Origin of the sequence: Bacillus sp. ISL-55 (assembly GCF_018613155.1) — a bacterium.
GTDB lineage: Bacteria > Bacillota > Bacilli > Bacillales > Cytobacillaceae > Mesobacillus.
Genome location: NZ_JAGGQU010000032.1, coordinates 1 through 54,198 on the forward strand (window position 1 = coordinate 1; position 54,198 = coordinate 54,198).

The following is a 54,198-nucleotide window of genomic DNA, read 5'->3' on the forward strand; positions in this document are numbered from 1 at the left end:
ATAAAAGTTTTGACAATACGGTTTTTGATAAAGAGGTGTTTATATGAAAGCAGATGCTCCTCCAAAACTGAGTTTTTGGAGAAAATCGCTTAACGCCCGAACAGCCCTTTTATACCTGTTTCCATCGATTCTTCTGTTTGCGGTGTTCATTTTTTACCCGATGTTCCGGACGATTTACCTGAGCTTCTTTCTGACCGACCAGCAAGGAGCAGCTGCGCTTTTTGTCGGCTTTGAAAATTATGCCTATTTATTCGAGTCGAAGGAATTCCGCAACAGTATCAAGGCCACGGTGCTGTTTGTTCTCTATACCGTACCAACAGGGGTCATCATTGCGCTGTTCCTGGCGCTGATTGCGAATGAAAAGCTGAAAGGAATCGGCTTCTTCCGAACTGTCTATTCCTCGACGATGGGCATTTCGGTCGCTGCTTCCTCTGTTGTCTGGCTATTCCTGTTCCATCCAAGTATCGGGATGTTCAACCGGCTGTTGAATGTCATGAATTTGCCAGGGGTCCAGTGGCTGCTTGATCCGGATTGGGCGCTTGTGTCGATTTCGATTTCAACGATCTGGATGAATATCGGATTCTCGTTTCTCATCCTTCTCGGCGGGCTGCAGAACATCGATGAACATTTATATGAAAGCGCCAAGATTGATGGTGCTGGCTACTGGTATCAGCTCCGCAGAATCACGATCCCGATGCTGTCGCCGACATTGTTTTTCATCATCACGATTTCCTTGATCAATGCCTTCCAGACTTTCGGGCAGGTTGATATTTTAACTAAAGGTGGTCCTTCCCAGGCGACAAACCTGATTGTTTACTCCATATACCGTGAGGCATTCGTCAACTACCAGTTCGGCACGGCGAGCGCTCAGGCAGTCTTTTTGTTCATCTGCATCCTGATCGTAACAATCCTGCAATTTAAGCTCGGAGAAAAGAAGGTGCACTATCAATGATGATGTCGACACCGAAAAAAATCCTGTTTTATATTTTGCTGGTGATTTCAGCCTTCCTGGTCTTTTTCCCGGTTCTATATGCCTTCATGATCAGCTTCATGTCGGGCGGGGAAATCCTCCAGGGTAAGTTTTTTCCAGAGTCGATCCATTTTGATAACTATGTAAAAGTTTTCGACCGTCTGCCGCTGATGAATTACCTGATCAATAGCTTCGTAGTTTCGTTCGGGGTCATGCTCGGTCAGCTGGTCGTCTGCAGTCTGGCGGCCTATGCTTTTGTGTTTATCCCGTTTAAGGGAAGGGATTTTATCTTCTTCCTCTTTATATCAACAATGATGATTCCCTGGGAAGCTACGATGATTCCTAACTTTTTCACCATCCAAAAGCTGGATTGGATGAATACTTATCAAGGTTTGACAGTGCCGTTTTTCGCACTGGCCTTCGGAACCTTTCTGCTGCGCCAGCATTTTAAGACGATTCCAAAAGAGCTGCATGAAGCGGCAGAGGTGGCAGGGCTCGGTAAGTTCGCCTTCTTTTGGAGAGTGATCCTTCCTGTGTCAAAAACCAGCCTTGTCACGCTCGGTGCCTACGGGTTCCTGACGACATGGAATATGTATTTATGGCCGTTGCTCGTGACAAGTACAGGCCAGGTCAGGACAGTACAGATCGGCTTGAAGCAGCTGCAGTCCCAGGAAGTAGCGACTGAATGGGGCGTCGTCATGGCGGGAGTGATCGTGGTCATCATCCCGACACTGTTATTGCTTTTTGCAGGACAGAAGCAGCTCCAAAAAGGCCTGACCCAGGGAGCGCTGAAGTAATTCAATTTGGGTTCAACTTCTGGTATCCAGAAGCATTTTAATAAAAGGGGTGTTCAGCAAGATGTTGAAAAAACTTCGATGGTTTCTCGTAATTAGTGCGATTTTCAGCTTAATCGTCATGTCGGCATGTTCCAATGATGCTAGCAAAGGAGATGACAAAGACAAGGAGAAAGATGAGGGAACGAAGCCTGGTGAGAAAACAGAAATCTCGTTCTGGCATGCGATGTCCGGACCGGGACAGGAAGCACTTGATGGCATTGTCGCTGATTTCAACAATTCTCAGGATAAAGTCGTGGTCAATGCGGAATTCCAGGGTACCTATGAAGAAGCTTTGACAAAGCTTCGCAGTGTCGGCGGCACCGATAATGCGCCGGCGATCATGCAGGTGTTTGAAGTTGGGACTAAGTACATGATTGAAAGTGGCTTTATCGAGCCAATGCAAACATTCATCGATAAGGACAATTACGACCTATCCCAGCTTGAGGAAAACATCCTGAACTACTATAAGGTCGATGGAAAACTGTATTCGATGCCATTCAACTCCTCGACACCGGTAATGATCTATAACAAGGATGCTTTTAAGGAAGTAGGTCTTGATCCGGAAAAGGCGCCGCAAACATTCAGTGAAGTAAAAGCGGCTGCTGAAAAACTGACGAAGAAGAACGAACGCTTTGGATTCTCGATGCTGACATATGGCTGGTTCTTTGAACAACTCGTTGCTACACAGGGTGGTCTGTATGTCGACAATGATAACGGCCGTTCTGATGATGCAACAAAAGCTGTGTTTAATGGAGAAGAAGGACTGCGTGTCTTCAAGTTCCTTGATGACATGAACAAAGCTGGAACTTTCGGCAACTACGGAACGAATTGGGATGATATCCGTGCTGCCTTCCAGACAGGAAAAGTCGCGATGTACATGGATTCATCCGCAGGTGTTGCCGGCGCAATCAATAACTCTTCCTTTGATGTAGGTGTTGCCTATATACCTTATCCGGATGAAGTTGAAAGACAGGGCGTCGCGATTGGCGGTGCGTCATTATGGATGAGCAAAGGGATTGGTGAAGATAAGCAGCAGGCAGCTTGGGAATTCATGAAGTTCCTCGCTTCACCTGAAAGCCAGGCGAAATGGCATATCGGCACAGGCTACTTCGCGATCAACCCGGCAGCTTATGAAGAAGACGTGGTAAAGCAGGAGTGGGAAAAATACCCGCAGTTCAAGGTTACAGTAGACCAGCTTCAGGATACAAAACCATCCTTCGCGACACAGGGTGCATTGATTTCCGTTTTCCCTGAATCACGCCAGCAAGTCGTGACCGCACTTGAAAACATGTACCAGGGAACACCGCCACAGGAAGCATTGGATCAGGCAGCTGAAGGAACAGACAGGGCGATTGAGATAGCGAATAAGACGAAGAAGAAGTAAGTGTCTGATCAGGCAAGCCACTGGATCACATTGTGAACCGTGGCTTGCTTTTTATAAGGAAGGCTCTATGTTGAATTCGTGTAGGTATTGAGAGTCTTCCGGCTATTGATATAGAGGACACTTTTGAAGCAGAAATAGGAGGAGATATTCCGGTTAAATGCTAAAAATAAGAAAAAATCCAACGATTTGGATGAAATAAACGGATAAACGACCCTTATTTTCAAGGAATTAAGGGTCGTTTCCAATTTTAACGAAATTTTTCTGTTTATTTTCAAACACTATGAAATCAACATTGAGTTTAATAAAAAAAACTCCGTACGAACGGAGCTTTTGTTGCAAAGGCTTAAATCTGGTTAGCAAGTATAGTTACAGCAGCGCTGAGCAATACAGTGGCTAATAATAATCCTGCATATAAGAAATTCTTTTGTCTCGCTTTTTTCCTTTGCATTTCCTCTGGTGTTAGCCAATTCTGGTTTGACATCAATTTACTCCTTTAAGATTGATGGTAGCTGGCAGACTTTTTCCAATAGAAAGAGGTCCCTATAGCTTTGCGTCATCATTTTTCAACGATTTTGCCCTATATAAAAATATCCTATTTATGAAAATGCTTTCAATAGGTCTTTTTTCCTAAATGTCGAAATATGGTACTTTATCGAACGCTAACAAATTTTTTTTAGTGATAAATGTAGAATTTAGTATTTCAGTTAGGGAAAAAACACCGATTATTGATGTCTACGGTTGATAGAGTGGATTATTTGACCATTCGATATACATTGCAACGTGGGTTAAGTCTTTCTAGGGAAAGCAATACCTCCACCCAACAGGGCAGAGGTATTTGCATTCGATACTATAAGAATAGCCTTTCGACGAGCCAGTAGGCCCCAAAGAAAATGATTACTATTGAACCAAATTTGATATATTTGCTCGAATCCTTAAGACGATGAAGATATGTCAGCAACGGAAGTAACAACAGCACGATTAAAATCTGTACAACCTCGATTCCAATGTTGAAGCTCACAAGTGCTGATGCAAGATTCCCCTTTGAGAGGTTCATCTCCTGAAGGATATTCGCGAAACCCAGGCCGTGGATCAAACCGAAGACAAAGGTCAGTCCCCATCGGTGGTTCACTTCTTTTTTGAAAATATTCTCCACTGCCACATAGATGATACTAAGTGCAATCACGGACTCCACAAATTTAGAAGGTAAATCCATAATCCCCAAAACTGCAAGACTCAAGGTAATGCTGTGGGCAATCGTAAAAGAAGTCACAATCATCGCATATTGCTTAAATGTTTGCTTACGCAGTAATAGTGCGAATAGGAACAAAAGGTGATCATAACCAGTTAAAATATGCGACATCCCTAGCTTGAAAAAGGACAACCAGGAAGATGTGGGTTTAGTAACAGGTTTGGGTTCTTGCTCGGTGTTAGAGCCATCAGCCTGATCACTTCCAGCTTGCTGCTCCTGCTGGTCCTCGGTAAGCAGAATGGTCCATGAGCGATTCTCTCCCTGCAAAGCAGCCTGACTGGATCCACCTGCATAGGTTGCGGTCAATAAGTTCACATAATTGGTATCAGCGTCGTTAAAATAAAGTCCATCATTAAGGGTTAGGGTATCTCCTGGCTGATAAGCAGGGTATTTTAATGTAAGAGTAAGGAATTCCTTGTTTTCTTTTTTCTCTATTTTAAAATCAACGAATTCTGGCTCTTGTTGTTCGTTGCCTTTATCAAGAATAACCGTATGGGTAAGGAATTCGATAAGATGGTCTTGTTCCTCTTCAATTTCACTCATTTCAAGAATGTTATTCTCATTGATATCAATGTCCTCTTGAAGCTCGATGATCGACAAGGCATCGATTGAGAATTCAAAACTTGTTTCATCTTCTAAAAACTGAATAGTTGTGAAGCTGGCGCTATAAGGGTGTGCAGCCGCCATGGAAGGAAAAGTATATAGAAATATAGCGAAAATAACGAAGTATAATTTTAATTTAGACCCTCTCTTGTTAAACATGCTCACCAGTTGTCCTCCCCGAACTAATCTATTCTATTATCATCTAAATCTAATCACATTTTCCCATTTGTGTATAGTTGATGGAAAAATTTATACTGGAATTTTAATAAACTATTTACTCTAGACTTATATCTTTAGAATCAAGAGTTTTGTAGAATTATAGATGTACTAATACTTTTTAATGAAAGGGTGTCGATCATCTTCTAGGGAGTATTCGTTTTTAAGGGGATTCACCAAATCTTAGTAGAGGTGGAAAATGAATGAACAGAAGAAAGAGAAGCTTCAAAAGATGGACTAGTTTGCTGACAGCAGTATTATTACTTATTACCACATTTATGCCATTAGGCTTGGTCCGAAAAGCAAGCGCTTCCATATCCGATCATGTTGTCATTAGCCAGGCCTATGGTGGTGGAGGAAACAGCGGAGCGGTATTTTCTAGTGATTTCGTAGAATTATATAATCCAACTAATCAAGAGATATCTTTAGAAGGTTGGTCTGTCCAAAAAGCCAGCAGTACAGGTACTGGTTGGCAAAAAGTTGCGCTAACAGGATCTATAAAACCTTATGGTTACTATTTGATAAAAGGTAAATCTGGTACATCGGTTACAGATAAACCATTGCCACAGGCAGATGCAGAAGATCCCACTTTAGACCTCGCAGGATCGGGAGGGAAAGTGGCGTTAGTGCCTCATACAGATCTTTTAAATGGTCAATTCCCAGCAAACACTGTGGACTTCGTAGGGCTTGGGAAAGGGGCTGTTGGCTTTGAGGGAACTGGACCAACACCAGCCTTGAGCAACTCCACAAGTGCCCAAAGACGACCATACGCGAATGTAGAACCTGCTATTGGACTAGGGAATGCATGGGATTCTGATGATAACTCATTAGATTTCGTGTCAGCAACGCCTGTTCCTAAAAACAGTGCAAGTCCAGCTGAACCGCCAATGGAATCAGACACCAGCCTTCAGCCGGTAGGAAATAACATTCAGTTCACTTTACAGGATGGTAAGGCAAAAGTGACTGGATTTGTTGCAGCAGCCGCAGAGCAATCGGTCATCAATGTCTATGAAACATCGGCAAAAGGAACGGCGCTTGGCAATGCCAATGCAGCAGCAGATGGATCATTTGAAGTGAATTTTGAAACAGCGAAAGCTTTGACAAGTGTTTACGTAACGGCAACACAGGACGGCAAAGACGAAAGCGATGCCATCCAAATCAATCTAGCTCAGGACAGCAAAAATGTTGCTGCCGACAAACTTAGCTACAGTGTTGATAGCAAGGGCAAAGGCACGTTGATCGGCAATGTCGGAGCAGGTGTAGCAAGATCAACAATTTTCGTTTATCCTGACACTTCAGCAAACCAAGCAGAGAGACTGAACGGAGAAGGAACAGAAGTACTTGGAACTGGCGCATTTAATACGATTACATTCAACAATGCTCCTGCAACGGTCTACGTTACGCAGCAATCAAGTGACGCCAATGGAATCATGCTTGAAAGCGTCCCTGTTTCAGTTGAGAAAGCTGCAACAGATGTCGTCACTCCTCTGAATGAAGTGAAAGTGACGGATTCAAAGGGTCTTCTTTCGAATCTCAACCAGTTCTTCACAGTTGAGGGTGTCGTCACAGTCGATAATGGCGTGATGGGCACACAGAAGAATAACTTCTATATTCAGGATGAAACAGCCGGAATTAATATTTTTGGCAACTATGATTCTGGGCTGAAAATTGTCCGCGGCGATAAGCTTAAGATTACAGGAAAACTCATTCAATACAACGGTTTAACAGAATTAGAAGCAACGGCTATTACAAAAGTGGAAGAAGGCCTAGCAATCCCGGCACCTAAAGCAGTGTCGATTATGGACCTTAACACTTTCACGGTTGCGGAACCGCTTGAAGGCAGTCTTGTCCGCCTTGAAGGCAAGGTTTCGTCTGTCGCAACATCTGGAACAAACTGGAATGTTACTTTAGTTGATGAAAATAACAAATCCACGACTGTTCGTGTAATGGATAAAACAGGCATCAAGGCAGATGAAGTTTTTGAAAACGGCAAGAGTTACGCTGTGACCGGTATCGTCGGCCAATACACAACGAACGCGACGCATGTCAGCGGGTATCAGATCTTCCCTCGCGATATGATGGATATTAATGCGCAATTGGCGATTGACCACGAGCCTATGAAAGAGGTCTACAAAGATACTAATGTTGAATTTGTGGCAAAAGCAAGTGGGGCAGAATCTGTAACGGTCTACTACCGTGCAACAGGTGATGCAGACTATATTGCTCTGCCGATGACAATGGGAAGTGAATCCCGTTATACAGCAATCCTGCAGTCTGAAAATGTACCAGCTGCTGGCTTTGATTATTATATTGAAGCGAAGGCTGGCGAGAAAGTTCAGAGTTCCGGTACAAAAGAAACTCCTCATCAAGTTACATTGGGAGAAGATAAGGACGGACCGCGTATTTATGGTGAGTCACCGGTAGGCGGAACGAAGGTTGAAAGTCCTCGTCCGGAAATTTCTGTTCTGCTGGAAGATCCAAGTGGCGTTGACCAGGAAAGTGTAACAATCTGGCTTGATGGCGAGAAGCTTACTAATGCTCAAATCAGCCAAAGTCAGGTGAAGTTCACTCCTGAGGAAGATTTAGCACTTGGAGACCATACAGTAAAAGTTACTGCAATGGACTCAAAAGGGAACAGCAGTGAATCTGAATGGACATTTACTGTAGTACCGCGCTTTGAAGGTGGAAACCACTACCGAGGTACAACTCATAACCATACGAATATTTCTCATGATGGTGCCGGAAATCCAGAAGATGCACTAAGAGCTGGACAAAGGTATGGGTATGACTGGTTCGCATTCTCTGATCATTCCCACGATATCGATCCTGACAAACTAGGACAGGATACGGTAGAACGCAATGGAATGTTGGAGCGAAGCGGCGGAGCAGACTGGCAGCTGACAAAGGATTTGTCTGCACAATATACCGAAGATGGCGAGTACGTCGTATTCCCGGCATTTGAAATGACCTCGACAACATGGGGGCACTCCAATATCTTCGGCACTGAAAACTTCATTGATCGAAACATCAATGGAAAAATGTATCAGGATCTGAACAAGTACTACGCCTGGGTCATGACATATGACGATGTGGTAGGACAGTTCAACCATCCTGATATGTCAAAGGATGCATTCAATAACTTTAAGCCATACAACAAAGATATGGATAAACTTTTCACCATGCTTGAAGTTGGAAACGGATCAGGTCATTATGGTTACGCGAATGCAGAGAGAAAGTTCTTCTCTGTATTGGATCTAGGATGGCATGTAGCACCGACTTACGGTGAGGACAACCACGAAGGTACATGGGGACAGACAAGGGCTCGTACGGTTATCGTTGCCGATGACCTGTCGCAGGATTCCCTTCTTCACTCTATGCGTAATATGCGTGTGTACATGGTAGAAGATCCTAACTTCACATTCGATGTGAAGGCCAATGGTTTCTATATGGGATCAACTGTAGACAGCAAGTCACTGAAGTTCAATATTTCTGGAAGCGATACAGTTGCTGAGAGCCGGTCAATGGCTGAATACGGCTATCTCCCTGCAGATTATAAGTCAGATGATCGTGTTGAAAAAGTTGAATTGATCACAAATGGAGGCAAAGTAGTAGACTCTTATTCTCCAATGACAGCAGATTTTACATGGGAGCCTTCTTACAATGTTACTGGCGGCCAGCAATGGTTCGTTGTACGAGTGACCCAGACTGATGGCGAGCGCATGTACTCTGCACCAATCTGGTCTAAAGAAGAAGCTGTCGATGTAAAAGTAAATGGAATCGATATCGTAGGTGACGTTATTGTTGAAGGAAACCCTGCAACATTGAAAGCAAACGTCGCGAACAATGGTACACAGGAAGTCAAAAACTTAAAAGTAGACCTCTACTTTGACGAGGTAAAGGCAGAGAACCTGATTGGATCACAGGATATCTCATCAATTCCTTCAAAGGGAGTAGCGGCTGCAACGGCTGTATGGGAAAGTCCGTTAAAAGGCGACCATAAAATCATAGCTGTTGTATCTTCACTTGATGGATTGAATCTTGGAGATAATGAGTTTGAATTGTCGGTTAAAATCAAGGAGCCACTTGGAATCAAGGTGGTAATTGATGCGAAGCATGGCAATGAAAACACAAGCGGCGATGGCGGATCGTATAAAGACAATCTAAAATCTTTCACAACGATGATGCAAAAAGAAGGTTATACAGTTACCGAGAACAACTCAGCTATTACAGATGCTGTATTAAACAATGTTGACGTATTGGTCATTACACACCCAAGATCAGCTTACACCGCTGATGAGAGTGCAGCGATTGCCCAATTCGTAAAGAATGGCGGATCATTATTAATGTCAGGAAAGAGCAATCACAGCACAAATCCTGCAATCAATAACGGCATGCTTGAACAAATGGGTGCAACCATCCGTATGGGCAATGACGGCGTATTTGATGACAGCAAGACAGGCAACTTCTGGAGTGATCCGAACGTAGCGCCTTTTGCAGTCAGAGCATTCCCTGGGCTGGTTTCTAACTACATCACGGACCGCGTTTCATTCCTTGATTATTACAGTGGAACAAGCTTATCTGGTCCAAACAACACAGCTCTTACTGAGAGTGAAAATGTGGTTATCTTAGCAAAAGGCAATGAAACAACCTATCAGGGCAATATTAAGGGCGGGTACACATATGACGCTGTATCTGACGCAACTGGCGGATCTGCGATTCCTTTGATTGCCTCTGAAAAAATCGGTGAAAATGGCCGCATCATCGTATCCGGAATGAACATTTTCAACGATAAACAAATCGACGAGTCATATGAGCCGAAAGGGAATGATGAGTTCGCACTGAATGCAATTAACTGGCTCGCTCACCGTGAAACACAGATTACTAGTATCGGTGATGCAAGGAAGCTTGCGGAAGATTCCGAAACTGTAATCGAGGGTACAGTCACAACTGGAGCTGGAGTATTCTTCGACGCATTCTATGTACAGGATGAAACAGGCGGCATCATGGCATTCCAGGAAGTGCCTGCTGGCTCAATCAAACCTGGTGATAAGGTCCGCGTCTATGGCCATATCATTACATTTGATAACAACAAGGAAATAGAGTTTGCAAAGTTTGAACAGGATGTCATCAAGATTGGTGAAGGTGATCCTGTTGAACCTAAATTCGTTAAAACAGGAGAAGCTACTTCTGAAAACATTCAAGGCCTTCTCGTAAAAGTGAAAGGGGAAGTCGTAAAGAAATTCGATGATAACTCTTATATTATTAATGACGGCAACGGAGATGTTTTAGTATTCACTGATGGCTATATTGTCAACCAAAGCGGTCCAGTACCAGTACTGGAAGCAGGGGATACACTAGAGGCTGTCGGCCTGTCTGGTTCCTTCGCTCAAGGAACGAGAATCCGTGTGCGTGATACAAAAGAGTTAATCGGAACTCCTGGGGACAGAACGGCACCTGAAACAACAGCTGTTGTAAACCCTGAAGCACCAACTGGCAAAAACGGCTGGTATGCTACTGACGTAACCGTTACACTTTCCGCCAAAGATGATAAATCTGGCGTGGCAACCACTGAATATCGTTTCTCAGGAGAAGAGAACTGGAGAAAGTATGCAGCTCCAATCGAGTTGAAGGAAGATGGTGAATACACCATTGAATTCCGCAGCGAAGATGTTCGAGGGAATGGGGAAGAAACGAAGACTGTCGATGTCAAAATCGACAAGACTGCTCCTGAACTAACGGTTTCAGTAGATAAACCGATCCTTCTTGTTCCAAACCATAAGCTGGTCGATATTAGAGCAAAGTTGGATTATAGCGATTCAACTTCTCAGATGGATTCTGTGGTACTGAAGTCAATCGAAATTAATGAACAAAACGCGGATGATAATGATATCCGTGGTGCATTATATGGTACATTGGATACCGATTTTGCCCTTCGTTCAGAAAGAAATGGAAACGGTAATGGTAGAATCTACACGATCACCTATCTTACGACAGACAAGGCAGGAAACACAACAGAAGTTCAGGCGACTGTCACTGTCTTGAAGGGCAGATAAGCTTAAAATAGAAAGACTGCTATCAAAAGGAATCCAAAATTTCTTTATAGCAGTCTTTCTTTTATTAATGCTAATCTCTTTTCAATATTCAAATCCACTTCACCATCTCTACTCATTGCTTCTATTCTTTTTAGATTGTTTGCTGATGATTGTTAACAACCAAAACTTTTCCTCCGGGCTCAACATGCTCCAGCTTCCTGCTTTAACTTTCATATTAAACACTCCTTATCAGATGTATTTTTTTTACTTTTGCTTCTGTAATCCCTATATACCGCCTTTTTTGAATAATGAAACAACAAAAGTTTCTACAAATTACCAGGTAATCCTACATGCTAGTCCACATCTTTTGTCGAAAAGTCGTTGAACAATGATATTAAATATTTCCAGTTTGAATTCATCTCCGTCTCAAGACCTAGAACACACTACAAACTGAGTCTGTAGAAAAATAGCTTGTTTTGAAGTATTGTATAAGGGAGAAAACATTTTTTTACAGTGAATGAAACATTCTGTATCTTCTATTCGTATAAGATAGGAAGATTCAAAACAGGAGTCGATACTAATGAATAAATTCCTTTTACGATTTATGCAAACTGGTGCGGCAATCCCTTTTTCGGCGTTCATCTGGCTATTGGCCTTTACTGGCTTTGACCAGACATTTTGGATGTCTTCGCTCTATGGGTTTATTGGCGGTGGAGTGATGTTCTTTGGACTAGGTTCATATCTGCAAAAACGCTTTTTGGAAAAAAACAGACTGACCATGAAGGAATACAAATATATTAAGAGAAATCTTAAAGAGGCGAATGTGAAGATCAACAGGATTCAGAAGTCGCTCTTTTCCATCCGGCATATCCGTTCGCTGAAACAAAGGATGGAGCTGTTAAGGCTTGTAAAAAACATCCAGAAGCTAAGCAATCGCGAGCCGAGAAGATTCTTCAAGGCAGAACAGTTTTATTTTTCACATCTTGATTCGATAATGGAACTAAGTGAAAAGTATGCCTTCCTATCCTCCCAGCCGGCTAAAAATCGGGAATTGGAATACTCGTTACAGGATACGCAGGATACTTTAAAGGACCTTACCAAAATCGTTGAGAAAGACTTGAATTATATGCTGGAAGAGGATCTTGACCACTTGAATTTTGAAATAGATGTAGCAAAGTACTCGATTAAGAAGCGAAATGAAATTCCTGATGAAACCAGGAGGTTGAAATAATGACGGAAAAAAATCCTGACCTTTTAAAAAATACCGGAAATATAATGGATGATATCTTAACCAACCCGTTTGGAGATTCACCTGAATTGCAGCTGCAGCCCAGCCCGCAGCAACAGAACAGCAAACCAGTTAAGCTGATTGATGTCATCCCTGAGGAAAATCGCCAGCGAGCCTATCAATTGGCTGAGCAAATCGATCCAAAAAATCACCAGGCGATGATTCAATATGGTACCCAGGCACAGGGGAAACTGCTGACTTTTTCGCATGCGATGCTCGAGCATGTCCAGAAAAAGGATGTTGGTGAAGTAGGAGAAATCATTAGTGACTTAATGAAACATCTCAATGATATGAATCCGGATGAGCTGAGCGCGGAAAAGCAATCCTTCTTTGCCCGTATGTTTGGTAAAATTACGGGATCTGTGCAGGAGATTCTCTCTAAATATCAGAAGACCGGAGCACAGATTGATCGGATCAGCGTAAAACTGGACCGCAGCAAAAATGTCCTGCTATCTGACATCGGCATGCTCGAAAAATTGTACGAAACAAACAAAGAGTATTTCAATGCTCTAAACATCTATATTGCGGCAGGAGAACTGAAGCTAGAGGAACTCCATGAAAAAACCATTCCTCAATTGAAAAAGGAAGCGGAGTCTTCCCAGGACCAGATGAAGTTCCAGGAAGTCAATGACATGATCCAGTTTGCCGATCGCCTGGATAAGCGCCTCTATGACCTGAAATTAAGCCGAGAAATCACCATCCAGAGTGCGCCGCAAATTCGCCTGATCCAGAACACCAATCAGGCGTTAGTAGAAAAAATCCAGTCTTCAATTGTGACAGCCATTCCACTCTGGAAAAACCAGGTTGCGATTGCCTTGACGCTAATCAGACAGCGGCACGCAGTTGAAGCACAGAAACAAGTTTCTAAAACAACAAATGAATTACTCCTTAAAAACGCAGAAATGCTAAAAACAAATACAATTGAAACAGCTAAAGAAAACGAACGTGGCCTTGTTGACATTGAAACGTTGAAGAAAACGCAAGAAAACCTGATCACCACTTTGGAAGAAACATTGAGGATCCAGCAGGAAGGCAGGACAAAGAGACGTCAGGCAGAGCAGGATCTTGCCGCAATGGAAAACGAGTTAAAGCAAAAATTGCTGGAAATCAAGGGTAACTAATAATAAAGGTGAACAGCGATTGGTCTGTTCACCTTTTATCATTTTTAGTAAAAGTACTTCTTAGTGTATAGTACTATCTCCGTCTTTCCCCATTCCTGCACCAATTGACAAAATGCTCACAGTTATTGAATAAGAGGTCATATTCTTCCTCTCCCAATTTGCTCTTTGCTCTTCGGATGACGGTATCAATCGTATAAATTATATCGCTATCCATCAAATGTATATTTCCGCCTTGAGCAAAGTCTTCAAGACTGTCAATTCTTATTTCAAACTGGCTATAATGAATGACATTGCCTCTTCCCAGGTACAACCCGTGGTGCGAATAGTCTAACCCTAGCCACCTATTTACATATAAGTGGTCACCGCGGTAGAATTTTTTTGCTGAGTATTCAAGGTCGCGAAGAGAAAGCCGGTCTTTAGATGCTCTAGAATGGTTATCAATTGTTTCTGATAGCAAATAACGCGCTTCCAATACATCTCCGACTAGAGGCGATAATTGTTTTACTTCTTTAATAAGTTTTTTTGTATCTCGTTTTAATTCCTTTTTTACTTTCTCTCTTTCTTTCTTTGAAAATACATCTAGTATGTCTTTGGAAGAAGATGTTCCAGGTTGAGAAGTTTTGATATCCTCAGAAACAATTTTCAATAGGTCATCCAATAATCCCCACATATATGCCACCCCAATTATTCCTTTTTTATCCACATGAGTACATTATACCCATTATTTATAGGTCTTTGGTCGTAATTATAGAAAAATAGGAATATAATAGATATATTATTAGAAGTCAAAGTGTTTAATAGTTTATAGCCTCAAACCCCAAATTAAGGAGAATTTTTTATGAAAAACGGTTCAATTTCACGAAATCCACTGATTATCCTTTACTTCATCTTTCTTGGAATACTAGCCTGGTTCAGTGCCGCAAAAAATGTGCTTTCTAACGGAGACTGGATGGTCATTTCATTTGCAATGCTGCCCTTACTACCTTTAATAGGCTTACCCATTCTTTTTTTACAGACTCGGATAGAAATATATCATGATCATATTAAATACATAAGTGGGTTTAAAAAGAAAACTTATAGTTTAAAAGGGATAGAGAAGGTGTATCGAAGAACTGTTAAGGATCAATTCTCAGGAGAAGGATTCCAGAACTTTCAATATGTAGCTTTTAAATATGAAGATGGCTTTATTGTAAGCTTTCCATTTTCATTTATTTCCCTCGCAAAAAACACTCCCAAGCTGCTAAAAAAGATAGAGCAGATGAATCCGGATGTTGTTTTTGATAAGGATACTTCAATCTTAAAAAGCGGAAAGCCCCACCCAATGAATAAACTAATCCGTTTGTTAACTCTCGGGTTAGGGACAGTGGTTTACTTGTTTTTTATATTTTAATATCAGTAGCAAAAAGGACACTGAATAATAGTGTCCTTTTTGCTTGTCATGCTTTTTATTTTTGTAAATTGAATGAATCAAGGACGCTTTTCTCAATAAGAGGAGTTGCATCTGTACTCTCAAAAGTAGTACCTGGTCCAGAAATTACATTTACTGGTGTTATAGTCGTTCCTGACAAGTCAAATACTTTCCAGACTGTTCCTGTACCAGTAGTAGGGACATGGAAAGTCCTGATGAGTTCGTTGCCAATGTACACTTCAACTTTTGCACCTGAGCTGGTTAGTGCCGTGCTAGTATCATCTGATTGGTTGGAGTAATTATGGACATAATAGCTATACTTTCCGGCAGTTTGCTTGTTAATTGTAACGGTTTCAGGACCGAATGAGTATCTATCATCATAGTCTAGGCTGGCGATCGGATCATCTTCATCTTCATAATAAGCTTTATTTCTGTAATAGATATGAAAACGATCAGATCCATCCATTGTCGGCCCTGTCAAATGTGAATCCAAGTCAGAAGGAGTTTCACCCCATGTCAGGACAACGGAGATTTGATCCTCTGCAAGAATTGGACGTAATGTTGCATGGTATTCAAACGCTTCCTGATCACCGATTGAAACGATATCAATAAAGGTAGTGGTAAAACCTTCTTTTACCAGTTCTGCAGTATAATACCCAGCTTCAAGCGGTTCGATTACATATTCTCCATAACTATCTGTAGTCGTAGTCTTAAAAATATCGCCAGTACGTGCGTTATGTCCTTTACGAAGGTTAACTGTGACCCATTCGATCTCCTGTCCATTGATGGCATTGGATATCACACCTCCAACAGATCCAGGCGAATTGATATATTCATTACTTAATAGTCTCATTTTAGGATTATGGGTTATCTGATCGCTATCTATGATGACATTATCATAATCAAGCGGACCGTAACCGGTTTTCGAATAGGTAACACCATATGTGCCATTAAATAATCTTATATCATATTTGCCTTCTGCATCTGTTTTCAATGTTTTTACAGGATAATCATCTTTATAGATAGTCACCGCCACATCCTTGATTGGCTGGTCTGTTACTGCATCTTTTACCTCCCCTTTAAGAATCCCGGAGTTTAAGCAGTATTCCTGTTTATTTTTATAAATTGATAAGTTGGCAAGTTCATACTCACCTTCAACTCCGCCTTCAATTACCCAAAGTTTTGCTGCAAGGCGGTATTTTACTCTTGATTGGAGGCTGATATCAAAATCATTTGTAACGCACCCGTCTTTTTCAAATTCTCCATTCAAGAAATTCATTTTAATATATCCCTCACCCTTAGCAGTGTTGCTAATGGCAAAGTCATTCTCGAGAACAGCCGGAAGGAGCCCACCGACATTAAGGGCTGCATCTGCTCCATATTTCTTGGTAACCGCGATTGCTCCTTTTACATCTCCGGTAAGTTCATTTTTAACTTTTGTAATATCTCTATATGCATCAAAGTCATTTGACTCTTTATCCCATTTTATCCCCATATCAGTTTTATCTTTTTTTACATAACCAATATGGACATCAACATTGAACTTACCTTCAAAGGTAGTGGTGATAAAAAGGGTGATTCCAACTGGCACCTCTTGATAGCCTGAGTCACCCACGCCAGCTCCTCTAACAACGACAGGGGCCGGGACGAAAGTGAAACTTGCAAGAGATAGCCTGTCATCCCTTTTTACTCCCTCAACCTGTACCCAGGAGTCATCATCCCCATAACCATAATTCGTCTTATTCTTTAGGCCGAACTTTCCTTTAAGTGTACCTGTCAGATCAGCATTTACTGTGGAATCGTATGAGACTCCGAAATCAAAGCTCTTCCATTTCTTTAATATCCTAGTTTTTTTGATTTCTGCCTTTGGTGTAATATTGCTGATTTCGAAGGAACCTGTCAGTTTTAATTCTTTCTGGGTTTCTCCTACAATGAAATCATCATTATCTTCACTGCCGGTGCCGCCTTCAGCATCTTCCTTTTTTGAAAGCAACCTGCCCAAATCCATCTCAAAGGCTAATTTCATTTTGTCACTTGCTAAAAAACGCTGATTCTGTAGCTGGCTAAATTCCTGGAACGAATTTACTGCCTGGTCATCAACAACCATGGCAACACCTTCCTGGAGTTTCATATCCACCAACTGTTCCATTGTCAGTTCTTCATCAAGCTGGATGTTCAAATCTTCAAATACATCTTCAATCGCAGGCTGTCCTAGTTGAAGAACGAGGTTGCCGTTAGCATCTTTTTCTGATTTCATCACTTTGGCAATCATGCCAGTCGGATGATCCTCACTTTGTGGGAAGAAAATCATATCGTCTTTAACATACTGGGATTGGGAAATGTTTTTAAGTGTGTATGTAAGAGTCCCATTATCATTTGTCTGTACTTTGACGGTGTTATCAATGAACTTATCCGCTTCTGCATCTGTAAGGAATTTAGCGTTCTCAATTACTTCTCCACCGCCAACAGTATCCTCAAACTTTACAAGCAGTTGTTGGAAGGCTGTGATGACTTTATCTTCAACAACTCCTGTTCCGCCAAATACCTTAAAGTCCTTGACTTGCTGTTGAGGGAAAACAATTTCTGCATCTGCTGGTACTGCCGATTTGGTTGTTAGAAGGATACCGGTTTTGTTTTTTGCTGCTAAAACAGAACCTGTAAGGGCATCAGGGAAGTTCGTACCAGTACTGATGTAAATATTTTCATTCTTGTCGTAAAGCTCCCGGATAACCTTAGAAGCTGTTTCGTATCTGTTTTTACCGGAAATTCTTGTAGGGTTCTCGAATTTCTTTTCAATCGCAGGATCGATTACACCTGTTCCTCCGATTAGAGTTACATTATTGAACGTTTTGGCAAATTCCTCAATATTGGCTGGTATGCTTTTAGGTGCTGTCAGCAAAATTGGAATACCATTTTCTGCAGCATAAGGAGCGATTGCCAAAGCATCAGGAAAATCAGCGCCTGTAGCTAGGAAAACCTGGTCTTTTGCAGGGTTAACTTCCTGGGCGATTTTCAGGGCTGTTTCATATCGCGAGCTTCCTGAAACACGCTTGACTTTGATATTCATACTCTCAACTTGTGTTTTAACCTTTTTGGTTAGAGCCTTTTCGCCACCCAATAAGATAACGTTTTTGACTTTAAGTCTTGCTAATTCTTTTTTCGTAGCTTCTGTTAATTGATCAGGAGCTGTCAGCAAGATAGGTGCATTCAATTTGAATGCCAATGGTGAACCTGCCAACGCATCTGGGTATAAATCTCCTCTAGCCAGAATGGCTGTTTCTGAACCATTAGCCCAACCTGATTTTGAAATGTTAACCGCTGTTTCATAGCGATTCGCTCCAGAAATACGTTTGCTGGAGTCTCCTCCCTGTGCATTTGCTCCTTCAGGTGTCATACTGAAAAATAGAGCGAAAGCGAGCAGGAGTTGAAGAGTTAATTGAAAAAATCTACTCAATTGGTTAATCCTCCCTTTTTTATGTTTTACATTTTTATATATTACCAAAACTGAGACATTATGACTATATGAAATGAGAGTAAAGTACTATTAATTTAAATGTTTATACATTTATAGATTTATATTTGGAAGGATGTTACCATTTAAGGAGAATAATAGATAGAGGGGAGAAGGGAAGTTTGAAAAAATTCATTACAGCTTTAGTTGCAGTCCTAATGATTTTGGTGCCATTCCAGGCAGATTCAGTAGAAGGTGCAGTAAGCTATCAGAATCCACCTGTGCCGGTAATAAATAAATACCTTACTGATGCTGCATTAAAATTTGACGTACCACCTGAAATAGTCAAAGCCATTGCGATGGAGGAAAGTGGCTGGCAACAGTTTAAGGATGGTCAGCCTTATATATCGGAAGTTGACGGTAGAGGTATTGGCATTATGCAAATAACAGATCAAGGGGACTTTGATCAGGAAAAGCTTAAAACCGATATTAAATATAACATTGAGATCGGTGTTAAGATTCTTGATCAGAAATTCCGAGCAGTTAACAGTAACAAACTGCCAACTGTAAACGATAATGACCGTCATATCCTTGAAAGTTGGTATTTTGCGGTGCTGGCTTATAATGGGCAAGTCCAAAAAAATAGTCCAATCTATAAACCGGGAGGACAAACGAATACAGCAGCCTATCAGGAAAAGGTCTATACGTATCTGAATAATAAAAATCCAGGAATTGGTGTTTATCCACTGCCATTCAACTTCAAGGAAGAGGATTTCACCTATACAGGAGCGCCGAAATATCAGTTGATTTTTGAAAAGGATCATTTTGAAGTTCCGGAACATCTATTGCATGAAAGCAAATATTTCTACAAGCCAAAAGATGTCGTTTTCACCGCAAAAGGTGCTAACTTCCGTGAAGCGCCATCAAGATATGCCAAGGTAGTGAAGACTTTGCCTTCCGGTGTAAAGGAAGCAGTGACGATTCTCGAAGATTTTGAATACGACCAATCAAATTTAAGCGACAGCCAGATGCTCAACCTTCAATATGTCTGGTATAAAGTTCAACTGAAGGACGGTACGATTGGGTATACAGCCTCAAATGAACTGGAGCAGCTAGCCAGCAGAATTTCCGGGGCAAACAGATTTGAAACTGCAGTTGCTATTTCACAAGAAGGCTGGACAACCGCAGATACGGTCGTACTAGCAAAAGGCTACGATTTCCCTGATGCCTTGGCTGGCACTCCGCTTGCACATCAGTTGAATGCGCCGATGCTCCTGACAAGGGATAATCTGCTACCTGATGTAACAAAGGATGAAATCACTAGATTAAAAGCAAAGAATGTCATTCTACTGGGCAGCACAGGAGCAATCAATGCCGAGGTAGAGCAGAAGTTAAAATCAATGGGGTTGAATGTCGAGCGATATGGCGGCAAGAACCGATTTGAAACTGCAATTAAGATTGCAGAAAAGCTTCCTGTAAAAGGGGATACGGCTGTACTTGCTTATGGCTATAATTTCCCTGATGCCCTGTCCATCGCTGCTTATGCTGCTAAAAATAACTTCCCGATTTTCTTGACGAGGGAATCTGAGCTTTCGCCTTCAACAGAGCAGGAACTGAAGAAATACAAACATACGATTGTTGTGGGAAGTGAAAGTGTAGTCAATAGTACACTTTTCAGCAAGCTAAATGATCCTAAGCGTTATGGCGGCAAAAATCGATATGAAACAAACGCCATGATTGTAAACCAGCTTCCACTTGGAACGGAAAAAGCATATATCGCATTTGGCTATGAATTCGCCGATGCGTTGACTGGTGCAGTCCTCGCAGCAAAAAATAATTCTTCGCTGCTATTGTCGAATACCGACAATATCCCGGAACCGACAAGGACTACTATTACGGGACATGACTTTGGACACTTCAGTCTGCTTGGAGGAACAAAAGCGATCAATATCCAATACGAATTGGGTGAACTAGTGAAATAAGTTTTGTGGACAATGAGTATCAAACTCATTGTCCTTTTTATGTTATGGAGAGTAAGGGACCTTCTATAAAACTTCGGAGTATTTGAAAATTTAGGTAGAGCCTTCTAGACATCTGCATGAGGGATTAAGATGTTGTTGAGCTTTCCTTATAGATTTAACTAAACTGTAACAATATTTAATTGGAATGTTATTTACAATTATATGAATTTTTAATAGAATGATGTCATATTTAAACGAATGTATGGAGGATCAAGAATTGAAAGAGCTAAGCAAAGAGGAGAAAAAGGCTGATTTTGTCGAAGTCTTAAAAAGCGCGTACGATAAAGGTTTACATGATAAAGAAATGACAGTAGAAAAAATTTTGGAAGAATTAAAGTTGGATTTGAAAAGTATAATGACTATATAGAACAAGGAGGCCGGAGCTATACACCGCCTCCTTTTTTATTTTTATCATATTAATGTGTTTGCAGCTTGAAGCTGATAATAAATTCTTTCAGCTTTCTTTTTATGAAATTCTAGTTTTTTCTCAATCTTAGACTTAAGTTCAAGATTAATGCAATCATTCAAAAGTGTTTTATGATATCCATGTTGATAAGAATGCCAACTGTACTTTACACGGTAAATAAGCTTTTGCATAATAGCCTACCTCCTGCTAGGATTGGTATCTTTATATTCCCTATATATTCCGCAGCAAAACCTTGTTTAGTGAGGGTTAGTCAAGGTAATTAGTTGTTTAGGGCTAAGTACCCATTACAAATATTGTAAATTCCTTTATCATAATGTTGTTGTGAAAAAATGAAAAAAGGGGCGTAATGAATTGAACGGTATTTTGAAAGTGCTTTCTTCAGCTGCAGCTATTGCCATGGTTACTACTTCTCTCTCCATTCCTTTTGCCAATGCGGAGGAAAGTTTATCTAAGAGATTGGAAGAAAGAAAGAGTTTTATGATCAATCATCTTGAACAGCGTGATCCAGAGTCCTATGAATTTACTAGCAAATCATCTTCATTCCAGGCAATCACAGCAGAGGCTTTCTATAAGCAGCAAATTGATTATAACCAGATTCATGAATACCACTTTGCTACTAATGGCGGTACTTTTACTGTAGAGGCGCTTCACGAGAATGCTGACGATTCTTTAGGTCCGGATTATTATATATATAACATGGACACAGGTGAACTGGTTGATCCTTACGATGGAAAAACATTCCTGTTAGATCGGGGAGCCTATTATTTTGTGGTAATGGGTTATTCAGAAGAGAAGACTAATTATGAATATACATTCTCAGGAACCTTCTCATCTGAACCAGATTCAGTACTGCCAAATCTGACAATTGCTAATCCATCCGCTTCGGAAGTCCGCCTGGCGAAAAATTCATCGCCAAATTATTCTGTATCGGGAACATCGGATGCAGATAGTCTTACATTGTCCCTTAATGGGGAGCAGGAAGCTGATCTAACAGCACCAGGTACCTTCAAATGGGACCAATTAGTACTTTCACCGGGATATAATTTCCTTACTTTTGAAGCCATGAAACCTGGCGGAAATAGGGTTACTGCATTGTACAGTGTTACCCTCCCAGGTCTTTCAAGGATTCAGGGGAAGGATCGTTATCAAGTTTCAAGCAATGTTAGCAGCACATTAAGGAATCGTGGTTTTGGAAGCGGTACTGTCATCATCACTAGAGGTGACTTGTACCCTGATGCGGTTGCAGGCGGTCCGCTAGCTGCAACAGAGGATGCGCCAATTTTATTGACAAATCCAAAATCCTTGCAACAGTCAGTCATTACAGAACTTGAAAACATCCAGCCAGAACGTGCGATTATTCTTGGGGGAACTGCTTCTGTTTCACCTGACGTTGAAGCCCAGCTTAAAAGCTTAGGGATAGAAGAGGTAGAGCGTATCGGAGGGAAGGATCGCTATGTAGTTTCGGCAAGCATTGCTGATCGGGTAGCAGAATCTTGGGGTGAAAGTACAGCAATTATTGCCAGCGGAGAAGCATTTCCAGACGCACTCTCTGCATCAACTATTGCAGGGCCATCAGGAATGCCGATTCTTCTTGTAAGAAAAGATGGAGTACCGGCTCCTATTGAAAATTTTATAAAGAATAATCCGCAAATAGAAAACTATATCATAGTTGGAGGTACGGCAGCTGTAAGCGATGCTGTTGGCGCCAAGATTAAGCAACTCCGTCCAGGGTCAGAAGTTGATCGTATTGGCGGAAAGGACAGATATGAAGTGTCTGTCAATATAGCGGAGTATGCAATCGAGAATCGTGGGATGGATGCCAGCACACTGACATTCGCACGTGGCGACCTATTCCCTGATGCCCTTTCTGGCGCGCCTCTCGCAAACTTTTACTATTCACCTCTGATTCTTACTCCTGCTAACAAGATGCATGATAAGGTGAATGCCTTCTTAACGGAAAATAGCAATGAAATCGATAATATGTATATTCTTGGCGGTACCGGAGCTGTCTCTGCGGATGTAGAAAAGAAATTGAACAGCTTCATTAAATAACAGCAAGCCCTTCTCTTTCTGAGAAGGGCTTTTCATTTAGGGTTAATACGGGTACAATAAACAGCGAGAAACGGGAGATAATTTGATATGAAAAGGATCTTGTTATTCTTTCAGGTAATCAAGTCCGGTATGCTGTTTATTCGAGAAATAATCCAATATAAACGAGAACAGAAAAAATAAGAGAGACTCCTGATTTTAATAGGAGTCTCTCTTATTTTTAATAAAATCTCTTGAAGCTGTCAAAGTGCTTTTTATAATAGGAGTCATCCAAACTCGTCACTCTCACACCGCTATCATCAGCGTGGATGAATTGATTGTTTCCTAGATAAATGCCCATATGGGAAATTCCCTTTTTGTAAGTATTCTCAAAAAATACCAGATCGCCAGGCTGTGGGTCAGAAACATAATAAGAACGGTTGAAATATCCCTCGGAGGATAAACGATTTATCGATTTTCCAGCTTTATTATATACATAATAAATAAAGCCACTGCAATCAAATCCGGATACATCAGAACCTCCCCATACATATGGAGTTCCTAGATGCTTCTTTGCTTCCTCAAGCAGAACTGAGACCTCTACACTAAGATCCTGGCTGCCTGGTGCTGCTTGTTCTTCTGGCTTGCCGCTGACCTTCAGCTTCTGTCCAATATAAATCATATCTGAACTTAAGTTATTCATCGCTTTTAATTGCTGTACAGATAATCTGAACCTTGTACCGATCTGGCTTAAGGTGTCCCCGCTCTTTACTATGTATTCTGATGTTGGGGCAGCGGGTGCAGGATTAGCAGGAGCCTGGGCTGGAGGCGGTGGTGCAGGAGCCGGAGCTGGCTGTGCATTGCCTGTGCCTGTCTGCTGACCAGGACGTGATACATTCAGCTTTTGTCCAGGATAGATGAGATGGTCTTTAAGTCCATTCCATTCTTTAAGCTCTGCCAAAGAAATATGATGTTTATTGGCGATTTTGATTAATGTATCTCCGCTGACGACTTTGTATGTACTGGCTGCCTGGACAGGAGCAGGTGGGGCAGATGGAGTAGATGCTTTCTGCTCCTGTTTTGAGACCACCAGAGTCTGATTGATATGAATCAAATCAGAGGTCAGTCGATTCCACTCCTTGATATCTGCAACTCTCGTATTATACTTCCTGGCAATGTGGGAAAGAGTATCCCCTTTTTGGACAACATATGTACTGGCTGCAGCATTTCCTGCATATGAGGCTGAAAGCATGGCGACTGTCGCCAGAGCCACGACTTTTTTCTTCATAATAATTTTCACCATCCTGTCATTTTTCCAATATTTGATAAAATATTATCATATTAGACTGTAAAATAATACTTAATTTTACAAAATGCATGCAAATAATCATATTTTTAAATAGGTTAATATACCTATCACGATTTATATGAACCTAATGGAAGGTTTCTCCTTTTTAGTTATATCGGCAGTTCCTGTTTGTTTGTTAAATTTAATAGGAAACTAATAAGGTGTTTTCTATGCCTCCTGTGTTTAATATCAATAAAAAAACGAGTGTAATCTCTCACACTCGTCAGTACTTTATTTTAAGTAATTCTGAAAGGCTGGATCTGTAACGTCTTCCGACTGCAGTTCCATGCCTTTTGATGTATCAAGCTGTTCAAGAGCATATTTTTGAAGCCCTGTAGTGCTGACTTGAACTAAGGAAAGAACATATATCTCTCCATTTTTCTGGTACATTTCTTCTGCTTCCCCGTTGATTAGATAAGAGCGGTCAACGAGGAAAGTTGAATAATCGTGCTTGAAGATATAATTGCTAATGCCAGAGTAGAAACGGTTCTCGTTCAGAACGAAGGCAAGATCCATATATGGAATTTCAAGTTCTGCAGCGTAGTCTAAATTCCCCTTAAATACATGACCCATATTGTTGAATAGATACTTACCATCCGGAGAGACTTTAATATTTGTAATGAAACCAAAATTACCTAAATCGTAATCACCGTGATAGGGAGAATCCTTGTACCCTGAGATATTCCCTTGAGAGATATAATATTCACTAATATCTCGAGGAGATACATCTGTATTAATAGCATATATTTTGCTTTCATTCGGGCTTAACTCCAGGTAGCTGCGCTGGCGTATCATCCTTGAAGAGACTTCTTCACCAGTCACCCCTGAGTAGCTCTTTAGCTCTGTCCATTGACCTGAGCCACCGGCAACATAGATGAATCCAAGTTGGTCAACAACAAGATCAAATGGATCAAGTGCGATTTCGAATTCATTTTCAAGTTCAAACGTTTCTGCATCAACGATGGCGATTCCGCCCGATTGCTCATCGAACCAATAATCATCATGTTCCCGATGCACGAGGGTAACGTAAATTTTATCGTTTGCTACATATAATTGTTCCGGCATGTCGGTAAACTGTATTGAACTGTGTTCACCAGTCACATAATTATAAGAATGCAAGCTGAAATCATCATCGCTTAGAGAATACAGTACAGGCCTAGTAGTATCCATTGCTGAGGCTATGATATTATGCTCAAAGGTTTTTAAAACCTTTGAATCGGGATGAAAGGTAAGCTCCATCACCGTCTCGGTGGAAACTGCATTTTCACCGCCAAGGATAAAATAACCTAAAAAACGATTTTTCTTAAAGTACTCTGAAGTTGCAGAAACTACTGTATCAGGTTGAGAGAGTATTATATTTGCGCCAAGCTTATGGGATAGTCCAGCTCCTGCTACTGCATCTGGATATTCCTCAGCCGTTGTGCTGGTACTCGTGCCTCGTACTATAATGACATGGTCAGTCAATGAAGCGTCGGCAGCAGCAAGGTTCGTCATATAACGGTTTTTACCGGAAATTCTTGTCACTGTTCTGCCTTGAGCTTCAAGTGCCTGGGCAACCTCTTTCCCGATTACACCTTCACCTCCGTATATCATTACTTCTTTAATATTCGAAGGCAAGTTGACTGGCAGATTGGTTTTATTTGCAAGATAAATAGGAAGTTGATTGATGGCAGAGTTACTTGAAGCGGACAAAGCGTCGGCAACAGCAAATCCATTGACTACGATGGCTTTTGTTCCTAATGAACTTCCTGCTTCCTTATTAATATTGGCAGCTGTCTCAAAACGGTTCTTTCCGCTGATTCTGACAGGATCAATACCAAGCTGTTTCAGTTGATTTTCAACTGTACCGCTGATTGCTCCAGTACCGCCTAGTATATAAACGGTAGTAGCACCTAACCTGTCGATCTCATCAATCACTGATTGAGAGAGTTTAGTAGGATAGGTGAGTAAAATTGGCGCATCGGCGGCACCTGACAGGGAAGCGGAAGATAAGGCATCAGCCGGGTTGTCAGCGCGCGCAAGAATGACTGCATCAGCCTGCTCCCAGCTTGCATAAGAAATCTCTACCGAGGTTTCAATCCGATTTTTCCCCGCAATCCTCTCATAATTACTTGCCGCAGACGTGATAGAAGCAGTAGCAAAAAAGCTTGCCAGTGAAAATAAAAAGACTAGAAGAACAGAAAGCCTTAGCTTCGACACAAAAATTCCTCCAAATTATTCATTTTTCTTGCATTATATTACTTCTATCAGCATTTTAGCAGAGACTTTTGTCTCCATTTTTATCCATTGATCAGAGTTTTTATCGTTACATGCTATTCCGGCATTAAAAAAGCCCTTCCACATAGGGAAGAGCGTTGATATGAAAGGAATTAATTTTTCGAAACCAAATAATCCAGCATATAATTCGCCCACAATTCATGGCCCTGTTCATTTGGTGAACCGTTGGTTAAATAGTCATTCATCTCTTCTGAATCCAGTGCAGGCCATGCTGTCCAATGGTCAAGGTATGAGATGCCATTTTCCTCTGTGTATTCCTTCAGGGCATCAACCTGAATCGGGTAATATTTCGCGTTATACAAAGGGTTTGGAGGTGTTAGGATAACGGCTGTATCCGCACTTACTTCTTCTATATGATTTAAAACAGTCTGGATATTGATCAGTGAATTTTCTGTGCCGACTCCATTCGTATTATCGTTTAAAGTGAATGGCTCAAAGATAATCAGGTCAGCTTGCGATGATGCCAGCTCTTCCTGATTATTTTCTTGTACAAACTGTAGCGATGTCTTTTCAAATTCCATTATTTCGACCGTCAAGTTTTCTTCACCGAACGCCTGGATCAATCCTTCCTTCGTTAGGTAAGCCCAGCCAGTAGGTTCCTCTCCCAATGCCGAAGAACCGACGATTAAAATCTTGTAGGCGCGTCCTTCTTCCTGAGCCAGTTTGAAGGTCTCCGCTGCTTCTGCAGGCCAATTCTTTGTTAGTGACAGTAAATCTGCTCCCTCTTCTGCCACCTGATCTTTTTCTTCTGAACTTTTCTCAACGGGCTTCTCAGCCGCAGTATTTACGCTGGCTCCATCAACCTTAACAGCAGTCTTGTCGTTCCAATGGAAATTACCCCATAGCAAGACCACTCCGCATAGGATTGCCAGGATTGTAGTTAAAAAGGATTTCATAATTAACCTCCAAATATATTTATTTAACCAAGAATCTCATCTTAAACTTTGAAAATAATTCCAATGCCAAAAAACCCCTATACGGCACTGTAATATCCTGTTAAATTAAGAAGTGGGATAAAAAAATTACAATATCATTAAAATTATGACAAGAAAAACCAAAAAAAACAACAATTTATGATATAATACTTCATGTTTTAATTCAGAATTAATGGAGGAGCAAATGGAAGAGACTATCAGCTTAAAGGAATTAATGCAGACATTAAGGAAAAGATTGAATTTGATTTTAGTAGTCACATTGATTGCAGTACTAATCAGCGGGATCATCAGTTTCTTTTTCCTGACACCCATATACCAGGCATCAACACAAATATTAGTCAACAAATCAAAGGATGACCAGGCGGCATATAGTGTCGGCGAAGTACAGACGAACTTGCAGTTAATCAATACGTATAACGTAATCATCAAGAGTTCAGCTATTTTGGAATTAGTAAGCAAAGAGCTGGATTTAAATATGGCAGCAAACGAACTGATGGGAAAAATTAACGTTCAAAGTGAGCAGAATTCCCAGGTTGTAAATATTACTGTTCAAGATCCTGATGCCAAAAAGGCAGCAGATATTGCAAATAAAACGGCAGAAGTATTCCAAAGAGAAATCGTCACTCTCATGAATGTGGACAATGTTAACATCCTTGCGAAAGCAGCAGTAGTTGAAAATCAATCGCCGATCAAGCCTCAACCGCTTCTTAACATCGCAATCGCGTTAGTAGTCGGTTTGATGGCAGGTGTAGGTTTAGCATTCTTAATGGAATATCTTGATAACACAATCAAGACAGAACAAGATGTGGAAAAAGTTCTTGGCATGCCAGTTCTCGGTGTCATTGCGACGATTGGTGACACGAAGGATAGAAGCAGCCGGCAGGAAAGCAATAGCAGGATGAGAGGTGAGTCCCTTGGCTCTAAATAAGAAAACAACAAAGAAGAAACTGATGGACAACAAAAGAAAGCTGATTACAAAGCTGGATCCGAAATCACCGATTTCAGAGCAGTACAGAACAATCAGGACAAATATCCACTTTTCTTCTATTGATAATGAAATTACTACGTTAATGGTAACATCCACTGGACCAGGGGAAGGAAAGTCAACGACTGCAGCTAACCTTGCCGTGACATTTGCCCAGCAGGGTAAACAAGTTTTGATTGTTGATGCAGATATGAGAAAGCCGACTGTTCACTATACTTTTAATCAAACGAACTCTGTAGGCTTAACTAGTGTATTGACTAACCAAACTCCAATGTTGGATGCGGTTAAACTGACGGATGTTGCGAACCTTATGGTGCTTTCAAGTGGGCCAATTCCTCCGAATCCATCTGAGTTATTGTCATCAAGAGCAATGCAGCACTTTATTGAAGAAGCTTCAAAGAACTTCTCTGTGATTCTATTTGACACACCTCCAGTCCTTGCAGTGACGGATGCGCAAATTCTTGCGAATCAATGTGACGGAACGATTCTTGTCGTGAGCTCTGGCAAGACGGAACAAGAGCAAGCTGTTAAAGCGAAAGATCTGCTCAATGCAGCGAAGGGTAAGCTTCTTGGAGTGGTGCTCAACAATAAAAAGATGGACGGAAATGAACAATATTATTACTACGGGACGAATTGACACGATTCGACAAAAACATCCCCTTGTAGGTATAGTAATAGCATGCTAGTATTATAAAAGTCTTAAAAAATTTACATTTAAAAGGAAGGGGATTAGCGATGATTGACATACATTGTCACATATTGCCGGGAATTGACGATGGAGCCCAGAGTATGGAAGATACGATCAAAATGGCGCGTGCAGCCGTCGATGAAGGAATTCATACAATCATCGCCACTCCTCACCATAAAAATAGTAAATACGATAACCCAAAGGAATTGATCATTCCTAAAGTAGAAGAAGTAAATCAGGCATTAACTAGCGAGGGAATTGACCTGAAGATCCTCCCCGGCCAGGAAGTACGGTTATATGGGGAAGTGATTGAAGGGATCGAAAATAACGAGATATTGAGTCTAAACCATACTCAATATGTATTTGTCGAGTTTCCTTCGAACCATGTTCCGAGGTATGCAGAAACACTTCTGTTCGACTTGCAGCTAAAAGAAATCACGCCAATCATAGTCCACCCTGAGAGAAACCAGGAAATCATTGAACGCCCTGAAGTACTATATAATCTTGTGAAAAAGGGCGCGCTGACACAGGTGACAGCTTCAAGCGTGAGCGGACATTTCGGCAAGAAAATAAGAAACTTCTCATTCCAATTAATTGAAGCCAATCTTACTCACTTTATTGCGTCAGATGCTCATAATGTGGGAAGTAGAGGCTTCAAGATGGCAGAAACGATGGATATAATTCAATCAAAATACGGGATCGACCTAGTCTACTTCTTTCAAGAAAACGCAGAGTTATTGGTACAAGGGAATCATGTCTACCAGGACACTCCGGAACCAATTAAAAAGAAAAAGTTCCTCGGGATTTTTTAAATATCAACCAGATTTAACATACAATTAGTCAGAAGAACTGACCGGCGATGCCTCCTGCCCGTTACCAATGGAGGCACTCGACCACGCTGTGGGATACAAAGTTGTACTCCTTAGACACTTCGGTTGTCAATAGTGTGGTGTGAGGGTGGGTTAGATGCCCAATAATTTTAATATTGAAGATAGATATCTAATGAAAGTGCATGTCAAGACACATGGATTTCCATTAGATATTTATTTTGTCAGTGAGCCTTTAGCAAAGGAAAGTGTTAATTATGAAAAGGGGGAATATGATGAGTTACCATAAACGGTTATTAGCTTTAGCTGGTCTTGATTCATTGATTGTGTTATCAGCAATTTACTTAAGTTACATACCACTTCATCCATCACTTGAAACCTTCAGTTACGAAAATCTTTTTATAAGTGCGATTGTCCTGGTTAGCAGCTATCATTTATTCGCGTCACTCTTACAGCTTTATAATAAGGCCTGGGAATATGCGAGCATTGGTGAACTAGTGAGCATTTTTAGGGCGGTATCTCTTGCGGTCCTGACAGTAGCGGTATTCCAATTCGCATTTGGATTGCCGTTTTATGGGAGAGTGCTATTTAGTACATGGTCAATTCTCGTGTTAATGATTGGTGGGTCACGCTTCGTATGGAGGATATATCGTGACAGATATATCAAGCCTGATCAGGATACTAAGCGAGTATTGGTCGTAGGTGCTGGGCAGGCTGGGACATTGTTGGCAAGGCAACTGAAGAACAACCCCGAGCTCGGTATGGTATCAGCAGCTTTTATCGATGATGACCCACGTAAATACAAGCTGCATATTTTGGGGGTTCCTGTAACAGGAACATCTACAGATATTGTAGCGGCTGTAGAAAAATATCAAATTGATAAAATCGTCATTGCTATACCTTCATTAAAAAAGGAAGAACTAAATCGTATCTTTGAAGAATGCGCGAAAACGAATATCAAGACACAAATCATGCCAAAGATTGAAGACGTCATGCTTGGAAAAGTATCCGTCAGCCAGTTCCGCGATGTGGAAGTGGAAGATCTGCTTGGGCGTGAGCCAATCAAGCTGGATATCGAGGGTATCTCTGAATATGTTACTGGTAAAACAGTTCTAGTGACGGGAGCTGGTGGATCGATAGGATCAGAGATTTGTCGCCAAATCTGCCGTTTCAACCCTGAAAAACTAGTGCTTGTAGGACACGGAGAGAACAGTATCTATACCATTGATATGGAGCTGAGAAATCAATATGGCAAGGTCATCGAGATTATTCCCGTCATTGGTGATGTCCAGGACCGTGATCGGATGTTTGAAGTAATGGAAGAATATAAACCGAATGTTGTCTATCATGCCGCTGCACATAAGCATGTGCCATTGATGGAGTACAACCCTAGAGAAGCGGTAAAGAACAATGTGTTCGGAACAAGGAATACCGCAGAAGCAGCGGATACTTTTGGTGTGGAAACATTTGTACTGGTCTCTACTGACAAAGCTGTAAACCCTACAAACGTGATGGGCTCAACGAAGCGAATTGCTGAGATGATTATCCAGCAGTTGGATCAGCACAGCAAGACAAAGTTTGTTGCTGTCCGTTTCGGAAACGTACTTGGCAGCCGGGGAAGTGTTATCCCGTTATTTAAAAAACAAATCCAGGCTGGCGGACCGGTTACGGTGACCCATCCTGATATGACAAGATACTTCATGACGATCCCTGAAGCATCACGACTCGTTATCCAAGCCGGATCACTTGCCCGTGGCGGGGAGATATTCGTCCTGGATATGGGTGAGCCGGTCAAAATTACAGACCTAGCGAAAAACTTGATTAGATTGTCGGGATATACAATAGAAGAGATTGGAATCAAGTATTCTGGGTTGAGACCCGGAGAAAAGATGTTTGAAGAGTTGTTAAATGAAAAAGAAATACATCCAGAGCCGATATTTCCAAAGATTTTCATTGGGAAAGCTGTGTTAGATCAGGAAGAAGAAATCACTTACCTTCTAGAGCGATTTGAGAATTTTAATTCTCAACAACTTAAAGAGTATGTCATCAATTTAGCGAATCGGAAAAAGAACAAAATCTTCTTGGTGGCAAAGTAATAAGGGGGCAAAAAAATGAAAAAAGTTAGAAAGGCAATTATTCCGGCAGCAGGCTTAGGGACTAGATTCTTGCCGGCAACGAAAGCAATGCCAAAGGAAATGCTTCCAATTGTTGATAAGCCGACAATTCAATATATAGTTGAAGAGGCAATTGCATCTGGTATTGAGGATATTATCATAGTAACTGGTAAGGGAAAGCGCGCGATTGAGGATCATTTTGACTTTGCCCATGAGCTTGAACAGAATCTTTTGGAAAAAGGTAAGTTGGATATTCTTGAGAAGGTTCGGTATTCTACCAATCTAGCGGACATTCATTATATTAGGCAGAAGGAACCTAAAGGTCTAGGGCATGCAGTATGGTGTGCAAGAAACTTTATTGGTGATGAACCATTTGCCGTTCTCCTTGGTGATGATATCGTTCAGAGTGAGACTCCGTGTTTGCGTCAGCTTATTGAACAGTACGAAGAAACTCATTCTTCTGTGATTGGTGTGCAAACAGTACCAGATGAGGAAACTCATCGTTACGGAATTGTTGAACCTGCGGTTCAGAGCGGAAGAAGGTATCGGGTTGAGAATTTTGTTGAAAAGCCTGCACCAGGAACAGCACCGTCTAATCTTGCGATTATGGGCAGATATGTTCTAACTCCAGAAATATTTATGTTCTTGAATCAAATGGAGACTGGTGCTGGTGGGGAAATTCAGTTGACAGATGCAATACAGAAGTTAAATCAAATCCAACGAGTGTTTGCCTATGATTTTGAGGGCAAGCGATATGATGTTGGGGAGAAGATTGGGTTCGTGAAGACTACTGTGGAGTTTGCGTTGAAGAATGAAGAGCTTCGATCTGAGTTGCTTGCTTATCTTGAGGAGGTTATGTCAAAGGAAAAAGTTCAATAATATCCAATTACCCGGGTTCATTTTTAGTTTACATGGATCCGGGGTGTTTTTTTGAGCTTGGACTCTTGAGGATTTACCCAGTGCAAGAGTTTAATTAAGGCGTGTGCTTATGTTGAATTCCATGGGTTATACATTGGTGGGTTGTAGGCAGCTATAATTATTACGGGAGTCTTGTTCGGAATTGCAGTTCCTGATAAAGAGGACTAAGGTAATGATGAAAGTGGGGTTAGGTTTCTTTAAGAAAGATGGTAGTCTGGCTCATTTTCTCTAGAGGAGGATAGGAACTGGGCTGGGGCTTTCTTTTTAGGCCTTTCGTCCTTCTGGTTATGATTGAATGTTAAATAGGAACTGACAATCGTCATCATATAATCATTTAAGATGCTAGAAGCCTTTCGCAGGTGTTTTAGTGAGAATTATAGGTTGATTGAATGGTATATATAATAGGAAGAAACTCTCAGTTAAGCGATTAAATTTAAGAATATCTAATTCGTATTTGCTTTGTAGATTGAATAGATATTACGAGGTGAGTATCAGAAGTAGATTAGGTTTAGTGGGTTAGTAGTTGGTTTGAAAAGAGTGGAGTTCTAACTAAGCACTAGCCAACTAAATAGCGTTTTAACTTAATTAGATTAATTGTTTTTAATTTATAAGGTTGATAGTACTATCAGGTAATTAGTCATAGAGAGTAGAAATATGAAAGGGTGCTTCTACATGGGATTGAAGTTAATGTATATTACAAATGATGAAAATGTTGCGAAAATAGCAGAAAACAGTCAAGTTGATTGGGTTTTTATTGACCTCGAGATTAATGGTAAAGATGAGAGGCAAGGTCATTTAGACACAGTAATATCTCGTCACAGTATAAATGATGTAAAGAAAATTAGGCGAGTACTAACTAAAGCGGAGTTACTAGTTAGGGTTAACCCAATATATGAAGGTTCCGAGCAAGAGATTAATAAAGTTATTAAAGATGGTGCTGACATTATTATGCTCCCATTCTTTAAGACTGTAGAAGAGGTTCAAACTTTTGTGGATTATGTTAATGGTAGAGTCAAAACTTGTTTATTGTTAGAAACAGCAGAAGCTGTTGAAAATATCGATGCTATTTTAAGCATTAAAGGTATTGACTACATTCATATTGGATTAAACGACCTTCACTTAAGTTATGGTATGCAGTTTATGTTTGAACTTTTAGTGAATGGTATGGTAGAGTCTCTTTGCAATAAAATCAAAGGAAAAGGAATTACCTACGGTTTTGGGGGGATTGCGCAGGTAGGACAAGGTGCCCTTCCAGCTGAAAATATTATAGGAGAACATTATCGTTTAGGTTCCAGTATGGCTATTTTATCTAGAAGCTTTTGTGATTTAAATGTATTTAATAATTTAGATAAAGTTAGTGACTTATTCAAATCAGGCATTAAGGAAATTAAAGATTTTGAAGTTCAGTTAAAAAACAAATCAGAATCCTATTATCATAATAACAAAAAAATTATCGACCAAAAGGTTTCCGATATTGTATACAGCATTACTAGATAAACACTAAAGATAAAAACATAATAGTGTAACAGTTTTTAGAATTTATAAATTAGGTTGGAGGAAGAATGATGAATATTAATTTTAGTATTTTAAAAGAAATTAGTGAAATACATGGGGAATCATTTTACTTGCTAGATTCTAAACAATTTAAAAGGAACTACCAAGAACTAGAAATGGCTTTTAGAGATATTTATCCTAATACGCATATCGCTTATTCTTACAAAACAAATTATATACCTAAGTTATGTAAGATAGTGAATGATAATGGCGGATTTGCAGAAGTTGTGTCAGATATGGAGTACAATATTGCTTTGAAAATAGGAGTTGCACCACAAAATATTTACTATAACGGGCCTTATAAAAATCCTAGTGCTGTTGAAAAGTTATTGTTAGATGGTGGGACTGTTAATATTGACTCTAATTATGAATTAGAAATTATAAAAGAGATAGCATCTAATTATCCTGAAAACCAACTCTGTGTAGGTCTTAGATGTAATTTTGATATTAATGATGGTGTTAAATCTAGGTTTGGTTTTGATGTTGAATCTGAAGATTTTACTAAAGCTATTAATTCAATAAATGATGCACATAATATTAAGCTTATTGGTTTGCATTGTCACTTTGCTACAAGATTTATAGAAACATGGTCAGGCAGACCGGAGGGAATGCTTAAATTAGTAGCAAAGTATTTTGAAGAGCCACCGAAATTTATCAGTGTAGGTGGAGGTTTGTTTGGAAAGATGGCGCCATCATTAAAAGCGCAGTTTGACTATGATATCCCTACTTATGAAGATTATGCTCAAGTTGTGGCAACACAGTTTAGTGATTTTTACAAGAATGTTGAGCCATCAAAGCAACCTAAATTAATAATTGAACCAGGAAGTGCTCTTGTTGGAGATGCAATGAAATTCGCAGCAAAGGTTATTAATATAAAAGATATAAGGGGGAAGAAAATAGCAACCTTAGCCGGTAGCATTTATAACATCAATCCAACTCTTAATAAAAAGAACCCTCCAGTACAAGTTTTTCACAATGTTAATAATAAAGATAAATTGGAAATGTATACGGATTTAGATTTTGGAGGGTACACTTGTATCGAATCTGATTACCTATATCGTGGATTTGATGGTGAAATGGCTGTTGGAGATTATGTGCTTTTTGACAATGTTGGCTCTTATTCAGTGGTTTTAAAACCGCCATTTATTCTTCCTAATTTTGCTGTAGTTGATTATGACGATGAATCTAAGACTATTGAAGTTATTAAACATAGAGAAACTTTTAATGATGTCTTTCAAACTTATGAATTTTAATTGTGTAAAATGGAGGTATACAATTTGAACTTTTTGCTTAAAAGATTTATGGATATTCTAATTTCATTAATAGCATTGTTAATTTTCTCCCCACTGTTTTTGTTAATACCAATTGCTATAAAGTTAGATTCCAAAGGATCTGTTTTATTTAAACAAGGTAGATTAACCAAAAATGGTGTTGTGTTTACTATGTATAAATTCAGAACTATGATTGAAAATGCAGAGAATATGGGAGCAGGTTTATTTAATTATGAGAATGATTTTAGGGTAACTAAAGTTGGTGGCTTTCTAAGGCGTACTAGCTTGGATGAGCTTCCTCAACTGATTAATGTTATTAAAGGGGATATGTCAATAGTTGGCCCCAGACCACCAGTTTCATATGAACTTGGAAATTATGAAGACTTGAATGCCCAATATAAAAGAAGGTTTACAGTTTTACCTGGTGTTACAGGCCTAGCACAAGTAAGTGGAAGAAATGAATTACCATGGGATGAAAAAGTTATACATGATAATCGCTACATTGATTTATTTAAGAAATACGGTATTTTAATTGATGTAAAGATTATCATTCTTACAATACTGAATGTCTTTACAATGAAAGATATATATGAAGTTAAAGACGAGACAGCTGCAACTTGTTCCGATGAGGAACTAGCAATCAAAGCCCAAGAAAAAGTTATGGCAAATGCTCGATCTTTAAAGAAATCTGAAAACGAATAAAGCATATGTAACAAATTAGTATCCTGTAATTGATAATTAAAAAGTTAAGAGTGAACTTTTGGAGGAAACGGAATGAATAATAATAATAATAATAATAATAATAGATTTATTTGGCTCGGTGGAAGGATAGTGCGACTAGAAGATGCAACAATAAATGTTTTAGCACCATCATCTCAATTTGGAGCTAATGTATTTGAGGGTATTCGTTGTTATTGGAATGAAGAAAAACAGCAATTATTTGCATTCCGTTTACCTGAACATTACAAAAGATTAAAAGATTCAATGAAAATGTTTCGTATGGAAGATAAGTATTCAATTGAGGAATTAAAACAAGGCCTAGTTGATGTAATTAAGGCAAACGAATACAAAGAAGATATTGCAGTAAGACAAACTGTCTTTATAGATGGCTTTGGTTCATGGAGTTCAAAGGGTCCAGTAAATATGTTTATTGCTCCGATTCCAAAGGGACGCACTTTAAATTCATCAAAACCAGGTTTGAAATGTTGTGTTAGTTCATGGGAACGTATTAGCGATAGAAATATGTCCCCCAAAGTAAAAGTAGGCGCTAATTATATTAATAGTAGAATGGCTCAGATGGAAGCACTTGAAAATGGTTATGATTCAGCCATTCTTATGAATAACCAGGGGAAAATAGCTGAGGGACCTGGATCGTGTCTTTTCATTGTTAGGGATGGTGTATTGATTACACCACCAGTTACTGCTTCTATTTTAGAGAGTATTACAAGGGATACTATTATAGCATTAGCGAAGGACTTAAATATTGAAGTTTTGGAAAGAGAAATTGATAGAACAGAATTGTATATTTGTGATGAAATTTTTCTATGTGGATCTGCTATGGAAGTTGTACCAGTTCTAAGTGTGGATGGAATTAGTGTGGGAGATGAAACAGCCGGTAAGGTGACTGAAGAAATAAAAGGGATTTATTTGAAAGTAGTGTATGGGGAAGTTGATGCCTACTCTAAGTGGTTAACACCAATTTATTAAAAAATAATATTTATTAAAAATACTGCAAAGTAGGATTGAGAATCCCTTGCAAAGGGAGTGTTAATAATAAGTGGCCACACATTTTGACAAAGATTTAGTATCAGTAATTATACCAATATATAATTCAGATAGGTATATTAGTAAAACACTGGATTCTGTGCTTAACCAGGATTATAAGTTTCTTGAAATAGTCTTGGTAGATGATTGTTCTACCGATGACTCAGAACTAATAATAAATAACTATAAAAAGAATAACCAAAATATAGTTTATCACCGTCTTGAAAGGAATTCAGGGGCAGCTGTAGCTAGAAATAAAGCTCTAGAATTAGCAAGCGGCAGATATATTGCTTTTTTAGATAGTGATGATTTGTGGGATAAAAGCAAAATGCGAATACAATTAGAGTTAATGAAGAAGACCAAAGCGCCAATTTGCTATACCGCAATTGAGATGATTAATGAAAATGATATTTTAATTAAAGGTAAAAGAGATGTAAAAGAAATATTGGATTATAAATTTTTATTGAAGAACACTATGATGGCGACTTCTTCTATTGTTATAGATCGAGATATTACTGGTGATTTTAGAATGCCACTAATAAGGTCAGGTCAAGATTATGCTACATGGTTACAGTTGTTAAGAGATGGTAAAGAAGCATATGGAGTCAATGAGGCTCTAGTTAAATATCGTGTTAGTAATTCCTCTTTATCATCTAATAAGTGGAAAAGTATAAAGCAAGTTTGGAGTATTCAAACATACCAAGAGAAATTAAATCCATTTTTTGCAACTTTTAATACGTTATTTTTTATTTTTAATGCTCTTAAAAAGCATTATTTTTAATTCAAATAAGTTGGAATAATAATTTATACTTGTTCTGTAGATGAAAGTTGAGTTAATAATATTGAGGAGCATATTAATGGTCAGAGTTTTGCATATACTAGATACGTTATATCAAAAATCAGGGGTAGCTAATGTAATAATGAATTATTATAGAAATGTTGATAGAGATAAAGTTCAGTTTGATTTTTTAATTACTAGAGATAAAGAACATACTTATATTGACGAGGTAAAATCTTATGGTGGTAATGTATACTATATGCCTCAACTAAGTATAGCTAATGTTGTGAGTTTTTATGGAGCTATTAATGATTTCTTTAAATGTCATCAAACAAAATATAATATTATACATTCCCACTTTAACCAGATTGACTCCATAGTATTCCCTATCGCAAAGAAATTTGGAATTAAAGAATGTATTTCACATAGTCATTCTACTAAATATTCGGATAGTAAAATAAAGGGATTTAGAAATTGGTTAATGTGCTTACCGATTCAAAGGAATGCTACTAGATGGTTGGCTTGCTCAGTTGCTGCTGGAAGCTTTCTTTTTGGAAAAAAGTTTAGATATTCTTCGAAATCTATGGTGTTAAACAATGCAATTGATATTAATAGATTTATGTACAATGAGACGACCAGAGAAAATATAAGGAAACATCTAGGTGTGGAAGGGAAATATGTTGTAGGGCATGTTGGAAGGTTTAGTGCAGAAAAGAATCATAATTTTTTAATAAAAGTTTTTAAGAAAATTAAAGAAATGAACGAAGATAGTGTTCTGTTATTAGTTGGCGATGGTCCATTATATGAAGAAATAAATAACCAGATTATAAAGAGTGGATTAAAAAACGATGTAATTCTCTTAGGTCAGAGAAGTGATATTTCTGAAATTATGCAAACATTTGATGCTCTTATATTCCCCTCTCGATTTGAGGGATTGGGTATAGTTTTAATTGAAGCACAAGCAGCAGGTTTGCCATGTATTTACTCAGATAATATTCCAGATGAAGTAGACATCCTAGATAATAATGTAATACTAAGTTTAAATGAAGAAATAGATGTATGGGCAAATGCAATATTGAAAAAGAAAGATCATAATAGAAGAAACAGGGTAACAAATCAACTGGAAAAAGCAGGATTTAATATAAAGCAAGAAGCAAATAAATTATTAGATTTTTACTTATCGCTAACTAGTGAGGAGGAAGCTGCTTATGAAAAAAAATAGCCATGAAAAATTATCGATCGTAATGAAATTATATAGGCTGGAGCGTTTTTTTTATAAGCATCATATGAAGTTTTTTGCAATTATAGTGTGGAGAATAATTCATATATTATTTAGTTGTTATATACCATATACAGTTGAATTGGGCAAAGGGGTTAATATAGCACATGCTATTGGAATAGTAATTCATCAGAAAAGTAAAGTAGGTGCCAACACAGTTATTTACCAGAATGTTACTCTTGGAGGACGTAATGGGAAAGCGGCACCCATAATAGGTGAAAATTGCACAATTGGAGCAGGGGCTTGTATTCTAGGAGATATTAGAATTGGAAATAATGTTAATGTAGGAGCGAATGCTGTTGTTTTGAAAGATGTTCCAGATAATTGTACAGTCGTAGGAGTACCAGCAAGAGTTATATAGGTAACTTGATGGGGGTAATCATGAAAAAAAAAGTAGTTTTTTTAATTGGTGGTTTAAAGTTTGGTGGAATGGAGAGAGTTGTATTTATTGCAAATCAATTACTTAAAGACGATTTTGAAACAACTATAGTAACTCTTTATAAGGCAGAGGCAGAATATAATTTAGATTTTGATGTATATGACTTAAATCTCCCACCCAATAGTGGAAAAGTAAATAAGGCAATAAACATGATAAAGCGTATTAAGTCTGTAAAAGAAATGAAACGGGACTTAAATCCAGATGCTGTATTTTCATTTGGAATGTATCCTAATTATTTGAATTCATTAACTAAAGGTAAAGAAAAAATAATAATGGGGATTCGATCCTACGATTGGCTAACAAAGCCATTTACGACTAAAGCTTTAGATAAATGGATTGTTAATAGGGCAGATTCAGTTAATAGTGTGTCAAAAGTGATAGCTGAAGAGGCTGAGAGAACCTGGAAGATACCTTTGGATTCTAATCGGGTTATATACAACCCATATGATATTGACCATATTGAGTGTCTCGCTCAAGAAGAAATGGAGAATAATATTTTTAGACCTGAATGCTTTAATATCGTTTCTGCTGGAAGGCTTGCGGATCAGAAAGGATATAACCACTTAATTAAAGCATTCTCTTTAGTAGTACAAGAAATACCAAAGGCTCATTTATTTATTTTGGGGAATGGTGATAAAAAAGAAACTTTAAAGAAATTGCTTAACGAGTTGGGGCTCAAAAATAATGTAACTCTATTAGGAGGAAAAAGTAACCCTTATAAATATATGAAAAAAGCTGATTTATATGTTATGTCCTCGTTGAGTGAGGGCTTTCCTAATGCGTTGGTTGAGGCTATGGCTGTTCAAACACCAATACTTTCTACAGATTGTAAGTCTGGCCCGAGAGAGATACTATCACTTGAAAATTACAATAAAGTAGCGACGGATATGGAAGTTTGTGAATTCGGTGTTATTGTGCCTCCAATGTCTGGTTCGTGTAATTATGATGGAAAATATATTGAAGAGTGTGAAGAAAAATTAGCTGAAGGTATTATTTTTATGATAAAAAATCGAGAACTAAGAAAAATACTTGGGGAAAAATCAAAAAATAGGGTACAGCAATTTTCTTACTCTTTATTTAAGGAAAGTCTAATAAAAGAGTTAAATAGTGTCTGTCCTAAATAGGTTTTGGTGATGATATGAATTTATTTTTAAGTATCTTCTTTTTATTTAGCTCTGTTTTTACCTTAGCAACTGCTTATTGGTTAGAAAGTATAAATTTATACGTGATTGCAGTGCTTTTAATATATTGCTCCAGTGTAACTTATTGTTTGATAGACTTAAGAAGAAGATTTGTTTATTTATTATTTCTCTTTACCTTTTTTGTATTTTTATTAGGAGGATATTTTGTACAATTTTTAGGTGGGGGAGAATGGTGGAGTACTTTTTACGATGGTGTTTTGGAATCAAGCTTTTCAATTGAAGTTATAATTAAAACAATGTTTCTACTATATATCTCGTTAGCATGTCTACTAATGGGAAGCTGGTTTTCTGAAAGAATAAAGATTCAATTTGTCTTTTCAAAAAATGCCTCACAAACAGAAAACTACGATATGAAAATTGCTATAAGAAAAATTAGTTCTATTTTGTTTTTTATAACTTATCTGGGAGCACTAATAAATAATATATATAAGATTATATTTATTAAGAATACCTCCTACTTGTCTTATTATACGAATTATAGTGGTATTTCAATATTAGAAATAATGAGTGCAATTAATGATGTTGTTTTTTTCTTATACCTAGCTACTATGCCACCAAAGAAAAAAACATCAATTTATTTAATACTCTTTTTAGTGGGTAAACTAATGACTATATTAACAGGAGCAAGAAGCGCTGCTGTTATTTCTGTCCTAATTGTTATATTTTATATGTACTTTAGAGAAATAAATAAGAATAAGTTAAACCTAAATGAGAAATGGTTTACTAAAAAAATGATTTTATCAGGTATTGCAATTATGCCAATAGCAATTGTAGTTTTAAAACTGGTTTCTATTATAAGAGCTGGTCAAGCTATTAGTAATACTTCTTTTTGGGATCTGTTTGTGAGTTTTTTCCAAACGCAAGGAGGGAGTGTACATTTAATTTCACATGCAATGGAGTATAAAGATAAATTTCCGAGTACAAATATTAGTTACGTGTTTGGACCGGTGATTAATCTATTAAAAAGTAACACATTAACAGAAATCTTTTTCACAACTCCATTTTATGGTGGAAATACAGAATCAGCTGCTTTATTTGGTAATAGCTTTTCAAAAACTATTAGTTATTTAATAATGCCTTATAACTATTATGGTGGTATGGGAATGGGATCATCGTATATTGCAGAGTTAATGACTGATTTTGGCATTATCGGAGTGATCGTATTTAATATATTATTAGGTTTCATTTTTAATAGGTATTCCATACTTCAAGAATATAAGGTTTGGAAGTTCGCCATTTTGTTGTTAATCCTAAATTCTCTCTTTGCTATTTCTCGTGCAAGTACATTAGATTGGGTAGTGTTGATATTTAAAGATACTACTATTATATCAATAGGTTTGGTATATGCACTTTCATATTTTCTTTATAAGCGTTCTACTAGGGGAGTTAAAGAATGAAAACAAAAGTTATTCAATTGATAGGGTCGTTAGAAATGGGTGGAGCTGAAACGATTGTTAAGGACTATGCATTGCATATTGATAAAGAACAATTTCAATGTATAGTTATTTGTCTTTCTTCCAGTAAAGATACACCTTATGAAAAACTGCTCAGGGATTGTGGTATTAAAGTGATCTTTCTCGATGATGAAAGAAAATTCAAAAATGCAAGAACTCCTTTAACCAAGACTATAAATTTATTAAATAGGTTCTATCTTTTGAAAAAATATATAGAAAAAGAAAAACCAGATATACTTCATACACATCAAGCTGTAAATAAGTATATATTCCCTATTAATTCAAAGAAGTTAAATACTAAACTTTTTCATACTTACCATACAGAAATAGGAAGGTATATTAAAAATTATAAGGATTATAAGTTCACAACAAACTACTGCATTCATAAAAAAGATATGATACCTATTGCATTGCATGAAAAGATGAGGTTAGATAGTAATTTAATTTTCAAGACTGATAAGACCGTAATTATTAATAATGGAATTGATATTGAGAAATTTAAAAAACCCAAGAAAAACAGGAAGACTATTTTGGAGGAAATCGGGGTAAGAGATGATGAATTTGTAGTAGGTCATATAGGAAGGTTTGAAGGTGTCAAGAATCATAAATTTATAATAAAAGTGTTTAATGAGGTACAAAAGAAACGACATAACTCCCATTTGGTATTAGTAGGAGATGGGGTAATGATGGACTCTATAAAAGACTTGGTTAAAGATTATGGGTTACAAGAAAAAGTGAGTTTTATTGGTAAAAGGCAAGATGTACCTGAATTATTAAATGCATTTGATACATTTATTTTCCCATCATTTAAAGAAGGGTTCCCTATTAGTTTAATAGAGGCTCAGGCATCAGGTGTAAGATGCGTTGTATCTAATACTATTACTAAAAGTGCTTTCTTATCTGAAAATACTGTGTCGATTGATTTAGATGACTGCCCTGAACTTTGGAGTGATAGGATACTCGATTTCAATTATAAAGGTACTTCTTATGGTAAATTAGAAGACTTTGATATTAGAAGTAGTATGAGAACTTTGGAATCGTTGTATTTGGGGAATAATTATGAAAAAAAGTAAAACACGAGTTACATTTCACAATACTACTATTGCAGCTGTATATCAACTTATAATCATGATTTTAGGTTTTCTAATCCCACAAATGCTATTGACTACCTACGGTCCTTCTATTCATGGTCTTACATCTACAATAGCTAATATTATGAGTTACGTTTCTTTGTTGAATGCTGGATTAGCAACAGCTTCTGTACAGGCTTTATATGCACCACTTACTTCCGGTGAAACAAGCAGGATCAATGAGGTTTTAAACGCGATTCGCAAATTTTATATTAAAACGGGTTTTTATTTTGTTATTGCTATAACTTTAATTGCATTTATTTTGCCATATTTTATAAATGAAGTACCAAGTAATACAGTATTTCTTCTAATGGTTTCCATGGGACTTACTCTTACTTTTGAAACATTTTTAGCAAGCAAAAGCAAAGCAATGTTGATTGCTGATCAAAAAATGTATATTTATAGTCTATGTAACATAATTTCTATGGTTTTTCGAGGGATTCTACAAATTATATTAATAAAGTTTCAAGCATCAATAATCTTGGTTCAAATAATTCCCGCTATCATGGTAATACTAACTGTAGTTTTAATGAATAGATATGTTAAGTTGAATTATCCTTTTTTAAATAAAAAAATAAAACCAGATATGTCAGCTTTAAATAAGCGGTGGTCTGCTTTTACACATCAGATTGCTGGATTGGTAGTTAATAATACTGACGTCCTTATTTTAACAGTGTTTGGGAACATGGTTTTGGTAAGTATTTACTCGGTGTATCATCTTGTTTTTACTTATTTATATAGCCTTCTAACATTTGTTTTTTCACAGAGTATCATGGCTAGTTTTGGACATATGCTAGCTTCGAATGAAATTAATCAAATGAAAATAGCTTATAACAAGTATGAACAAATTTATTATATGTTTATTTCTATAATATATTCAGTATGCGCAGTAATGATTGTACCTTTTGTTAATTTATATACTTCGGGTGTAGAAGAAGTTAATTATACAGATAATATTTTAGCAACATTATTCGTAGTAGTTAGTATCTTTAATAATTTAAGGGTTCCAGGTGGAACTTTAATTAATTCAGGAGGCTATTATAAAGAGACTCAATGGAGGGCAATAACTGAAGCAATAATTAATATAATAGCTTCATTAATTTTGGTTCAGTTTTATGGCATGTATGGTATTTTATTTGGAACAATCTTATCTTTTTTATATAGAACAAGTGATATTATATTCTATTCAAATAAAAGAATTTTAAAACAATCACCTACAAAAACCATTAAACGCTCAGTAATTGTTGTTATTATTGTGCTGATTAACGTATTTTTATTCAAATACCTTATAAATATGGAATCGGAAAGTTGGTTAAGCTGGTGTGTTAATTCTGCCATAGTAACAGCCATTGCATCTTTCATGACATTTATTGTTAATTTTATATTTGAGAATAAGATAACAAAGGAAATATTAGTGATTGTGCAAAGAATAATAAACCATAAAATTAAGAGAGTTTAATTATCTATTGAAGAATTTGATCGGAGGGGGGAGGTATATTTTGATATTTTCTAAAATTAAGAGAGTAGTTACTAGTATAGTTAAGAGCTTAATGGTTAAGATAATTTATAAAGATAAAATCTCATTACAAACTAGTTATACAATAAATTGGAGAACAGAGATAAAGGCAATTGGCAATGGAAAAATACTTATCGGAAAAAATTTGCATACAAGAGATGGATGTTCGATCACTTCTTCAGCAAATTTATCTATTGGCAACAAAGTGTTTTTTAATAGAAACTGCATAATTGCATGTAGAAATAATATCAAAATTGGAGATGGCTGTGCCTTTGGTCCTAATGTTTGTATATATGACCATGATCACAGTTTCAGTAGTGAAGGAATGATTCCTGGAGAATACAAATACGATAATGTGATTATAGGAAAAAACTGTTGGATAGGAGCAGGAGCTATTATCCTAAAAGGAACAACTATAGGTGACAATTGTGTTATAGGTGCAGGTGCGATAATTAAAGGTAATATACCGAACAACTCTTTAGCGATAACTGAGAAATTCACCAGAGTAACAGAACTAAGATAAATGAAAAAATGAAGTTTTAATGGTTACGTGTAAAAGAATATTTATTAAAAAATTAATTAAGCTAAATTTAAAAACCGCTTTAATATTTGTTTATTTTGTATAAAAAACTCATATTGGAGTTATTTTTATTTGGGAAATGATTATGGCGCATTTTTTACAGATAGCGGGAAAGGAAGGTATTTTTATGTTTAAAATAGCTGTTGCAGGAACTGGTTATGTAGGTTTAGTAGCTGGTGTTTGTTTTGCTGAAGTAGGTCATCAAGTGACTTGTGTTGATATCGATGAGAAAAAGGTAGAATTAATGAAATCAGGCGTTTCTCCAATTTTTGAGGAAGGTTTAGAAGAGTTAATGCAGAAGAATTATTCTGCAAAAAGAATTAATTACACAACTGATTTTAAGTCAGCATACAAGGATGCTGATGCAATCTTTATAGGAGTGGGAACTCCGGAACAACCAGATGGTTCTGCGAATCTTTCTTACATTGCTACAGTTGCTAGACAAATTGCTGAATCTGTAGAAAAAGATTGTCTAGTTGTTGTTAAATCGACAGTTCCAGTTGGAACTAATGATAAAGTGGAACAATTTATCCAAGATTTTTTAGTTAATGATGTTAGGATTGAAGTAGCATCTAATCCTGAGTTTTTGGCACAGGGATCTGCCGTACACGATACTCTTCATGCTGAAAGGATCATTATCGGAACAGAGAGTAAATGGGCTGAAGAATTGTTAACGAAAATTTATAAACCGTTTCTTTTACCTATTGTTTCAGTAAATAGAAGGTCGGCAGAAATGATAAAATATGCATCCAATGACTTCCTTGCTCTAAAAATCTCTTATATGAACGATATAGCAAATCTTTGTGAATTGGTTGGTGCGGATATTCAGGACGTAGCTAAGGGAATGAGCTACGATGAACGTATAGGAAGTAAGTTTTTAAATGCAGGGATTGGATTTGGTGGATCATGCTTCCCAAAGGATACAAAAGCATTGGAATACATTGCAAAACAGAATGGATATGAATTAAAAACAGTTAAAGCTGCTATTGATGTAAACAATAAGCAAAAGACTATGTTATATAAAAAGGCTAGTAAAAGGCTCATTACCTTTAGTGGACTAAAGGTAGCAGTGCTGGGTTTAACTTTTAAACCAGGAACCGATGATTTAAGGGAAGCAGCATCTCTTGAAAATGTACCTTTATTATTAGAACAAGGTGCAGATATCTATGCATATGATCCTGTTGGTGCAGAGAACTTTGCTAAGGTTCATCCAGAGGGTAAGAACGGTAAAGGAAGCATTACTTATGTTTCTAATATCGAGCAAGCCCTAGAAGGTGCGAATGTTTGCTTTATCTTTACTGAGTGGGGAGAGGTTAAGGCAGTTACGTCTGAAACTTATAAAAAATTAATGAGGACACCATTAGTATATGATGGTAGAAACATTTATCGTGTTGAGGATATGCAACAAGCAGGAGTAGAATATCACTCAATTGGAAGGAAGCCTGCAATTAGAGCAGCTGTTAAGGAGTCGATGAATCTTGAATTACAAAACTCTTGACCTTAGTAAAACATATTTGATTACTGGAGCAGCTGGTTTTATCGGATACTATTTATCTGAAAAGTTACTCGAACTGGGCTGTAAAGTGATTGGTATTGATAACATCAATGATTACTATGATGTGAATCTTAAACATACTCGTTTAGGGAATTTGGAGCCTTATGAGAAGTTTATTTTTATTAAAGGTGACATATCAGACAAGGATATGATAATGAAGACCTTTGAAGAGTACAGGCCTAATGTAGTAGTAAACCTAGCAGCTCAAGCTGGTGTTCGTTATTCAATAGAGAACCCTGATGCCTATATTCAAAGTAATATAATTGGTTTTTATAACATACTTGAAGCATGTAGATACAATCCCGTTGATCATCTTGTATATGCATCTTCTAGTTCTGTTTATGGAGCTAATAAAAAGGTTCCGTTTGAAGAAACGGATTTTGTAGACAACCCAGTATCACTTTATGCATCTACCAAGAAATCAAATGAATTAATGGCTCACACATATAGTCACCTTTACAAGATTCCAGCGACTGGGCTTCGGTTCTTTACAGTCTACGGTCCTATGGGACGACCTGATATGGCATACTTTGGATTTACAGATAAATATTTTGCTGGTGAGCCAATCAAGATCTTTAATAATGGTGATTTTGAAAATGACCTTTATCGTGACTTTACTTATATAGATGATATTGTAGAAGGAATTGAACGTCTTTTAAGTAATCCACCTAGTGGTGATGTTCAATATAAAGTCTTTAATATTGGGAACAACAGCCCAGAAAAATTGATGGTATTTATCGAAACGTTAGAAAAATCTTTAAGCAATGCATTAGATAAGGAAGTACAATTTGAGAGGACTTTTGAACCAATCAAACCTGGAGATGTTCCAGCTACTTATGCATCTACTGATTTGTTGCAAGAAGCGATTGGATTTAAGCCGAAGACTTCTATCGAAGAAGGACTTCAGAAGTTTGCAAATTGGTATGTAGAATATTATGAAAAGAAGTAACTCATGGAATCGGAGGTACAATTATGAATATTCTAGTAACCGGGGGCGCTGGTTATATAGGTTCCCATACATGTGTGGCTTTGCTGGAGGCAGGACATTCAGTAATAATTGCAGATAATCTTTGTAATAGTAAGCGTGAAAACGTTGATAAAACTACAGACATTACAAATAAAGAAGTAACTTTTTATGAGATTGATGTAACTGATGAACAAGCTGTTGATGTTATTTTTAATAATAATAAAATAGATGGTGTTATTCACTTTGCTGGATTGAAGGCAGTAGGAGAATCAGTAGACATACCATTAACTTATTATTATAACAATATTGTTAGTACTATGGTTCTTGCAAAAGCTTGTCAAAAATATGATGTGAATCGATTTGTCTTTAGCTCCTCTGCAACTGTATACGGAGATAATAAAGTTCCTTTTGTTGAAACTATGGACCTTTTATCAACTACCAATCCATATGGTGAAACGAAAGCAATGAGTGAGCGAATTCTAACTGACATAGCTAAAGCTAATCCGAAATTTTCAGTAGCTCTTCTTCGGTATTTTAATCCTGTTGGTGCACATGACAGCGGATTAATTGGTGAAGCTCCCAATGGTATTCCTAATAACCTAATGCCATATGTTACTCAGGTTGCCAAAGGAAAACTAGAAAAACTTCGAGTATTTGGAAATGACTATCCAACAATAGATGGTACCGGTGTAAGAGACTATATTCATGTGGTAGATATCGCAGAAGGACATGTTGCAGCAATAGATAACCTTAAAGAAGGTGCTCATGTTTATAATTTGGGGACTGGTGAGGGTACTAGCGTGCTAGAGCTAGTCCAAGCATTTGAGGAAGCTAATGGTATTAAGGTTCCTTATGAAATAGTAGAACGGAGACCTGGAGATATTGCTTCATGCTATGCTGATCCTTCAAAAGCAGAGAGAGAACTAGGATGGATAGCAAAACGTGATATTATTGCTATGTGCCGTGATGCCTGGCGATTTGAAAAGAATTATAAGGATTTAGTTGAAGTAAAATAGAGATATTACCCGTTGAGTCAGATAAGAGGTTTGACGGGTTATTTCTGTTGGTTTAATATCGGTTACCAACGCAAAAAGGACCATGCATTTCTCGGCACAATCCTCTTGCATCATTCCTTCGTGTACTTACACAACAATTCCTCTTTTATAACTTTGCCCCATTCTAAATCAATTAACATTACATACAAATTACCGCGAAGAGATAAAGGTTGAGTATGTTGTTCTCCTAATTATCGTTCTGTTGTATTTGGCAAGTAAAAAATGTATCAAACGGCAATTAAAAATGTGTCACTTGCCAACTCTTCCTTTTTAATGATTAGTCATTAAAGAGACACGGTTCTGGCGTCGCAAAGGGAGCGAAACAGACACGGTTCTTAAGTTTCACTTGGGAGTCGAAATGGGGACATGGGGACGGTTCTCGTGTCCCTTCGGAATTCGAAATAGTTTGCTGATGGTCAGTTTATTGGGGGTTGCTGGTTTTGTTTGTTCTCTTTTGTTAGTGGTGATAATAGGATACAGCTTTACCTAGGTCGGGATTGGAGGGTGTTCTGATCTGGTTTTTTGTGTATGATATGAGGACTTATCCTAAAGCTTTTGTTTTGCAACTTTTAGACTCTAAACTCTAGGCCGCGTTGACACTCCGGATGTTAAAGCATTGTTGTATAATTGTGGTGAATGTATAATGATTATATAGAAAAGCGTTAAAGGGGTTGATAGAGTGAGTAATCGTAAATTGTTGCAAAGCGTGAACAATTTGGAACAAGCTATTACTAGACTTGAGGAAGCGCTTGCGGAAGATCTATCGAACAGTTTATTGGTTGATGGAACGATTCAGCGTTTTGAATTCACAATTGAACTCTACTGGAAAACACTGAAACGAATATTGACTTCAGAGGGAATTGAAACTAGGACCCCAAAAGAAACCCTTAAAGAAGCGTATCAAATTGGCTGGCTTCAAAATGAAACCGCTTGGCTCCAAATGCTAAAGGATCGAAACGAAACATCGCATACATACGATGAAGAAGCAGCCCTAAGAATATTACAAAACATCAAAGAATATTTTCCGGAAATGAAGACCACTTTGAGGATTTTACGAAAAAAAGTAGGGGATTAATATGCTTGCATCTAACATTACATCTCAAATCACTTCAATAGCAGCTAGATTTCCTGATATAGAAAAGGTATTATTGTTTGGCTCGAGAGCTCATGGTGATCACAGTCCACGATCGGATATTGATTTGGCTATAATAGCACCAGATATGACATCAAGGGATTGGTTAACTTTCACAGATACCTTGGAAGAAGAATTAGAAACACTCTTGAAAATAGATGTAATAAACCTGTCTACGGCGTCAAAAAAACTTGTTGATGAAGTAGACCAGTGCAAAGTTGTGTTATATCAACGCGGGATATAGGGGCTTCTGGAGGGACATAGGGATGGTTCTCGTGTCCCGTTCGGAAGTCGAAGTATTTTGCTGATGGTCAGGTTGTCCGGGTATTGATGATGTTATTTGTCCGTTTTTATTAAGTGGAAGTACTAGGTTACAATATAGTGTTAATTATATGATTTATCTTAATCTAGGTCGGAGGGATGTTTCTGATTTTGTTTTTATATTCATATGAGGTTTTATCGATATGCTATTTGAGAGCGAAACTGCAGCTTCCTCTCTCTTTTCTTGGCTTGTTTAGTAATTAATGAGTGCTTAATTTTGATTATTAGTTTATGATATGTTTGATGATTGATTTCCTCTATTATTCTTCTTTTAATCCTTTTCGTATGTCTTCCATTAAGTCGTTGTTTTCTTGATACCATTCATACTGCGTAAGTTAGTTTTCCTTTCTTCTTTCAATGTTTTTCTTCAAAAAGTTTCACCATTACTTCTTTCTGCCTTCTTTTGATATCATTCCTGCTATTTGTTTTTCACAATATTATTATTGCATTGAATCTTTTTCTGGAGGTATGTCTATGTCTGTAAAGGTTGCAAGCATCGGTTTGAAAGGGCTTGAGGGTTATCGTGTTGATGTTGAGGTGCAGGTGAAGGATGGATTCGAGTCAATCGTGATTGTCGGATTGCCTGATGCTTCGGTGAAGGAGTCGAAGGAGAGGGTGACAGCAGCGCTGCATACACTTGGTTTTGAGACACGGGGACGGTGGTCGCAAAGGGAGCGAAACAGACACGGTTCTTAAGTTTCACTTGGGAGTTGAAATAGTTCGGTGGAGGTTTCTTTGTCTTGAAGTTGATGGTTAAATCGTCAAGTTAGTTTGGTTGTTTTTGAAATCCATGAATTTTTGTAAGTTGACGTTATTGCCTGCCCGGGAATGGACGAGTGTATTAAGCTTAATATAATTCATAGAATGGAAAAGACGTCTCCTGTTGTATAACTGCCAAGAGCTATACAGGAGACGTCCCATTAAATGATTAAAACATTAATCAAGAGATATGTTTTTCTCTAAGGTCTTGCAGGCATCATCTAATAGGGTGATATATATTTTTTTTATATTGTGATATATGTCTAACGCGGTAGCTTCATCGTATGTGTGGGAGGTTCTGTTTCGGTCTTCTAGCATTTTTAGCCAAAGCTCACCATCTGTTATGAGTCCTTCCTTGAATGCCGCTTTTATTGTGCTTCTCGGACTCGATAATTCTGTCACACCTGTATATTCTAAATAGGACTTCATAAGCTTCCAGGATAACTCATATGTGAATTCGAATCGTTGAATGGTGGCATCTATTACAATGTCATCCTGTTCAGGGTCTCTTGAAAGGCTTTCTTTCAACTTGGAAAGAGCTCTTGCCAGATCCTCCATTTTAACCATCATTTTGTTCATAGTATCCACCACTTTTCCGCTCGAGTTTGTCGAAAATATAACGATGCCTTCCTTGTCAATAAAGTCTATCAATACCGTATTGCTTATTTTATCATAATCAATGACATCCAAGGTGTATATAATATTTGCTTCTGACAGCATATCACTTATATGAACAAGCTCTTCATTCTTGTTTTTAAATTTAATGGCTAAGTCAATATCAGAAGTAAGATTATAGTCACCTCTTGCTCTTGAGCCAAACAGAATTACTTTATCTATACTATTTGAGTACTCTGTAAAAATGTTAATGAGCTTATAAAAACTTTCTTTTGGTAAACCATACAATTTTGTTTCACTTTTCAAAACGAAGTGCCTCCTTCGTCTTATTCTTTTTATGTATATTCTTATTATAAAGTAAAGGGGGAATTTTTGGAAGCAAGGGGAAGTAACGTACTGGCGGATTTCGCGTCACATTTGGTATTGGAAATAGTGTGGTTATGGTTTGTTGAACTGATTTTTATAGTTTATTGGATATATTATTGAATCCTGGATTATATATAAGTGCTTATTTTTATTGTTTGGTTTATGATAGATTTGATGATTGTTATCCTCTTTGTCATTCTCCTCATGTGAGTTGTTCTTCTGATTTTCATCCCTTCTTTTTCTATGAGACTTTCTCCAAATATTAACTACTTCTTTCGTCTCTCTTTATGATTTCTGCGTTTCTCTTCTTTTATTTTGCTTTTACCCTATTAATTATCAAATATATTAAACCGTCTGGAGGTATGTCTATGTCTGTAAAGGTTGCAAGTATCGGTTTGAAAGGGCTTGAGGGTTATCGTGTTGATGTTGAGGTTCAGGTGAAGGAAGGATTCGAGTCAATCGTGATTGTTGGGCTGCCTGATGCTTCGGTGAAGGAGTCGAAGGAGAGGGTGACGGCTGCGCTGCACAGTCTCGGTTTTCCACTGGTTGAGAAGAAGGTAATCATCAACCTGTCGCCAGCAGAGCAGAAGAAGAATGGGCCTTTGTTTGATCTTGCGATTGCGATTGGCATTCTTAAGAGTGGTGGGTTTATACAGGATCCAGTCCCAATGGATGCTGGTTTTATCGGTGCGTTATCTCTTGATGGGACGGTCCATCCTGTTGAGGGGATGATTGCAGCTATTTTGGCTGCCAGGAAGCTGAGGTTAAAGCGGCTTGTTCTGCCTTTTGATCCGACAATTCCTAGAATTGAAATCGATGACTTGGAACTTGTCTATGTTGAAACCTTGCTGGATGTGATGAATTTTTTAGCCGGACAGCAGTTGCTGCCATTGCTGCCGGAAGTAGAAATGATTGAGAAATCCCTGGTGACCTCAAGGGATTTCAATCAGATTATTGGGCATGATTTTGCCAAGCGTGGTCTTGAGATTGCGGCGAGCGGCGGCCATTATGTGCTGATGGACGGACCACCGGGCTGCGGAAAGAGTCTTTTGGCTGAGACATTCCCAACCATCCTGCCATCGCTTTCGAAAGAGTCACAGCTTGAAAAAATAAGCCTCTATCAGCTGGCTGGTGCTCCTTACTCCTCATTGATTCTTCCTCCATACCGCCATCCTCACCATTCTGCATCGGCCGTCTCGATTATCGGAGGCGGTACCAATCCCAAACCAGGTGAAGTTTCCTTGGCCCACCGCGGCGTTCTGTTCCTTGATGAATTGGGCGAGTTCTCGAAAAAGACACTTGATATGCTTCGCCAGTGTAACTGCTAGACTAAAG

Annotated in this window: 42 protein-coding genes, 1 pseudogene and 1 riboswitch; of the genes and pseudogenes, 34 read left to right on the forward strand and 9 right to left on the reverse strand. The window is 38.3% G+C overall.

Translation table 11 applies throughout. The annotated features are described in order from the left end of the window. Window positions 1-43: 43 nt before the first annotated feature. The 3 genes from J7E32_RS15655 to J7E32_RS15665 all read left to right on the forward strand — a co-directional run bounded on the left by J7E32_RS15655 (window position 44) and on the right by J7E32_RS15665 (window position 3,190). Window positions 44-952: a carbohydrate ABC transporter permease gene (locus tag J7E32_RS15655; RefSeq protein ID WP_214909029.1), complete on the forward strand. Its 909-nt coding sequence runs from the start codon at window positions 44-46 to the stop codon at window positions 950-952. A 2-nt stretch (window positions 953-954) separates the two neighbouring features. After that, complete coding sequence (locus J7E32_RS15660) at window positions 955-1,767, forward strand: carbohydrate ABC transporter permease (RefSeq protein ID WP_214909132.1); 813 nt, start codon at window positions 955-957, stop codon at window positions 1,765-1,767. 61 nt (window positions 1,768-1,828) lie between these two features. Next, window positions 1,829-3,190 (forward strand): ABC transporter substrate-binding protein, encoded by a 1,362-nt coding sequence (locus J7E32_RS15665; RefSeq protein WP_214909031.1) that lies wholly within the window; start codon window positions 1,829-1,831, stop codon window positions 3,188-3,190. 343 nt (window positions 3,191-3,533) lie between these two features. Here the strand turns inward: J7E32_RS15665 and J7E32_RS15670 are convergent, their stop codons facing one another. Further along, window positions 3,534-3,671, reverse strand: coding sequence for a hypothetical protein (locus J7E32_RS15670; protein ID WP_214909033.1), 138 nt, complete (start codon window positions 3,669-3,671; stop codon window positions 3,534-3,536). Between the two features lie 20 nt (window positions 3,672-3,691). Further along, window positions 3,692-3,777: riboswitch (cyclic di-GMP riboswitch) on the reverse strand. Window positions 3,778-4,037: 260 nt separating this feature from the next. After that, window positions 4,038-5,201, reverse strand: a complete 1,164-nt coding sequence (locus J7E32_RS15675) for a HupE/UreJ family protein (RefSeq protein WP_214909134.1) — start codon at window positions 5,199-5,201, stop codon at window positions 4,038-4,040. A gap of 260 nt (window positions 5,202-5,461) precedes the next feature. Between J7E32_RS15675 and J7E32_RS15680 the strand changes: the two genes are divergently transcribed. From J7E32_RS15680 to J7E32_RS15690, 3 genes are all read left to right on the forward strand, one after another. Further along, complete coding sequence (locus J7E32_RS15680; RefSeq protein WP_214909041.1) at window positions 5,462-11,311, forward strand: DUF4350 domain-containing protein; 5,850 nt, start codon at window positions 5,462-5,464, stop codon at window positions 11,309-11,311. 559 nt (window positions 11,312-11,870) lie between these two features. After that, window positions 11,871-12,521 (forward strand): 5-bromo-4-chloroindolyl phosphate hydrolysis family protein, encoded by a 651-nt coding sequence (locus tag J7E32_RS15685; protein ID WP_214909043.1) that lies wholly within the window; start codon window positions 11,871-11,873, stop codon window positions 12,519-12,521. Then, window positions 12,521-13,699 carry a toxic anion resistance protein gene (locus tag J7E32_RS15690; RefSeq protein WP_214909045.1) on the forward strand — a complete coding sequence of 393 codons (1,179 nt, stop codon included), beginning with the start codon at window positions 12,521-12,523 and terminating at the stop codon, window positions 13,697-13,699. Before J7E32_RS15685 ends, J7E32_RS15690 begins: the two co-directional genes overlap by 1 nt. 73 nt (window positions 13,700-13,772) lie before the next feature. Here the strand turns inward: J7E32_RS15690 and J7E32_RS15695 are convergent, their stop codons facing one another. Then, on the reverse strand, window positions 13,773-14,369 hold the full coding sequence (locus tag J7E32_RS15695; RefSeq protein WP_214909047.1) for a lecithin retinol acyltransferase family protein: 597 nt from the start codon (window positions 14,367-14,369) through the stop codon (window positions 13,773-13,775). Window positions 14,370-14,537: 168 nt separating this feature from the next. Here J7E32_RS15695 and J7E32_RS15700 point away from each other — a divergent pair, with 168 nt between their 5' ends. Beyond that, a complete protein-coding gene (locus J7E32_RS15700) occupies window positions 14,538-15,089 on the forward strand; it encodes a hypothetical protein (RefSeq protein WP_214909049.1) in 552 nt (183 codons plus the stop codon). A 55-nt stretch (window positions 15,090-15,144) separates the two neighbouring features. On the opposite strand, the gene J7E32_RS15705 is transcribed toward J7E32_RS15700, so the two are convergent. After that, the gene (locus tag J7E32_RS15705; protein ID WP_214909055.1) at window positions 15,145-18,561 is read right to left on the reverse strand and encodes a cell wall-binding repeat-containing protein; all 3,417 of its coding nucleotides are present in this window, start codon (window positions 18,559-18,561) and stop codon (window positions 15,145-15,147) included. A gap of 179 nt (window positions 18,562-18,740) precedes the next feature. Between J7E32_RS15705 and J7E32_RS15710 the strand changes: the two genes are divergently transcribed. Further along, on the forward strand, window positions 18,741-20,540 hold the full coding sequence (locus J7E32_RS15710) for a cell wall-binding repeat-containing protein (RefSeq protein WP_214909061.1): 1,800 nt from the start codon (window positions 18,741-18,743) through the stop codon (window positions 20,538-20,540). 241 nt (window positions 20,541-20,781) lie between these two features. After that, entirely contained in the window at window positions 20,782-20,946 is a 165-nt protein-coding gene (locus J7E32_RS15715; RefSeq protein ID WP_214909063.1) for a YwzD family small protein, read from the forward strand. Window positions 20,947-20,990: 44 nt separating this feature from the next. On the opposite strand, the gene J7E32_RS15720 is transcribed toward J7E32_RS15715, so the two are convergent. Next, a complete protein-coding gene (locus J7E32_RS15720) occupies window positions 20,991-21,176 on the reverse strand; it encodes a hypothetical protein (protein ID WP_214909065.1) in 186 nt (61 codons plus the stop codon). Between the two features lie 181 nt (window positions 21,177-21,357). On the opposite strand from J7E32_RS15720, the gene J7E32_RS15725 reads away from it, so the two are divergent. Beyond that, complete coding sequence (locus tag J7E32_RS15725; protein WP_214909067.1) at window positions 21,358-23,058, forward strand: cell wall-binding repeat-containing protein; 1,701 nt, start codon at window positions 21,358-21,360, stop codon at window positions 23,056-23,058. 217 nt (window positions 23,059-23,275) lie between these two features. Here the strand turns inward: J7E32_RS15725 and J7E32_RS15730 are convergent, their stop codons facing one another. From J7E32_RS15730 to J7E32_RS15740, 3 genes are all read right to left on the reverse strand, one after another. Beyond that, the gene (locus J7E32_RS15730) at window positions 23,276-24,322 is read right to left on the reverse strand and encodes a C40 family peptidase (RefSeq protein ID WP_214909073.1); all 1,047 of its coding nucleotides are present in this window, start codon (window positions 24,320-24,322) and stop codon (window positions 23,276-23,278) included. A gap of 291 nt (window positions 24,323-24,613) precedes the next feature. Then, window positions 24,614-26,581 carry a cell wall-binding repeat-containing protein gene (locus J7E32_RS15735; protein WP_214909079.1) on the reverse strand — a complete coding sequence of 656 codons (1,968 nt, stop codon included), beginning with the start codon at window positions 26,579-26,581 and terminating at the stop codon, window positions 24,614-24,616. 170 nt (window positions 26,582-26,751) lie between these two features. Next, a complete protein-coding gene (locus tag J7E32_RS15740; RefSeq protein ID WP_214909081.1) occupies window positions 26,752-27,555 on the reverse strand; it encodes an SGNH/GDSL hydrolase family protein in 804 nt (267 codons plus the stop codon). 223 nt (window positions 27,556-27,778) lie between these two features. Here J7E32_RS15740 and J7E32_RS15745 point away from each other — a divergent pair, with 223 nt between their 5' ends. The 23 genes and pseudogenes from J7E32_RS15745 to J7E32_RS15855 all read left to right on the forward strand — a co-directional run. Then, complete coding sequence (locus J7E32_RS15745; protein WP_214909083.1) at window positions 27,779-28,522, forward strand: YveK family protein; 744 nt, start codon at window positions 27,779-27,781, stop codon at window positions 28,520-28,522. Between the two features lie 22 nt (window positions 28,523-28,544). After that, window positions 28,545-29,216 carry a CpsD/CapB family tyrosine-protein kinase gene (locus J7E32_RS15750; RefSeq protein ID WP_214909135.1) on the forward strand — a complete coding sequence of 224 codons (672 nt, stop codon included), beginning with the start codon at window positions 28,545-28,547 and terminating at the stop codon, window positions 29,214-29,216. Between the two features lie 98 nt (window positions 29,217-29,314). Continuing rightward, window positions 29,315-30,079 carry a tyrosine-protein phosphatase gene (locus J7E32_RS15755; protein ID WP_214909085.1) on the forward strand — a complete coding sequence of 255 codons (765 nt, stop codon included), beginning with the start codon at window positions 29,315-29,317 and terminating at the stop codon, window positions 30,077-30,079. A 290-nt stretch (window positions 30,080-30,369) separates the two neighbouring features. Then, window positions 30,370-32,190: a polysaccharide biosynthesis protein gene (locus tag J7E32_RS15760; protein WP_214909137.1), complete on the forward strand. Its 1,821-nt coding sequence runs from the start codon at window positions 30,370-30,372 to the stop codon at window positions 32,188-32,190. A 15-nt stretch (window positions 32,191-32,205) separates the two neighbouring features. Then, window positions 32,206-33,087 (forward strand): UTP--glucose-1-phosphate uridylyltransferase GalU, encoded by an 882-nt coding sequence (gene galU / locus J7E32_RS15765; protein ID WP_214909087.1) that lies wholly within the window; start codon window positions 32,206-32,208, stop codon window positions 33,085-33,087. A gap of 711 nt (window positions 33,088-33,798) precedes the next feature. After that, window positions 33,799-34,623: an aldolase/citrate lyase family protein gene (locus J7E32_RS15770; RefSeq protein ID WP_214909088.1), complete on the forward strand. Its 825-nt coding sequence runs from the start codon at window positions 33,799-33,801 to the stop codon at window positions 34,621-34,623. Window positions 34,624-34,688: 65 nt separating this feature from the next. After that, window positions 34,689-35,933 (forward strand): type III PLP-dependent enzyme domain-containing protein, encoded by a 1,245-nt coding sequence (locus J7E32_RS15775; protein WP_214909090.1) that lies wholly within the window; start codon window positions 34,689-34,691, stop codon window positions 35,931-35,933. Window positions 35,934-35,981: 48 nt separating this feature from the next. Beyond that, window positions 35,982-36,653 (forward strand): sugar transferase, encoded by a 672-nt coding sequence (locus J7E32_RS15780; protein ID WP_286183316.1) that lies wholly within the window; start codon window positions 35,982-35,984, stop codon window positions 36,651-36,653. Between the two features lie 72 nt (window positions 36,654-36,725). Further along, window positions 36,726-37,658 (forward strand): branched-chain amino acid transaminase, encoded by a 933-nt coding sequence (locus J7E32_RS15785; RefSeq protein WP_214909094.1) that lies wholly within the window; start codon window positions 36,726-36,728, stop codon window positions 37,656-37,658. A 70-nt stretch (window positions 37,659-37,728) separates the two neighbouring features. Next, window positions 37,729-38,496 (forward strand): glycosyltransferase family 2 protein, encoded by a 768-nt coding sequence (locus tag J7E32_RS15790; protein WP_214909096.1) that lies wholly within the window; start codon window positions 37,729-37,731, stop codon window positions 38,494-38,496. A 76-nt stretch (window positions 38,497-38,572) separates the two neighbouring features. Further along, window positions 38,573-39,715 (forward strand): glycosyltransferase family 1 protein, encoded by a 1,143-nt coding sequence (locus J7E32_RS15795; protein ID WP_214909098.1) that lies wholly within the window; start codon window positions 38,573-38,575, stop codon window positions 39,713-39,715. Beyond that, a complete protein-coding gene (locus J7E32_RS15800; protein ID WP_214909100.1) occupies window positions 39,702-40,133 on the forward strand; it encodes a serine O-acetyltransferase in 432 nt (143 codons plus the stop codon). Before J7E32_RS15795 ends, J7E32_RS15800 begins: the two co-directional genes overlap by 14 nt. A gap of 20 nt (window positions 40,134-40,153) precedes the next feature. Continuing rightward, the gene (locus tag J7E32_RS15805; RefSeq protein ID WP_214909102.1) at window positions 40,154-41,335 is read left to right on the forward strand and encodes a glycosyltransferase; all 1,182 of its coding nucleotides are present in this window, start codon (window positions 40,154-40,156) and stop codon (window positions 41,333-41,335) included. 14 nt (window positions 41,336-41,349) lie between these two features. Continuing rightward, window positions 41,350-42,810 (forward strand): O-antigen polysaccharide polymerase Wzy family protein, encoded by a 1,461-nt coding sequence (locus J7E32_RS15810; RefSeq protein WP_214909104.1) that lies wholly within the window; start codon window positions 41,350-41,352, stop codon window positions 42,808-42,810. Beyond that, the gene (locus tag J7E32_RS15815) at window positions 42,807-43,940 is read left to right on the forward strand and encodes a glycosyltransferase (RefSeq protein WP_214909106.1); all 1,134 of its coding nucleotides are present in this window, start codon (window positions 42,807-42,809) and stop codon (window positions 43,938-43,940) included. The genes J7E32_RS15810 and J7E32_RS15815 overlap by 4 nt, the downstream gene beginning before the upstream one ends. Further along, entirely contained in the window at window positions 43,927-45,456 is a 1,530-nt protein-coding gene (locus J7E32_RS15820; RefSeq protein WP_214909108.1) for a lipopolysaccharide biosynthesis protein, read from the forward strand. The genes J7E32_RS15815 and J7E32_RS15820 overlap by 14 nt, the downstream gene beginning before the upstream one ends. 40 nt (window positions 45,457-45,496) lie before the next feature. Beyond that, a complete protein-coding gene (locus J7E32_RS15825; RefSeq protein ID WP_214909110.1) occupies window positions 45,497-46,036 on the forward strand; it encodes an acyltransferase in 540 nt (179 codons plus the stop codon). Window positions 46,037-46,220: 184 nt separating this feature from the next. Further along, entirely contained in the window at window positions 46,221-47,591 is a 1,371-nt protein-coding gene (locus J7E32_RS15830) for a UDP-glucose dehydrogenase family protein (RefSeq protein ID WP_214909139.1), read from the forward strand. Then, window positions 47,572-48,597 (forward strand): SDR family NAD(P)-dependent oxidoreductase, encoded by a 1,026-nt coding sequence (locus J7E32_RS15835; RefSeq protein ID WP_214909117.1) that lies wholly within the window; start codon window positions 47,572-47,574, stop codon window positions 48,595-48,597. The genes J7E32_RS15830 and J7E32_RS15835 overlap by 20 nt, the downstream gene beginning before the upstream one ends. Window positions 48,598-48,620: 23 nt before the next feature. Continuing rightward, window positions 48,621-49,631: a UDP-glucose 4-epimerase GalE gene (gene galE, locus J7E32_RS15840; protein WP_214909119.1), complete on the forward strand. Its 1,011-nt coding sequence runs from the start codon at window positions 48,621-48,623 to the stop codon at window positions 49,629-49,631. A 718-nt stretch (window positions 49,632-50,349) separates the two neighbouring features. After that, entirely contained in the window at window positions 50,350-50,745 is a 396-nt protein-coding gene (locus tag J7E32_RS15845; RefSeq protein WP_214909121.1) for an HI0074 family nucleotidyltransferase substrate-binding subunit, read from the forward strand. A gap of 1 nt (window position 50,746) precedes the next feature. Continuing rightward, window positions 50,747-51,046, forward strand: a complete 300-nt coding sequence (locus J7E32_RS15850; protein ID WP_214909123.1) for a nucleotidyltransferase domain-containing protein — start codon at window positions 50,747-50,749, stop codon at window positions 51,044-51,046. A 551-nt stretch (window positions 51,047-51,597) separates the two neighbouring features. Further along, a pseudogene (locus J7E32_RS15855) lies at window positions 51,598-51,771 on the forward strand (magnesium chelatase domain-containing protein); the annotation flags it as partial. 288 nt (window positions 51,772-52,059) lie between these two features. On the opposite strand, the gene J7E32_RS15860 reads toward J7E32_RS15855, so the two are convergent. After that, window positions 52,060-52,803 (reverse strand): HI0074 family nucleotidyltransferase substrate-binding subunit, encoded by a 744-nt coding sequence (locus J7E32_RS15860; RefSeq protein WP_286183319.1) that lies wholly within the window; start codon window positions 52,801-52,803, stop codon window positions 52,060-52,062. A gap of 428 nt (window positions 52,804-53,231) precedes the next feature. Between J7E32_RS15860 and J7E32_RS15865 the strand changes: the two genes are divergently transcribed. Next, the gene (locus tag J7E32_RS15865; protein ID WP_214909130.1) at window positions 53,232-54,191 is read left to right on the forward strand and encodes an ATP-binding protein; all 960 of its coding nucleotides are present in this window, start codon (window positions 53,232-53,234) and stop codon (window positions 54,189-54,191) included. The last annotated feature ends 7 nt before the right edge of the window (window positions 54,192-54,198 follow it).

Excerpts from the sequence above, each read along its gene's own strand:
- J7E32_RS15760 (WP_214909137.1), top strand. The coding sequence starts at position 30,370 with ATGAGTTACCATAAACGGTTATTAGCTTTAGCTGGTCTTGATTCATTG.
- J7E32_RS15850 (WP_214909123.1), top strand. The coding sequence starts at position 50,747 with ATGCTTGCATCTAACATTACATCTCAAATCACTTCAATAGCAGCTAGA.
- J7E32_RS15750 (WP_214909135.1), top strand. The coding sequence starts at position 28,545 with ATGGACAACAAAAGAAAGCTGATTACAAAGCTGGATCCGAAATCACCG.
- J7E32_RS15720 (WP_214909065.1), bottom strand. The coding sequence starts at position 21,176 with ATGCAAAAGCTTATTTACCGTGTAAAGTACAGTTGGCATTCTTATCAA.
- J7E32_RS15815 (WP_214909106.1), top strand. The coding sequence starts at position 42,807 with ATGAAAACAAAAGTTATTCAATTGATAGGGTCGTTAGAAATGGGTGGA.
- J7E32_RS15785 (WP_214909094.1), top strand. The coding sequence starts at position 36,726 with ATGAATAATAATAATAATAATAATAATAATAGATTTATTTGGCTCGGT.
- J7E32_RS15670 (WP_214909033.1), bottom strand. The coding sequence starts at position 3,671 with ATGTCAAACCAGAATTGGCTAACACCAGAGGAAATGCAAAGGAAAAAA.
- J7E32_RS15795 (WP_214909098.1), top strand. The coding sequence starts at position 38,573 with ATGGTCAGAGTTTTGCATATACTAGATACGTTATATCAAAAATCAGGG.
- J7E32_RS15700 (WP_214909049.1), top strand. The coding sequence starts at position 14,538 with ATGAAAAACGGTTCAATTTCACGAAATCCACTGATTATCCTTTACTTC.
- J7E32_RS15655 (WP_214909029.1), top strand. The coding sequence starts at position 44 with ATGAAAGCAGATGCTCCTCCAAAACTGAGTTTTTGGAGAAAATCGCTT.
- galU (WP_214909087.1), top strand. The coding sequence starts at position 32,206 with ATGAAAAAAGTTAGAAAGGCAATTATTCCGGCAGCAGGCTTAGGGACT.
- galE (WP_214909119.1), top strand. The coding sequence starts at position 48,621 with ATGAATATTCTAGTAACCGGGGGCGCTGGTTATATAGGTTCCCATACA.
- J7E32_RS15770 (WP_214909088.1), top strand. The coding sequence starts at position 33,799 with ATGGGATTGAAGTTAATGTATATTACAAATGATGAAAATGTTGCGAAA.
- J7E32_RS15675 (WP_214909134.1), bottom strand. The coding sequence starts at position 5,201 with ATGTTTAACAAGAGAGGGTCTAAATTAAAATTATACTTCGTTATTTTC.
- J7E32_RS15780 (WP_286183316.1), top strand. The coding sequence starts at position 35,982 with ATGGATATTCTAATTTCATTAATAGCATTGTTAATTTTCTCCCCACTG.
- J7E32_RS15820 (WP_214909108.1), top strand. The coding sequence starts at position 43,927 with ATGAAAAAAAGTAAAACACGAGTTACATTTCACAATACTACTATTGCA.
- J7E32_RS15865 (WP_214909130.1), top strand. The coding sequence starts at position 53,232 with ATGTCTGTAAAGGTTGCAAGTATCGGTTTGAAAGGGCTTGAGGGTTAT.
- J7E32_RS15665 (WP_214909031.1), top strand. The coding sequence starts at position 1,829 with ATGTTGAAAAAACTTCGATGGTTTCTCGTAATTAGTGCGATTTTCAGC.
- J7E32_RS15695 (WP_214909047.1), bottom strand. The coding sequence starts at position 14,369 with ATGTGGGGATTATTGGATGACCTATTGAAAATTGTTTCTGAGGATATC.
- J7E32_RS15775 (WP_214909090.1), top strand. The coding sequence starts at position 34,689 with ATGATGAATATTAATTTTAGTATTTTAAAAGAAATTAGTGAAATACAT.
- J7E32_RS15755 (WP_214909085.1), top strand. The coding sequence starts at position 29,315 with ATGATTGACATACATTGTCACATATTGCCGGGAATTGACGATGGAGCC.
- J7E32_RS15810 (WP_214909104.1), top strand. The coding sequence starts at position 41,350 with ATGAATTTATTTTTAAGTATCTTCTTTTTATTTAGCTCTGTTTTTACC.
- J7E32_RS15690 (WP_214909045.1), top strand. The coding sequence starts at position 12,521 with ATGACGGAAAAAAATCCTGACCTTTTAAAAAATACCGGAAATATAATG.
- J7E32_RS15660 (WP_214909132.1), top strand. The coding sequence starts at position 955 with ATGTCGACACCGAAAAAAATCCTGTTTTATATTTTGCTGGTGATTTCA.
- J7E32_RS15715 (WP_214909063.1), top strand. The coding sequence starts at position 20,782 with ATGGAGGATCAAGAATTGAAAGAGCTAAGCAAAGAGGAGAAAAAGGCT.
- J7E32_RS15685 (WP_214909043.1), top strand. The coding sequence starts at position 11,871 with ATGAATAAATTCCTTTTACGATTTATGCAAACTGGTGCGGCAATCCCT.
- J7E32_RS15680 (WP_214909041.1), top strand. The coding sequence starts at position 5,462 with ATGAACAGAAGAAAGAGAAGCTTCAAAAGATGGACTAGTTTGCTGACA.
- J7E32_RS15830 (WP_214909139.1), top strand. The coding sequence starts at position 46,221 with ATGTTTAAAATAGCTGTTGCAGGAACTGGTTATGTAGGTTTAGTAGCT.
- J7E32_RS15805 (WP_214909102.1), top strand. The coding sequence starts at position 40,154 with ATGAAAAAAAAAGTAGTTTTTTTAATTGGTGGTTTAAAGTTTGGTGGA.
- J7E32_RS15800 (WP_214909100.1), top strand. The coding sequence starts at position 39,702 with ATGAAAAAAAATAGCCATGAAAAATTATCGATCGTAATGAAATTATAT.
- J7E32_RS15745 (WP_214909083.1), top strand. The coding sequence starts at position 27,779 with ATGGAAGAGACTATCAGCTTAAAGGAATTAATGCAGACATTAAGGAAA.
- J7E32_RS15730 (WP_214909073.1), bottom strand. The coding sequence starts at position 24,322 with ATGAAGAAAAAAGTCGTGGCTCTGGCGACAGTCGCCATGCTTTCAGCC.
- J7E32_RS15740 (WP_214909081.1), bottom strand. The coding sequence starts at position 27,555 with ATGAAATCCTTTTTAACTACAATCCTGGCAATCCTATGCGGAGTGGTC.